This is a genomic window from Candidatus Solincola tengchongensis, assembly GCF_015711935.1.
Taxonomy (GTDB): domain Bacteria; phylum Actinomycetota; class Geothermincolia; order Geothermincolales; family RBG-13-55-18; genus Solincola_A; species Solincola_A tengchongensis.
The window spans coordinates 1-57671 of record NZ_JACVJJ010000048.1 but is presented as its reverse complement, the minus strand read 5'-3'; the positions used below and the strand labels follow the sequence as shown (position 1 = coordinate 57671).

Sequence of the window (57671 nt, the reverse complement as noted above, 5' to 3'; positions counted from 1 at the left end):
CCAGCTCCATCCCCACCAGGCGGGCCACGGCGCGGTACATGGGGTAGGTGGCCACGGCGGCCGCCCGTATGCCGTAGAGCTCGGTCATGGGAGGTATGTCGGGCTTCCGGGCGAAGCCCCGGGTGAGCAGCATGTTGGCCGGATGTTCGTTGGCGAGCAACCTGGCAGCTTTTTCCAGGTATTCGTTGACCAGTGCAGCAGTCCTTCGCGCCGCCTCGTCCTCCTCCGCGAGCGGACGGCAGGGCAGGGGAGGTAGGCCCGTCTTCTGGGGATCGGTGTCCGTGACGCGCTCAGAGAGGCCCTCGCCTCGCAGCACCAGCGCCGCGCGGTGCTCCTTCTCCGGGCGGATGATCGCCTCCGCGCCTTCCAGCTCTATGGCCGCGAGCTTCTCGCACAGCCGCGCGTTCTCCTCGGTGGAGATGCGGCCGGCGCGCCGGTCGGTTATCACCCCGTCCTCCACGGTACAGAAATTCACCCGAGCCGCAAGGTCGTGCGGGCCGAGGTCCATGCCCACTCCGAGAGCGGAGAGCACTCCCCTACCCACCTCATAGCGCAACGGGTCGTACCCGAAGAGGGCCATGTGGGCGGGGCCGCTTCCCGGGGTGATGCCCGGGCCCACGGCGTGGATCATCCCGCAGGCGGAATCCCTGGCCAAGGCGTCCAGGTGGGGAGTACGCGCGGTCTCCAGCTCGGTGAGGCCGGTCTCCGGATGGGGGAGTCCCCCCAGGCCGTCCAGCACCAAAAGCACCATCTTGGACGCCGACGTCGTTCGCAGGCTGGATATGAATTCCATGCGGTTCACTTCTATGACCTCCTCTATCTCGCCAACATTATATACGGGGAGGCGGTCGGCAGGATAACGCGCGGTCGGACGGGCGAGGGCGGTGATCGGCATAGTGCGGAAGGGTGCCGGGAAGCGCCTCGCCCGGCTTGACCTCCTCCACTCCGGCACACAAGCACATAAGAGGTCTGTGACGCAGCGCGGGTGGCCGGGGATTCGCGGAGGTGCCTCGTGCCGCAAAAGGGCGGCGGAGACGGCCTTTCCGCGGAGCGGCGTATCATGTCGCGGCGGGGGGCCCGGAGGCTGCCCCTCCGGGGAAGGGGTGAGCGGAAAGGCCGGAAGACGTTTTCATGCCGCCTGCCCGCGTGGTGGTTCCATGGGGCCGAGGCCTTATTATTAAAGAGTGGGCCCGTAACTGCCCGATTCGTGAAGATGGAAGCGGGTTGATTCCGGCCGTTGGCGGGGAGGGCTCCTTGAGCGGGATGGGCGGTTGACGAAAATAAAGGTGAGGGTACGTGGCCTTGAGTTCGAGCTGCTGAGGGGAGCACGGGCCTTGTGATGAGAGGGTTCAGGGTATTCTGGAACCGTTGGTGGGTGGTGGTGGTCGTAGTGTCCGCCCTCGCCGTTTCCGTGCCCGTCCAGTACCTGGTCCGCCGGGAGGTGGTGGTGGGGATAGCCTCTGAACACACGCATTCCCACGCGCACGGTCCCGAGGAGGGCCATGCACACGTAGAGGGCGAGGGCCACGCGGGAGAGGAAGAGCATGGGGAAGAAGGGCATCCGGCCTCGGAGATTCCCCTGCACACCAACCTGATAAGCAACTACAGCTTCGAGGTGGGGACACGGGAGACCATCTGGGGATGGGCCAAGAAGGGCGAGGAAAGGGGCGCGCTGGCCTTCAGGGACCGGGAACGTTCCTTCAGGGGCTTCGCCAGCGCCGCGGTCAGCTCGCAGGAGAGCGATTTCGTGGATGCCGGATGGTACATGCCCCTGGGGATGACGCCCGTGGGCCACGACGTGGTCTTCCGGGGCCAGGTTAGCACGGAGGGCCTGGAAGGGCAGGCTTACCTGGGGATCATCATCCGGGGAGCGGGCGAGGAGGAGGCCGAACCGCGCACCCTGGTGGTCGCTTACTCCGACCGGGGTGAGGGGACCATGGGATGGACGCCCCTGGAGCTGCGCGTTTACGTGCCCCTGCAGGCTCGCGAGGTATGGCTGGAATGCGGGATGTACGGAAAAGGGAAGGCTTGGTTCGACGAGGTATCCCTGGAAGTGGAGGAGAGGGAGGCCTATCCCCCGGAGGGAGTCAATCTCCTCGACAACCCCTCTTTCGAGGCGGGAGCCACTGGGTGGCACATCTTCTTCTCCGGCACGGACACGCCCCCGGCGTACGGCCCGGAGGCCGGGTGGTCGGGGGAAGGGCTCTCGCTGCGGGTGGATAACGGGCCGGGTCTCGGACCATCGGCTCATACCGGATTTTTCCAGACCATCACCGGGCTCTCGGGGCATAAGGGAGCCCTGTTCCTGCGTGGCAGGATAGGCTCCAGGAGCATGTCCGGCAGGGCATGGGTGGATGCAGTGGCCTTCGGGGTCTCCGGCTCCACGGGGTTCATGGTCTCACGGGAATTGAGGGGGAGCTCGGTATGGGAGGGATTCGAAGGCTGGATCCCACTGGAAGGGGAGACGGACAGCCTCATGGTCCGGCTGAACGTGGAGGGGAGCGGGGCCCTCCTGGCCGACGACCTGGAGGCCGTGTTCTTCCCCGCAGGGGAATAGGTCGCGGCGCGCCGCTGGCTGGGCCCCATATCCTTGTCCGGTCTCGTGCCTCTTGGGAAGGAAGAGGCGAGGTCGCCGTCTCGAGGCAGCGCGGATGATCAGCGCCGCGAGGCGCTCATGTTCTCCAGGTTGGAGAGGTCGCGGGGCGTCCCCAGGGCGATGAGCAGGTCGCCGGCGTCCAGGCGGGTGTCCTTGTCCGGCCGGGTATCGAACCTCCCATCGGCAGCCTTGCGCACGGCCACGACGAGGGCCCCGGTCCGGACCCGGATGTCCATCTCCCCGATGGTCCTGCCCGCCAGCTCGGATCCCTCCTCCACCTCCAGCTCCTCCAGCCGGTAGTCCAGGGAGATGCCGTGGGCCACCAAGTCGAGGTAATCGAAGACGCTCGGCTTGAGGAGGAAGGTGGCCATGCGTTTTCCGCTCAATGTATAGGGTGATATGACCCGGTCGGCGCCGGCGTAGAGGAGCTTGTCCACCGAATCCCGGCTCACGCAGCGCGTAACTATGATCACCTCCTGGTTGAGGCTCCTCGCCGAGAGGGTGGTGAAGAGGTTGTCGGCGTCGTTCTCCAGGGCGCATACCACCCCGCGGGCTCTCCCGACCCCGGCGTTTACCAGGGTCTCCGTGGAGGTGGCGTCACCCTCCAGGCAAAGGTAACCCTTCTCCTGGGCCAGCACCAACCGCGCCGGGTCCCTCTCGATGACCACGAAATCTGCTCCCGCTTCCGCCAGGGTGTCGCAGACCACCTCCCCCACGCGGCCGAACCCGCAGACCACGTGGTGATCGCGCAGCTTTCTTATCCTCAGGTCCATCCTTCTCCTCCCGAAAATCTCCCGCAGGGCCTCGCCGAAGGTGTAGCTTATCAGGCCGGATATTATGAAGAAGAGGTTGAACACCCCGGTTAATATCACCAGGATGGTGAAGTACATTCCAGCCGTGGAGAGAGGGCGTACCTCGCGGAAGCCCACCGTGGTGATGGTGATCACCGTCATGTAGAGCGCCTCCGTGTAGCTCATGTGCTCTATGGTCATGTAGCCAACGGGGGCAAGAGCGAGGAGCAGGACCAGGAGGGTCACGGAGATCACTATCCTGCGGTGCAATTCGTCCTCCCGCGAAATCGTCCCCCTATGGGGTTTCCGCCCTCACGCGTCGGTGAGGTGAGGGCCGACGGACTTTCTTTCCGCATAATTCATTAAACGGCGCCCCCCTGCTGTCCTTCCGGCACCGGGGCCTCGCCCTGCGAAACTTCTCCTGGTATGCCGTGAAAACCCGACCGGGGGACCTAACCCCGGTCGTGTCCACGCGGGCACCAATGTACAATCGCTTCTTTGGTCTCATCTGCCGTGCCTTCCCGTGCCCCCGGAGAATGAAGACGGAGCAGTGGGAACGAAACGCCGTCGGGGCTTTTGGTGCGCATCAAGGACATCATTTCCGAAACGGAGAATGAAGGCGGGGCTTGAATCATGGAATGCCGCGGCGCGTGCCATTTGGGCGCGAGGCGGCTGAGAGGTTACCGGAGACGGAGAGGATCTCGGGACTCGGGTCGGCGGCCTCAGATCCCGATGAGAAAGGGGTTGGTGCGCTTCTCCCAACCCACCACCGTGGAATCCAGGTGGCCCGGATATATCCGGGTCTCGCTGGGCAGGGTGAAGATCTTCTCCTTGACCGAGCGCAGCAGGGTCTGCATGGAGCCGCCGGGAAAGTCGGTGCGGCCTATGGAGCCCCGGAAGACCAGGTCGCCGTCGAATAGGACGCCGTCGGTGAGGAAACAGACGCTGCCCTCGGAATGCCCCGGGGTGTGCAGGACCTTGAACTTCATCCCGCCCAGCTCCAGCTCCTGGCCGTCCTCGAGGGGCAGGAACTCCTCCGGCAGCTCCAGGTCGTCCAGCCCCAGCATCCTCAAGAAAAGGGGAGAAATGGACTTCACCATCTCCGCGTCGGCGGGGTGCATGTAAGCCGGTGCCCCGGTGGCATCCACGATCTCCTTGAGGCCCATGAGGTGATCGGGATGCCCGTGGGTGAGCAGCACGGCCTCCAGCTGCAGGCCGTGGTCCTCGAGGTACTTCAATACCTGGGAGGGGGAGACGCCGGCGTCGATGAGCACCGCCTTTCCCTCCTCCTCGTTGACAGCCAGGTAGGTGTTGCTGCCGAAAGAGTAATCGGTGAAGGTTATTATCTCCACGGGAATCCTCCTCTTTTCATCCCGCTCCCGCCGGTCCTCCGGGGTTCCTAGCCGGGCTTTGGGGTCCTCCCCGGCGGGACGGTTGCCGTTTTCGCTCGCTGGTCGTCGCTCCTCGCAAGGTGTGGCACTTCCCGTGCCCTCAAGACCTTATGGAATTATAAAACACCTCCCACTGGCGGGAAATGACCGGGTTTCTCCCCTAGAGGATGTGGATCGGACGAAGAACCGGATTATCCCTCGCGCCATCCTGGCCTCTTCCGATCGGGGGTGGTGTAGTGGCCTCCAGGCCGAGTCCCCGGAGCCGGAAGCCTCCACGGGGACCATGCCGCGCCCCGAACCGGGAGCCTCGGCCCTCCACCCTCGCCCGCCGCTGAAGGGGAGGGGGGCAGGCGTCCTCGGCATAGCAAAGGCGGAAAGGAGGGAAGAGATTGAGCCGGCGTTCGAGATGTCCGTGAACCTTCCCGAGGGGCGAGATGCGCCGGGCGGAGCTGGAGGACAGGCCGCCCCCCTCTCTGTTTTGAAAGATGAATGTTTGAGTGTCGAAAAGAGGGGGACATTGCCCCTTACCTTTTCACGGTGGGTTACCGAAACATAATTACTGGAGAAGGAGGTGCCGGCCTCATGCCAGTGGTTCTGTACATAGACGACAGCGCCGTGGAGCGCAGCATAGTGAGGCGGCTGCTCGAAGGCGGCGGCTTCCAGGTCTTTACCGCCGAGAAACCGGAAGAGGGGCTGGAGATAGCGGAGAAAGTGCGGCCCGACGTCATCCTCCTGGACCTCCACCTTGAGGGGGCGAGGGGCTGTGACCTGGCGGAGCACTTGCGGAAGATGCCGGGGCTGGAAGATGTCCCCATAGTGGCCATAAGCGCCTCCCTGAGGGAGGAGGAGAGGCCGGGGGTGTTGGAGAATTTCGACGGTTACATCCAGAAACCGGTGGATGTGGACCTCTTGCCCCGCATGGTGCGGGAGTTCATGGTGCGGGGCGCGGCGGAGGTCCGCGAGGAGGAGAAAAGCCCCCGATCGGATGAAGGGGAGGCCACCGAGGAGTCTAGCGGCGACGTCCGGGAGGTACTGGAGACCCTGGAGAAGGTGCGCTCGGTGATGTCCCACGACCTGAGGACCCCTCTCACGGTGATGATCTCCTACGCCAGCACGGTAAGCCGGGAGAAGGTGGGAGAGCTCAACGAACGCCAGAAGGAGATGCTGGATCTGGTGGTCCAGCACGGTTTCCAGATGGACGCCCAGATAACCGAGCTGGTAAAAATAGCCAGGGAGACCTTGGACCGCTTCGGGTATCCGCGCCGGAAGCACTGAGGCCCACGGGGGCGACCTCTCGCCGCCGGACCACCGTCACCACGCGACAAAGGACGGCTTATCCCTGGACGAGGAGCGCATGCCCCCTTTTTCTCCGCAGGGGAGAGGCGCGCACCCGCCGGCGATGGCCGGCCACGCGGAGAGCGAGCTTTACCGGGCGTTTCCGCTGCCGGACACGAGTGACGTTCCTGTGTGCCGCGTTCCTGATGCCGGGATGAGCCCACACACCCGGGCAGATTCCCCCCGCCGCTCGGCCGCCTCCAAGGGAGCGTGATCGGTAGGCGGCCGTTCCCCGCCGGATCAGACCTTCAACCCGGCTTCGTAACCCTCCTGGATGGCCTCAATGGCTTTGCGCGCCTCCCTGGCGTCTCCGACGAGGTGGACCTCCAGCCCCAAATCCTTGAGTTCCTCGTAGAGGCGGTTGTCCGGGCAGCTTCCCACGGCGATGATCACCGTGTCCGCGGGTATGGACTCCTCCTTCCCCTCCACCTCCACCACAACGCGGCCCGGCTCGATGCGCTTGGCGGAGGCGTTGCTCCTCACCTCGATGCCCAGGTTGCGCATGTCCTGGAGGATGGTCCAGCGGGTGGAGATGCCCACGTCCCGGCATACCTTGTCCAGCATCTCCACCACGGTGACCCGCTTGATGCCCCGACTGCACAGCTCGCGAAGGGTATCCACGTCCTCACCGTCGTTCATGAAGAGGAAGAAGAGGGTGTCCGGGGATATGGTGCCTATGCTGGCCACGTACATGGCCGTCTCCGACCCCACGGCCCCCCCGCCGATGATCACCACGTCCCGGCCCTCGGGGTCCCTCTTTCCTTCCAGGATATCCCAGGCCATGGCCACATGGGGCAGGTCGATGCCCGGGATGTTGGGCACCGCCTGGCGGGCTCCCGTGGCCACCACCACGGCCTCGAAGCCCTCCTCGCGTAGGAGGTCGGCGGTGACCTCCGTTTCCAGGCGCAGCTCCACGCCGGCGTTGTCCAGCTGGTTCTCCAGGTCCTCGATGGCCGTCCAGAACTCCTCCCTTCCCGGGGGCACGGCGGCCAGGTTTAGCTGTCCTCCCAGGTAGTCCTTCCTCTCGAAGAGGGTGACTTGGTGGCCCCGTTCCGCGGCGGTGAGAGCGGCCTTCAATCCCGCCGGCCCTCCGCCCACCACGGCCACCTTGCGGGGCCGGGACGCTGGCTCCACCTTGTATTCCAGCTCCCGGCCGGCGCGGGGATTGAGCATGCAGGTCACCGGCTGGAGGTAGAAGACATGGTCAAAACACCCCTGGTTGCAGGCTATGCAGTGCGTTATCTCCTCGTACCTCCCCTCGGCGGCCTTCCGCGCCAGGTAGGGGTCGGCGATGAGGGCGCGGGCCATGGCCGTGAGGTCGGCCATGCCCATGCGCAGGATCTCGTCGGCCACGAAGACGTCGTTGATGCGGTTGGAGGCGATGACCGGCACGCTGACCTTCTCCTTGACGTGGGCCGCCAGGTAGGCCAACCCGGCGCGGGGGACGGACATGGGGAGTTGTGGCACCCGGGTCTCGTGCCATCCCCCGGTGACGTTTATTATGTCCACTCCGTGCTTCTCCAGCTCGGCGGCGAAGAGGGCCCACTCGCGGTTGGTGTTCCCCCCTTCCATGTAATCATGGCCGGCGATGCGGAAGCCGACGACGAAATCGGGTCCCACCGCCTCGCGCACGGCGTCGGCCACCTCCAGACCGAAGCGCATGCGGTTCTCCCAGGAGCCGCCGTACTCGTCGCCGCGGAGGTTGGTCACCGGGGAGAGGAACTGGCAGATGAGGTAGCCGGTGCAGGCCAGCACCTCCACCATGTCGTAACCCGCTTCTTTGACCCGGCGCGCGGCGTCGGCATAGGCCTGGATGGTCCTCTTGATGTCCTCCCGGGTCATCTCCCTGGGCTCCTCGCGGGTGAAACGGGAGGCCACCGGGCTGGGGGCCAGGGCCTGCTTTCCCTCCATGGATATAGAATGGGAATAACGGCCGGCGTGGTAAAGCTGGCAGGCGGCGGCGGCGCCGTGTTTCTTTATGGCCTGGGCGAGGATACGGTGTCCCTCCACGCAGGAATCGTCCCGCATGTCCAGCATCCAGTAAGCGCCTGCGTAGTCGTCGATGATGGCTCCTCCCACGATGATCAGCCCCGTGCCGCCGCGAGCCCTCTCCTCGTAGAAGGCCACTATGCGGTCGTTGACCCGCCCATCGGGGGTGAAGTTGAGGTGCATGGCGGTCATCACTATGCGGTTCCTGATCTCCAGGTCCTTGACGCGAAGAGGGGTCAAGAGCTTCTTCAACATCTCCTTCACTCCTTCGATTTCTCGTTCACCGCTACAGAGCGGGCTACGCAATGACGCCACACGTCTGTCCGAACGGTCACGCGCGGTCCTCGTGCTTCTAACGGTCGCCCGGTCGCGCGGCGGTGCCGCTTTCGGTCCCCTCGCTGTGGCAACCGCTATCCTATTTTACGCCGGCGTAGGAGGAAAACGGCGATCCACCATGAGCAATGGCGTTTGAGACTCGGGCTCTTCACGCGTCCTTACCTCGGCCGGTTGGGGAGGTTTGAGGCTACGGCGATCTGATTTGACCCGCATGCGCCCGCGACCGAAGGGCGACACATGCGCCGCCTTGGCCGCAGAGGGACGTCTCACCTCTCCCTCCCCGCAAGCGGTTTTTTACCGCCTGGTACGTATTTCCCGCCGGATGGGTTGTGTTATAGTATACCAGACTTGGCGGAAAAGGCAGGTATCAAGGGGAAAATGCGGTTCGAGGACTTGTTCGGGGCCTTCTCGGAAAGGGTGGCGGAGGCCCTTGCCATAGCCGAGAGGGAGACCTCGGAGGACAAGGTGAAGGACCTCCGCCGGGCTGTGGAGGAGCTGGTCAGGCCGGGGATGCACCTTCACCTGGGCCACGCCTACATGCGCCCCAACGCCGCCCTCTACGAGATATGCCGCCGTTTCTGGGGAAAGGATCCCGGTTTCACCGTCTCCTCCCTGGGCTTCATCGCCAACATGGTCCTCCTGGTGTACGGGGGTCTGGCCTGCAGGCTGATAACCACCTTCTGCGGCGATTCCTACCCCTTCCCGGGACCCAACCGGGTGTACCAGGAGGCCTACCGGGAGGGGCGCCTGGAGATCGAGAACTGGACGGTCCTCACCCTCCCGCAGCGCTTGATGGCCGGCGCCATGGGTGTGGAATGGATGCCCACCCATTCCCTCCTGGGGAGCTCCATGGAGGAGGAGAACGCGGGGGACTTCCGGGTGGTGGAGTTGCCCGACGGGAGCCGGGTGGGCATGGTGCGGGCCCTGCGTCCCGACCTCACCCTCATCCACGCCTGGGCGGCCGACCGGGCGGGGAACGTCCTGCTTACGCCGCCCTATGCGGAGAACGTCTTCGCCGCCTTCGCCGCCAGGGAAGGGGTCCTGGTGACCGTGGAACAGGTGGTCCCCACCTCCTTCCTGCGCCGCTACTCCCATTTCGTCAGGATTCCCGGATACCTGGTGCGCGCGGTTTGCCCGGCGCCCATGGGGGTGCATCCCTCGGGGGCCTCCAACCAGGGGATAAAGGAGTTCGAGCCCTACGCCGAGGACGAGGAGTTCATGCTCGAGCTGCGGGAGGCCTGCCGCAGCGAGGAATCCCTTCGGAACTGGGTTCGGGAGTGGCTTTTGGAAGTGGATTCCCACGAACGCTATCTGGCCAAGCTGGGGCACGAACGGATATGGTACCTGAAGGGCCGGGCGGCCGGGGACTCCTGGGTCTCCGAGCTGGCCGACCGCATCCCCTCCATCCCCGCGACGGAGGAATACACTCCCGTGGAGATGATGGTGGTGGAGGCGGCGCGGATGATCCGCAGGCGCGTGCGCGAGGCCGGTTACCGCACCATCCTGGCGGGCATAGGCGCCTCCAACCTGGCCGCCTGGAAGGCCTGGTACGACCTTCGCAGAGAGGACGTTCCGGTGGAACTCATGGCCGAGGTCGGCTTCTACGGGTACACGCCGCGCCCCGCCGATCCTTTCATCTTCAATTTCCGGAACATCCCCACCTGCACCATGCTCACCGACATCACCACCGTCCTAGGTTCCATGGTGGGGGCGGCAAGCGGCCGGGCCATAGGCGCTCTGGGAGCCGGCCAGGTGGACCGCTTCGGGAACATCAACTCCACCAAGATCCCGGAACTGGGGCTTTTCCTGGTGGGATCTGGAGGGGCCTGCGACGTGGCGCTGGGAGCCGGCGAGGTCCTGGTGACCGTGGCCATGGACAAGATGCGCACCCCGGAAAGGGTCTCCTACATCACCGCTCCGGGCGAGAGGGTCAGGACCGTGGTGACCACGGAGGGTGTCCTGGAGAAGCCGCCAGGAGAGGAGGAACTGGTGCTCACCGCCTTCTTCCCCCATGTGGCTGCGGACGGGAGAGAGGCCCTCCAGGCCATCGCTTCCCGCTGCGGCTGGGACCTCAGGGCCGCGCCTTCCCTGCGGCGCGCCCAACCGCCCTCCCGCGAGGAGCTCTACGACGTGCGCATCTTCGACCCGCGCCGCTACTTCCTGGGAGAACCCCCTGCGTGATCTCGGGGGACGGTACGAGAATGGCCTTTTCCGTCGGAGAGGCGGATCGACCCATTTCCCTTCGGCTCTCCCACGCGCCGCGGAAAATCGCTCATGGAGGAAGCGGGAAGGCCGTCGTCTTGGAGTTTCAGAGCCTCTTCCGGTTCAGGAGGCTGGCGGCGGCATTCTCTCGGGCGTGGCCCCCGCGATTATATGGTAGATATTACCATATGACGCAGTAAAAAATTCTCTCGCTTCATCATTTGCTGAGCCGTTGCCGGCCAGGAATTTCCCCTTTTCCTCGCGTCGACACAGCCGTGAGGCGGGTATCAGCCTCCTCCGATGGGGGTGAGGTTGACGTTGATGTTCTCCATGAGCTCGGCCACGCTCACTTTGGTGGGATCGATGTTGTTGTTGCGGATGTAGCGGGTTAGCAGGTAGAGCAAGAATTCGACCTCCGGAGTTTCCATCCTCGCTTCCTCCTTTCATGCAGACCCCGGTACCCGGCCTATCCCATCATATTTCCCCCGTTGGAATACCGCGAATACCGATCGTCCTGCCTACATCCCCGAGTTCTCCGTTCAATAATAATTATTCCCCTTCCGGAGGCACACAAACTCGGACCCTTCCCGTCCGCTCCCATCCATGGAACGGCAGGCCCCTGTAAACAAACGTCGTCGGTATGCCCCCGAGATCAGCCCTCCCCGTGCTCCTGTGTCCTCCCCGTATTCTTGTGGCGCACCTAGCAAGGTATTGGGAATAGTGAAAGAATCTGCGGTCATGCTCCTGGATCCTCCCCTTATTCTTGTGGCCCACCTCCGCCGCTGAAAGCGCGGCCCTCGCGGTAGGCCCTCGGCGGGCCCGTGCGGCTCCGTCCTTTATACTTCCGAGCCGCGGCGGCCGAGGTTCAAGGCGTGCCCTTGAGGTGCAGGTCCCGGGGGGAATCGGCGGAACAGGAGAGAGCATCGCGTTTTGCCTAGGTAGGGGATTGGGGTTCGATGGGGTCCCGTGACCGTGAATTAGGCCGCCACCTTCAGTTCCTCGAAACCAGTCCGTATATCCCCTCGGCCAGTTCGATTATCTCCCGGGCGGCCTCCACGCCTTGCCTCCACCTCTCGGGAATCCCCTCCAGTCCGTTGAAGGCGCCGCTGATGGCCCCGGCCACCGCGCCCGTGGTATCGGCGTCCAGGCCGCCCTCCACGGCTCGGGACACCGTCTCCTCGAAGTCTCCCGGGGTGCGCAGGAAGCAGAAGAAGGCGCTGGCCACCGTCTCCACGACGTAACCGCTGGTTCCCAGCCGGGCCAGCGCCTCCTCCGGTTCCATGCCTTCGGCGAGGAACCTCTCCGCCAGAAGGAGGCGCTCGGAAACCGCGCAGGGCCCTATGAAGCGCACCGTTTCCGCTATCAGTGAAGGGGGGTCCAGGTCTCCCCGCGCCGCCAGGGCCACGGCGAAGGCCACGGCCTGGGCCCCGGCCACCGCCTCCGGGTTGGCATGGGTGATCACGGAGACCTCGCGTACCTCTCTGTGTAGCCTCTCCAGGTCGAGGCAGTCCACGAGGCCCACGGGGGCGATGCGCATGGCCGCCCCGTTTCCCGCCGCCATCTCCCCCCGAGCCCCGCTCTCCCCGGGTCGGACTCCGGCACGCAGCCTCTGGATGGATTGGTAGGTTGAATTACCTATTCCCCGCCAGTCTCCTGATTCGAACCACTCCACGAACTTGTGGGCCGTGTCCTCGACGTCCACCCCTTTTCGTTCCAGGATGCTCCGCGCGTGACAGAGCATCATCTTCGTGTCGTCCGTCCACTGGCCGGCCTTGAGCATCCTCCAGGGGGCGTCCATGAACTCTCGGACGCGGCCCAGGCGCCTCCTGATAGTCGAAGCCCTCATGCCCTCCAGGGGCATGCCCAGAGCATCCCCGATGGCCAGGCCAAGAAGGCATCCGGAGAAACGGGATGGGTTAAGCTCGGTCATGACCGGCACTCCGTTGCGCTCGCCTGATGACGATCCCGATACGGGAATAGGATAGCAGAAGAGATGGATTGGACCCAGGCGCCTGAGGAAGAGATTAGGGCGGTGAGGCGAGGGGACGGTGATCGGAGGAGGCGGCATCTTAAAACGCCGAAGGAGAAGCGTCTGGCCTGGGGGTACTTGAAGCTTAGGTTGTAAGCGAGGGGGCGGTGATCCGCGGGGACGGCGTCCTCCGGGTGGCCTGTGGGGGTCGTGAGGGAAGCCGGCTCATGCCCCGCTACCGGCGTGGGCTTCCCGTCAAGCCCGGAGATTTGCGGTTCTCGCACCGTGACCCGCCCTTTCTTTCGAAGGTCCTCCTTCCGGGGAATAACCCGGGAGGTGTTCCCGGAAGCAAGGATTGTGCGGGTTGTGCGGGGAATAACGGTGTGAGAACGGGCGGAAGCGGTCTGTCCTGCACGACGGCATGTCCGTGGCCGGCGCTTCAGGGATACCGAATGGGATTAGTGAAAGCGACATAAATGTTTTACTATTTCATAAGCCGGATAGAGAGAGGAGACCAGGGGTAAAGACGGTGGAAGCGTTGGACCTGGGGACCACCTTGGGCGGGGGAGACACGCCCGGCCGCAGGCAGGTGCGCCTCTTCGACCTGCAGGGCAACCATTATGAGATGGGTTATCAGCAGGGCCTCCAGATGAGGGAGATAATCCGCCATTTTTTCTCCCATCTTCGGCATTGCGAGAGCCTGCGCAGGAAGAAGCCCTTCCTGCTTCCCTTCAGGACTTACGAGGCCCTGGCCTCCCGGAGGGCCTTCCGTGAGACGGCGCAGGAGCTCTCCGAGTATTATCCGCACCAGAAAGCACGAATGGAGGGCATCGCCAAGGGAGCGGGGATCGGTGAGCCGCTCCTTTTCCTGGCCCTGGCGATGGAGACCTTCGTGGCCGAGGCCGATTACCGCCTTGGTGCCTGTACCGCTGTGGGGATCACCTCGGAAAGGAGCGCCATCGGGGAGCCGGTGGTGATCAAGAACCTGGACCGTCCGGCGTTTTTCCGACCCTATTACGTGACCCGCCTTAACCGCTCCACCGAGACAGCCTCCACACTGGACGTCACCATTGCTCCCCTGGCGGGATGCCACGACGGCCTAAACGAGCACGGCCTGTGCATCACCAGCAATTACGGGCATGGAACGGATCTCCCGACCTGCAGCATACCGGTCAGTGTGCTGGTTCAGGAGGCACTGGAGAACTGCGCCACCACGCAGGAAGCGGTGTCCTTCCTGTGTGCGGGCAAGCGGTCCACGGGGGCCATACTCCTGGTGGCGGACGCGGGAGGGGAGCTGGCGACGGTGGAGCTCTCCCCTAACTTCAGCGGGGTGCGTCAACCCGAGGAGGGCATCCTGATCAACGCCAACCACTACCGTTGCCGGGAGATGATCTCTTACGACGTTCCGCATAACGCCTTTTACACCAGCCGGAACATCCAGGCCTTCCGGGGGGTGCGTGTACGCGAGTCCAGTGAGTTGCGTTATACCCGTGTGGAGCAGCTTCTCTCCGAGAGGGAAGCATTCTCTCTCGGGGATCTTCTGCGGGTCTTCTCCGATCACGGGGAGAGCGGACGCGGCGACGACAACACCGTCTGCCGGCACGGCCCCTACCTGACCACCAGCTGTTCCCTGATCATGCTGCCCCGGAGCCGTAGGATGCTGGTGGCCTACGGCCACCCCTGCGATTCGGTTTTCACCGATTTCCTGAACCCCTTCGTGGCCGAGGAGAGCGGCGGCGAAGGCGGGGCGGCGGGGTGAAGAGGAAGCGAAGGGGGAAGAATATGAAGCATCCAGGAGAGGGCGGGGATAGCGTTGCCGGTTTTACGCGCAACGTATTCGTCCTTGGCTTGGTGAGCTTTTTCAACGACCTCTCCAGCGAGATGGTCTATCCCCTCTTTCCCACCTTCCTCACCGAATTCCTGGGGGCCGGGGCATGGTTCCTGGGTCTGGTGGAGGGCCTGGCCGATTCCGTTGCCAGCCTTTTGAACCTCGTCTCCGGGTGGGTCTCCGACCGCCTGGGACACAGAAAAGGGCTGGTCGCCGGCGGTTACTCCCTTTCCGCGCTCTCGCGCGGCTCCCTGGCCCTGGTCGTGGCGCCCTGGCAGGCCCTTGTGGGGTGGTTCTTCAACCGGGTGGGAAAAGGAGTGCGCACGGCTCCCCGCGATGCCCTGATCGCCGATTCCTGCCACCCCCGGGAAAGGGGCCGCGCTTTCGGATATCAACGTTCCATGGACCATAGTGGGGCGCTGATGGGGGCGGCGGCCTCCTCCTTCCTCTTAGCAACTTTTTCCATGGGCTATCGCACCATCTTCGCCCTGGCCCTCATCCCCATAGCCTTGGGTATCTTTCTGCTCCTGTTGCAGGTAAGAGAGGGGGAGGCCGCCTGCCCTCTGGAGGAGGGCACCGGGTTTCCGCGCCTGGACCTCCGCCCCTTCGGCCGCCGCTTCAAATGGCTTCTGGCGGCGGTATTCGTCTTCACCCTCGGAAATTCGAGCGACGCGTTCCTCCTCCTGCGGGCCCGTCAGGCGGGCGGTTTCTCCCTTGCCCTGCTCCCCGGCCTGTGGGGCGTATTGCACGTGGTCAAGGCGGGTGTTTCCATCCCCGGCGGCAGCCTCTCCGACCGCTTCGGCCGCCGTAGGGTGGTCTTCCTCGGGTGGGGAATATATTGCCTCGCCTACACCGGTTTCGCTTTTCTGAGCGGGGCCGCCTGGACCTGGCTGCTCTTCGCCTTCTACGGCCTCTACTATCTCACTGAAGGAGTGCTCAAGGCCTTTGTGGCCGACATGGTGCCGCCGGAGCTCAGGGGGAGCGCCTACGGCATCTACAATTTCACCGTGAGCATCACCGTCCTCCCCGCCTCCCTGATGATGGGGCTTCTGTGGAGCACTGTGGGGCCCAGGGTCGCTTTCCTCGCCGGCGCGGGCCTGGCCCTGGCGGCGTCCCTCATCCTTGCCGCCGTGCCGCGGCAGGGCTAGAGATGCCGGCGAGCGCCGAAGCGGGGGTCCTGGAAGAGGATGTCGTGGGCCGTGCACGTCCCTTCCGGACCGAGAGATGGCGGGAAAGGGCGGTGGGCGGGGAGGGCGCCGGGCATCACCTTCCACCCCCGAGGTGCGTGGAGGCCGTGAATCTCCTTTCCTGACATATGGGAAGCGCTGTGTGTCTTCTCTTTCCCCCGCTTGCTTCCTTTCATCCTGAAGGCTCGTGCATCCCTTCCGGGGGTAAGGTCGTCGATTCACGGATGAGACGTGCAGCCGGAGTTTAACCCGCAAGTACATACATCCCTTACGCTGCGGAATGGACCGAACAGGCCCTCGTTGTGCGGCCAGCGGACCGGAAAAGAGGTCCGTCCTTGTCATCCGAGGCGGGACGGTTACCTCCATGGAATCGGGATGCACGCTCGCCTTCGCCATCGAATGCCAGGCGCGAGGCTGGATAGTATGGTTTCATCCACTGCGGGTGGAAGCGGGGATTAAAAGGATGAAAAGGGATACCGATAAGGACCATAGAAATCAGGATTGGGTTCCTGGAACGGCAGGCACGCCCTCAAGCGCCAGGAAGGCGGGGTTCCTGGGACCCCGCTATGCACTCGATTGACGGAGCGGCACATGGAAGGCTCGAGACAATCAGACCTGGCCGAGCGGTCATTGAACATCCTGAGCTCCCTGCACGCGGCGATGGTCAATTACCATCTTTATCCGGAGACCTCGGAGATCGTCAGGGAATCGGTGCAGCGGGCCAAGCAGGACCTGGACCAGGCCCTGAGCCAGTGGGAGAGCATAACCTTCTGCGAGCTGGAGGGAAAGCTCCTGATAAACGATTATTGCCTGGACGAGAGGGACCAGGCACGCCCCAACACGGTCTCCTTCCTCCGCGAGCTGGCCCGGTGGGAAGTCAGGAGCATCACCTTCGAGCGGGGCCTGAGCGACGAGGACCTGCGCGGCTTTCTGGAGGTCTTCAGTCGCAAGCGTGAAGCGGGCGTCGAGGGGGGCCTTTCCTCTCTCCTTTCCCGGGAGGGGGTAGGGCATGTGAGGGTGGACGAGAAGATCTACGTGTCCATGAGCAAGGACCAGGACCTGTCTTCGCTGGGGAGTGGGAGCGCAGGTGAGGCCATGGACATGCTCCGGGACGAGGTCTTCGTGCGCTTCCTGGTGGGCAATCTGCCCGCACTTGATGCCCCGCCCGGGGAGGTGGCCGAGCTCCTGTCCGACCCCCAGAGGGTGAAGGCCGCCTTCCAGGCCGTGATGCTCGGTTTCGAGAGTTCGGGAGGCGGCGTGGGGACGGAGAAAGCCCGCCTGATAAGGGACACCGTGGACCGCATTTTCGGCCTGGTGGACTCGCTTGCCGACGAGGGCCTCCGGGAGACGTTGAGCGAGGAGATGGTGAACATCCTGGCCGCCCTGGAGCCGGAGACGCTGGTGGAGGTGCTCTCCGAGGAGACCCCACGGGCTCTGGACGATGCGGAGACCCGCAGGGAGATAATCTCCTCCGTGGAGGGAGAGAACGTCCTTCTCCTCGCCGAGCAGGTGGTGGAGAAGTATCATCGCCTGCTGGACGAGAAGGAGCACATGGACCCCGGGGATTTCGAGGATATCTCCGCCGTCCTCAACGAGATCCTGGCCGACCTGTACGCGGAATCCGATCCCCAGTACCACCCGCGCATCACCGAGCTTCTCCACAGTTCCGGGCTGCTGGCCAGGCTGGCCGAGGTCCATCCTCAGGCCGGAAGAGACGTGAAAACTTACTCCGTCATCGCCCGCATCCGGGACAGCGGGTCCCTGCGGCCCCTGGAGGGACTGGGCGACGAAGAGGTCATCGAGGTGGCGGCGAAGCTCCTCGAGATGGGGGAGAGGGAGTGGGTGGACAGGATAACCGCGGTCACGGCCCGCAACCTGGAGAGCGAGCGGGCTGACTTCAGGCTGCGCGCCGCTCGTTTCCTGGACCGCATGTATCTCCGCTTCCGCCGCCTGGGCTTCAACCCGGTGATGGTCTCCGATATGGATTGGTTGCTTGGTTTGCTGGACAGGGAGAGCGATGCGGAGGCCAAGAGGGGCATGCTCCGCCTCCTGGGAGACCTCGCAGCCGCCTCTTTCGCCGAGGGCCGGAGTGAGGATTTCGCGCGCGCCTGCGGCGTACTGCTGCGCTACGCGGGGGAGGGCGGCGCACACCGGGAAGCAGCGGAGGAGGCCCTCCGCTCCCTGGACTTCCGCGAGGTGGGGGTACCCCTGCTGGAGAGCCTTGTCCGGGACGAGGAGCCCATGGCTTCCCTGGCAGCGGAACTGCTTTCCCGCATGGAGAGCGGCTTCGTAGTGGATTATCTGGTGGAACGCCTGAAGGGAGAGGAGGGTATGGAGGTGACGCCCGGACTGGCGGTTCTCTGCCGCTCCCTCGGCGAGCCGCTGCTCTCCGCCCTCTCCGAGGTGATGGAGTCCAACGCCCGGGAGGAAGTCTATATCCGGGCCGTCAAGCTGCTGGAAGGCATAGGAGGTAATGCCGCCGTGGCCATGTTGAGGCCGTCGGCCAGGAATCCCATCCCCGAGGTGCGGAAGCAGGCCCTGCGTTCCCTGGCCAGGATGTCTCCCGGAGACCCCGCCCTGCTTCCCCTTTTCCTCCAGGCGCTGCGAGACGAGGCACCCGAGGTCCGCCGGGAGGCGGTGCGTGGGCTGGGCACCATCGACGATGCGGAATCTGTGGAGGCCCTCCTGGGCATACTGCAGGGCAGGTCGCCGGCGGGAGAGGAACACCCTGGGGTGGAGGAAGCCGCCTGCCTGGCCCTGGCCAGGTTGGACCCGGAAAAGGCCCTCGGGCCCTTGCAGGACCTCCTGCGCCGGAAAGCCTTCACCATCCGGCGAAGGTCGGTGCATCCGCGGGTGAAGGCGGCGGCCTGTTACGCGCTGGGCCAGATAGGGGGGCCGGAGGTGGTGGGCCTTATAAGGCAGTACCTGGACGACCCCGATCCCATCCTGCGCAACGAGGCCCGCAAGGCCCTGGCCTCCTGCCGCCGCAGAGGGCTTACGGATTGAGTATCCACAACCCTTTCTCTACCATGCTGACCAGCCGCCGTCCACGCAGAGCACGGCTCCGGTCACATAGGAGGCCTCGTCGGAGGCCAGGAAGACGGCCGCCGGAGCGATCTCCTCGGGGTCGCCGGTCCTGCCCATGGGAATGAGGGAGAGGACCCTTTCCCGGCCTCTCTCCGATGAGAGGAGGCCGTCGGTCAGCTCGGTGCGGACGAAACCGGGACAGAGGGCGTTTACCCGGATGTTGAACGGCGCCAGCTCCAGGGCCATTGTGCGCGTCAACTGCACCAGGGCGCCCTTGCTGGCGGTGTATGCGCTGCACTTGTAGAGGCCCTTGAGGCCGGCCACCGAGGCGACGTTGATGATGCAGCCCCCGCCCTGCTCCTTCATGACCGTGATGGTCCGCTGGGAGCAGAGGAAGGCCCCCTTGACGTTCACGGACATGATGAGGTCGTAGTCCTCCTCGCGGACCCTTTCCATCCGGGTATAGCTTGGGTTGAGGCCCGCGTTGTTGACCAGGATGTCCAGGCGCCCGAAGGTCTCCAGGGTGGACCGGACCATGGAATCCACGTCCTCGCGCCGGCTGACGTCCACGCGGAGGCCCAGGGCCCGCCTCCCCAGCGTCCGGATCTCCTCCGCCGTGCGCTCGAACTGTTCCTCCGTGCGGCTGAAGACCACCAGGTCCGCTCCCGCCCGGGCCAGGGCCAGGGCGATGGCCTTGCCTATCCCCCGCCCGGCGCCGCTCACCGCCGCCACCTTGCCGTGCAGATCGAACATCTTACCTCCATCTGATCCCCTCGGAAACCCTTACCCTCGCATGGCCGCCCGGGAAAGGCGGATCGCAGGGCTGCCGCGGTTTTCTTCCCGGATGCCGATAACAGTATATAGAAACTCGCCTGGTGGGACCTCGCCGGCCTTGCCGAGAGGCGCTTTTGACCGGGGGCCGGAACCCGTGAATCGATTCGCGGAAGCGAGGAAGGAAAAGGCGTCCCGCATCCCGACCCGCAAGGAACCGGCCACCAAAGTTAACGGGCAGGACAGAAAATCGAGCTTTTATGAATCTTACTTTTTTCTTAATATTAATAAATCTACTTTAGCTTTTAAGATAAAAGAAATATATTTAAATAGGCCTAACGAAAATATGTTAATCAAACAAACAATGTGGACGGCGGCGGGGACGACACGGGAGCAATAGGCGGCGGACGTTGGTATAGGCTAAACATGGAGCCGGAAAGAGAGGTGTATGCAGTGGATGCAAGGGGCGCCGAGATGCTTACCGAGAAGATGGAGGAATACCTGGAAGCCCTTTTCAAGCTGAGCGCGGAGGACTGCGCCCTCACGCCCACCCGCTTGGCAGAGTATATGAAGGTCACCCCGCCGACGGCCCTGGACATGCTGCGCAGGCTGGAGAAGGAAGGCTATGTACGCTATGTGGGGCCGTGCGCCGGAAAGGGAAGAGGGGCGGGTTCCGGGAAGGCCAGGCGGAGCATCGTCCTCACTCCCAAGGGGGAGAGGGCCGCCCGAACCCTCATCCGGAGGCACCGCCTGTCGGAGAGGTTCCTCACCGATATGCTGGGATTGGATTGGGAATCGGCACACCGGGAGGCCTGCCGCCTGGAGCACGTCATCTCCCCCGAGGTGGAGGAGAAGCTCTCCGAGATGCTGGGCAATCCCGAGACCTGCCCCCACGGTTATCCCATCCCGGACGAGAACGGGCATATGGCGGAGGAGGAGGAGATAAAGCCCCTGTGCGACTTCTGCCCCGCCGAGAGGGGATGCATCGCCAGGGTGGAGGAGGACGAACCGGAATTGCTGCAGTACCTGGCCTCGCTGGGGGTGATGCCCGACGTGGACATCGAGGTCAAGGAGGTGGCCCCCTTCGGCGGTCCTCTGTTGGTCAGGATAGGCGACTCGCAGTATGCCCTGGGCAGGGAGGTGGCCTCCAAGATCTGGACCCGCAAGGGCCCGCCGCCGAGGAGGGGGAGGGGTAGAGGTCCCGGATCCCGCAGAGGCTACGGCGGACGGTAGGCATGCATCCCCTGGAGGAACTGGAGAGACTGCGCTCCCGCGCGGAGTTCATCTTCGCTCTGGCCGGAAATCCCAACGTGGGAAAATCCACCATCTTCGGCCGCATCACCGGCATGGGGGTGATGACCGCCAACTACCCCGGGATGACCGTGGAACTCAACCTGGCCCTGACCGAGTTCGAAGGACGCCGCCTGGGAATCGTGGACCTCCCGGGAACCTATGCCCTGGGGGCGGTCTCCGAGGACCAGCTGGTGGCCAGGCGAGGGGTGCTGCAGGGAAGGCCGGACGTGGTCATCGTCATCCTGGACGCCAACAACCTGGCCCGCAACCTCTACCTCTTGCTGCAGTTCCTGGACCTGGGGTGCCCCATCGTGGCCGCCCTCAACCTGGTGGACCAGGCGGAGAAGTCGGGAATACGCACCGACGTCCAGCTTCTCTCCGAATACCTGGGCGTGCCGGTGGTGCCAACGGTGGGAGTGCGCGGAGACGGCCTCAACAAGCTCATAGCCCAGGCGGTGGAGGTCGCGGAGCGCCGTGAGGAATATCCGGTGATCCCCTTTTCCTACGCCATGGACATCGAGAGTCGCCTGCGCCGTCTGGCGCGCCGCATCCAGAGGGAGGTCGAGGAGACTCCTTACGGCATATCCCCGCGCGCCCTGGCCATACTCCTGCTCGAGGAGGACCGGGAGTTCGTGGAGTGGATGGAGGAGAGGGAGGAGGGGCGGGGAATCCTGGAGTTCGCACGCCGCCTGGCCGCGGAGATCGAGAGGGAACACGGCGAGAGCGCTCCCGTGATACTGGCCCGTGAACGCCACGGGATAGCGGGGAGCATCGCCGAGGGAGTCCAGGCGCGCAGCGAATACCGGAAGCCCCTGTGGGGGGAGAGGCTCTGGGAGTACACCACCTCCTTCAAGACGGGACTGCCCATCATGATCCTGGTCATGGGGGCTGTGTTCACCGTGCTCTTCTGGGGAGGAGGTCAATTGGCCTCGCTGTTCGCCCGCTTCTGGGAGAACCTGGTAAGCGGCCCCCTGGGTCGGGCTCTAGAATCCGCGCTGGGCGCCAACCTCCTCTCCAGGACCATAATTTGGGGGGTGGACGGGCTGGGAGCCATCCTGGAGATCGCCCTCCCCTACCTCCTGGTCTTCTACGTCATCCTGGCGGCGATGGAGGACAGCGGCTACCTCAACGCAGTGGCCTTCCTCACCGACCGCCTCATGCACCGGCTGGGCCTGCACGGCCGCGCGGTGATCCCCCTGATCTCCGCGGTGGGTTGCAACGTGCCCGCGGTGATGGGCACCCGTGTGCTCTCCACCCGCCGGGAGAGGATCATCGCCTGCGCCCTCATCGTCCTGGTGCCCTGCAGCGCCAGGGTGGCGGTGATCATGGGCGGGGTGGCCCGCTTCCTTGGCTGGCCGTACGCCATGCTTCTCTTCGCCATAATCATCATCCTCGTCCTCGGGGCGGGGCTCCTTTTAAACCGCCTCCTTCCCGGAGAGTCCACCGGCCTGGTCATGGAGATGTTCCCTTTCCGGGTCCCTTCCCCGGCCACCATGGCCAAGAAGACCTGGCTGCGCATCAAGGACTTTCTCTACATCGCCGCCCCCCTCATCGTGGCCGGCAGCGTGCTCCTGGGCATCCTCTACGAGAGCGGGTGGATCGAGCATCTCCTCGGCCCACTGCGCCCGCTGACGGAGTGGTGGTTGGGGATACCGGCGGTGGCCGGCCTGGCCCTCATCCTCGGTTTCCTGCGCAAGGAGCTGGCCCTGGCCCTCCTGGTGGTTCTGGCCGCCAGGGTCATCCCCGGGGTGACGGAGAGCTCCACACTTCTGGATTTCATGACCCGGGGGCAGGTCTTCACCTTCGTCCTGGTGTGCGCCGTGTACATACCCTGCGTGGCCACTCTGGCCGTCCTGTGGAGGGAGCTGGGGGCCAGGGATTCTCTCCTGGTGGCCGCCTCCACCGTTCTTTTGGCCCTACTGCTTGGCGGCCTCTCCCACCTGGTGATTGCCATTCTCTGAATCTTGCCCTGGAGTGGAGGCGTCCAAAGCCGCACGTCACTGCCGGATGACGGTCGGTGCCGCGAGGAGGGACGCGTTCATCCGGGCTTAACCCATCGGCGCGAGGGGTAAAATATCTCTTGTCCGGAAGGGGTGGAAGATGAAAGAGGCCCTTTTTTACGAGAAGCGCGACGAGGGGAAGGTGCACTGCCTTCTCTGTCCCCAGGACTGCGTGATCGCCCCGGGCAAGAGGGGTTTCTGCCGCGTGCGGGTCAACGTGGACGGCGTCCTCTACACGGAGAACTACAACCGGGTGATGGCCCGCTCCATGGACCCGATGGAGAAGAAGCCCCTTTACCATTTTCATCCAGGGTCGCCCATCTATTCCCTGGGCACCCGGGGTTGCAACCAGCACTGCGACTTCTGCCAGAACTGGCACATGCTCCAGGACGACGCCCCCACTGCCGCCTTCGACGCCCGCAGGGCGGTGGAGGAGGCCCTCGCCAACCGCTCGGTGGGCATCGCCTACACCTACAACGAGCCCACCATCTGGTACGAGTTCGTACTCGAATGCGCCCAGTTGGCCAGGGAGAGGGGGATGGTCAACGTGCTGGTGACCAACGGCTCCATCAACCCGGAACCCTTCTCCCGACTGGCGCCCTACGTGGACGCCATGAACATAGACGTGAAGTCCATGGACCCCGATTTCTACCGCCGTATATGCAAGTCCAAGCTGGAGCCCGTGTTGGCCACGTGCCGCGCCGCCCGGGAGGCGGGCATCCACGTGGAGATAACCAACCTGGTCATCCCCACCCTGAACGACACTGACGAGCTCTTCACCCGCCTTGTGGATTTCGTGTGCTCCCTGGGCCCGGAGGTGCCCCTGCACTTCTCCGCCTATTTCCCCAGTTACAAGATGACCATCGAACCCACGCCCCTGTCCGCCCTCCTGAGGGCCAGGGAGATCGCTAGCGAAAAACTCTACTACGTGTACCTGGGTAACGTGGCCGTCAGCGACGGCTCACATACCTATTGCCCACAGTGCGGGAACCTGCTCATCTCCCGCCGGGGTTACCTGGTCTCGGTGGCCGGCATCAGGGACAGAGCCTGCTCCCGGTGCGGACGCCCGGCAGACGTGGTCATGTGAGATGGCGGGGGAGAGCGGTTCCTTGAGAAAGTGGGGTGGCGGGAGGGGTTTTCCTCACCGCCCATCCGCGCCCGGAGGCAGGCGACCCGTGCCGAAGGGCGGGGAGGATGGGCTTCTGCGCCGCGCCGTGGAACTGGCGGTCTCTTTTCTTCTCCCCGTCATCTTCCTCCTCATCTCCGTGCCCACAGGCTTCGTCCTCGAGAGCCCGGGGCCCTCCTTCGACCTCCAGGCGGAGATCAAGGTGGAGGGGGCGGAAATCCACCCTTCCCGTGGAGAGTTCCTCCTCACCTCGGTGAGCCTGCGGGAATCCAATCTCGTATATCACCTGCTGTCAGTGGTCAAGGACGATCACCGCCTCCTGCAGGCGCGGCGCTTCCTGGGCGAGGATCTGGACGTGAAAGCCCAGGACCGCCTGGACGGGATGCTCACCCTCCTCAGCCAGGAGGCCGCCAGCGTGGTGGCCCTGCGCGCCGCCACCGCGGAGGTGGAGCTGCACGAACTCGGAGCCTTGGTCCTGGGCGTGGTGGAGGGCTCGCCCGCTCATGGGAAGCTTGATCCCGGGCAGGTCATCGTCTCCGTGGAGGGGATTCCCGTGAGGGGCTCGGAAGACCTCGGAGAGCGCATCGCGGCGGCGGCCGAGGGGGAGGAGGTCAGCCTGGGGGTCAGGGAGGTGGACTGGGAGGCCCTGGAATCCGGCCTGGAGAGGGAGGGGGATCTCGACCCCGAGGAATTGCTGACCGGGGAGGTCCGGGAGGTTTCACTGCTTCCCGTCTGGGAGGAAGGGCTGGGAAGGAGGGTGGTGGGGGTCTACACGCGGGATTATTTCACCCACCGTTCTCCGGTGCGCGTAACCTGGGAGATGGAAGCGGTGAGGGGCCCTTCGGCCGGCCTCATGATGGCCCTCTCCCTCCTCAACCTGCTGCTACCGGAGGACCTCACCCGTGGGTTGAAAGTGGCAGGAACTGGCGAGATCTTCCCCGACGGCAGGGTAGGGCCCATCGGTGGCCTGCCCATGAAGGTCAGGGCCGCCGAGGCCCGGGGAGCGGAGGTCTTTCTCTACCCGCGAGAGAACCAGGAGGACCTGGCGGGTGTGGTGACGGGCATGCGGCTGGTCCCGGTGGATTCCCTGCAGGAGGCCCTGGACGCCCTCTCGGCGGGGGCGGAGTGAGGGCATGGGCCACAAAGCTTTTGATGCACAGCGTTCCCGTTGTTCGAGCTTTCACCTCGCGTTGTCAAGCCGAGTCCTCCACGGCAAGGCGTAAGACCACCATGCCTTTAGTGCTTGGAGGTTCTTGTCTGCTCGCGATCTTGCCCGGGGTATGACCTGTCCAGGAGAAACAATCGGCCGAGGACGAGTAACCATAAACTTAACAAGTTGTTTTTATATTTGCGACTAAACCGCATGGGTGTGAAAAACCCGGATGCCCGAGTAACGGAGGACGGAGCTTTCTTGGCACCTCTCTTCCTCGATTTAGGAGCAGCTGGCCGGTTAACCGGATTTCGGGAGGAGAGCTGCTGGGGTATCGAGGTGGCAGGCGGAGCAAGAACATGACTTTGAAGGAGGAAAGGTTTGGTATTGCCGCTTGTGCATGCTCCACTCATGTTGATGGAGGGCCTTGCCGGGTGCCCGGTGGTATGAGTGCCCGCGGTTGCACCAGAGGGGCCGGTTGGGGTAATCCGTCCACTGGAGTTGAACAAGCAGAAAAGGGCGGAGATCGTTGCCTTGGGGGCGGCGAAAGGCGCGGGAGTCGTATCCCGTAGGGCGAAAAAGGTCGCGAACGCGGTTTCCCCGGATGAGCATGGGAGATGGGGGAAGGATTAACTCGAGACGCGGCGAAGTCTCTCTTAGAGATGAGGGCATAATTGGCGGAACAATTTCGCCAAATCTTCCGTCAGTTATGTTAGAATGACTTTGGAGACAAGTGAAAAGTCTGATATAATATTTTTTCAATTTACGAGGCTCGAGAGGTGGTAGAATGAAGCCGACGGGAATCGAGAACCAGAACCTTTCGGACATCATGGAGAACATGCGCAAACTGGTGGGAAAGGTGGTGCGCATCTCCGTAAAGGAATCCAAGCCCAAAACCCATTGGGAGGAGAGGGTAGGCGTCATCGAGGGCGTTTATCCCACGGTGTTCCTCTTCCGCTTCAAGAACCGCCGCAACGTGGATGAGCGGGTGGCCTATAGCTACGTGGACGTGGCCATCGACGACGTGAAGATATTGAACTGAGATTCCTGGAACTGAACATCGGCTGCTTAGCCTGCTCCAAGAACTGCCCGCCGGGTCCCCGGCGGGTTTTAAATCCGTTGCCGGGATTGTCGTTCTCGACGGGGATGCGGCGGTTCAGGGACCCCCGGCTCCGTAGCGGAAAGCTGATCATCACGGCTTTTCCCGGTCGTTGGCCTCTCCTGTGCCTCACGGTGTGGAGGCGGAGGGGGAACGCACGAGGGAATGGTCGTCCCAAGAGTGGCATTCGACTTCGCGTGGATATGCGGTCGCGCGAAAACGCGGGTGGATGGACCTTCTTTATCCTGCAAGGGAACCCGTGGGTTGGCGGAAGGGGGGCGGTGATGGTTCCATAAAGGTGTAGGCGGACAAGGGGCCCAATCCGGGCGGCGGGGATATCGGGTGTGTCCTGTTCGGGCAGGCAACCGGTGGGCGCGGCGGCCACAGGCAGAGGAAGACCATCGGGCGTGGGAGGGGACTCATATGATCTATATAGGCACGGCGGGTTTCAGTTACCAGGACTGGAAGGGCCATTTCTACCCCCAGGAATTCGACAAGCGCTATATGCTGGAGTACTATTCCTCCAGCTTCCCGGTGGTGGAGGTGAACAGCACCTGGCACGCTCTCCCCTCTCCCCGCACCATCCACTCCATGGCGCGAAGGACTCCCAGGGACTTCCAGTTCATAGTCAAGGCCTACCAGGGGCTCACGCATAACTACCGGGACAACGAGGAGGACTTCCGTCGCCTCCTGGAGGTCATCCGCCCCCTGGAGGACTACGGCAAGCTGGCCTGTGTCCTCGCCCAGTTCCCCTGGGGCTTCAAGAACACCCCCGAGAATCGCGATTATCTGCGCCGTTTCCGGGAGCTGATACCGGAGCGCGACCTGGTGGTGGAGTTCCGGAACGAGGGCTGGATAACCGACGAGACCCTGGATCTTCTGCGCGAGCTGGGCATGGGTTTCTGCTGCGTGGACGAGCCCCGCCTGAAGGGGCTGGTTAAACCCCACGTCATCCTCACCTCCCATATAGGCTACGTGCGGTTCCACGGGCGCAATTACGAGGCCTGGTGGGACCGCAACCGGGAGTCATGGGAGCGGTACGACTATCTGTACGCCGAGGACGAGTTGCGGGAATGGGTTCCGGGGATCCTGGAGCTGGATCGGGGAGCGGAGCGGACCTACGCAATATTCAACAACCACTACCGGGGAAAAGCCCCACGCAACGCCGTCATGCTGGCCTCCCTCCTTCCCGCGGAGAGGGTGGTGCCCCTGGGAACGGGAGGGGAGCATCCCAGGCTCTGGGAGGATTAATCCCTCCGCAAAGCCGGTCGCTATAACGCCTGTGTGGGCTGAGGGTCAGGTCTCCTTCTCCGCGCTCAGGTCGCCGCGGAGCTTGTCCAGTATCTTGCGCAGCAGGCGTGAGACGTGCATCTGGGAGATGTTCAGCTCCCGGGCGATCTCCATCTGGGTCATGCCCCGGAAGAAACGCATGTAGATGACCTTCTGCTCACGGTCGGATAACCTGGAGATGAGCTTGGCCAGGGTGTCCCGGTCCTCGGCGAGCGAGAAATCGTCGTCCTCGCCGCCCAGGTAGTCCAGAAGGCTGAAGCCGCGGTCCTCGCCTTCGTTGCTGTAGATGTTGTCCAGGCTCAGGTAGTTGGCGGCGTAGGAACTCTCCATGATCTCCACCACCTCCTCCAGGCTTATCTCCAGGTGTTCGGCCACCTCCTGGAGGGTGGGGGCGCGGTGCAGCTCCTGGGTCAGGTGATCTACGGCCTGGTTGAGCTCCAGGTCGCGCATCTGCAGGCGCCGGGGGATGCGGATGGCCCAGCCCTTGTCCCGGAAGTAACGTTTTAGCTCCCCCACGATGGTGGGGGTGGCGTAAGTGCTGAACTCCACGCCGCGGTCCAGGTCGTAGCGGTCGATGGCCTTTATCAGGCCGATGTATCCCACCTGCAGCAAGTCCTCGAGGGGCTCACCCCGGTTAGCGAATTTCCGGGCCAGGTACTCCACAAGATGGATGTTATGGGCGATGAGCTGATCGCGTATCCGCGGGTTGCCGGTCCGGCGCAGCTCCTCGAACAGCTCCCGGATCCTCTCCCGCCTCTCCCGCCGCCTCTCTTCGTCTTCGCGCACGGACATCTCCTCGTCAGGCTCTGCATCCCGGCGCTCGTCATCTAGCTGGCACATCTCTTTCGCAAGAGGATACGGCAGGAATCCTCCTCCCTTTGAAGATCCAGATGGTCCACCACGGATTCAATAATCATGCGACTGAAGGATTCGGGTATCGCGGTGCGTTTGTTCCCATCCTCGGCGAACCTGGACCTGAACTCGACCTCAAGGTACTCCTTTCCGGGTTCTATTTCAACTTCCAAGGAGGACTCGGGCGGGGAATGGGATATGGCGTAGCTGCTGGCCTCGTCCACGGCGAGGCGGAGGTCCTCAAGGGTGGAGAGGTCGAAGTTCATCCGGCTGGCCACGAGGAATACGGCCAGTCGGATGAGCTGCCGGGAGAAGGGTTCGGCGGGAAGGCGCATCCTTACTGTATCTCCGCTGTCCCTCACCGGTCGAACCTCCTTTTTCTTCTCGGAATCCTTGCCCCCTGCTCTTATCAAGCCTGGCGCAACTGGGGAAGCTGGCCCGTTTTCTTATATTTTCCCCAATCCGCCGGGCTCAAACTCCGTACGGACGTCACATACCGTACGGACGTCACATATTATCTGCGAGGTCCCGGAGGACCGTTTTAAGGGCCGCCCTCCTTGTTGACGGATGAGTGGGTACCTCACAGTGAGTGCGTTTTTTCGCGACTCGGCGAGCCACGCTGAAGCCGTTCGGCCTGGCCGCGATCCTGTTACTGCCGGCGGAGGCGCGCATACGCGACGTCCTCCGCACGAGGAAGCGGCGACGTGATTGACTGGGATGGACAACGACCGCCGGCTGTTTCCTTCTTTTCCCCGGGGTCGGGTTGATAAGCCGCGAGGCTTTCATGTTAAATGGGAAGTGAAGCCGAGGAGTGCGGGACGGTCCGGGAAGGAGGTAGAGTGGAGGAAAAGGGGACTGTCTTTTTCCAGACCCGGGTGAAGGAAGAGCGGGGAATACCGGTGGTGGAGCTGGAGGGCGAGGTGGACCTCTCCACCTCCCCGCAGTTTAAGGAAACTGTCTACCGTTTGATAGACTCCGGCAAGCGGGACATCATCCTGGACCTAGACGGCCTGGACTTCATGGACTCCACCGGACTGGGCGTTCTGGTGGCGGTCCTCAAGAGGACCAGCATGGAGGGCGGGCGCATCCGCTTGGTATGCAGCAAGCGGAGCATCATGAAGGTCTTTTCCATAACCGGTCTGGACAAAGTGTTCCCGATTTACGATAATCTGCAGCGGTGTATGGACGATCGGGCCTGCGGGCCGCAGGGATGAGGCCATGAGTTTGCGGAGCGGAGGATAAGTATGCAGACCCTGCGGCAGGGAGCGAAGGCGGAGCAAGTGAAGCCGATTGGCTTTAAAGGTTAACGGTTTGACACGGGGGAGTACCCGAGTGGCCAAAGGGGACGGACTGTAAATCCGTTGGCGCAGCCTTCGGTGGTTCGAATCCACCCTCCCCCACCAAAGCAAAAGACCAGGTCAGAGGCCATATAGCCCGGCCTGGTCTTCCTTAACGGCGGTAAGGGGCCTTTCTCGCGCCGGAAATACGCCGGAAACTCCAGCCGCGAAACGCGTTTCCGCAGGTCAGCGAGGTGCATCCTTCCTGTCCTTTCTCGCAAGCCGGATGACCTTGAGGCCGCCCTGGAGGGCGAGCTCCACGCCCTTCCCCACCCGCTCCAGGTGGGTGTCGTAGACGTGGCCGTAGACGTGGGCGGTGGTGGTGATGTTGGCGTGGCCCATGACCGCCTGCAGGGATTTCAGGTCCACCCCTCCCTCGATGGCCAGGGAAGCGAAGGTGTGGCGGAGGTCGTGGAACCTGATTCTGGGAAGACCCGCCCTCTCCAGGGCGGGCTCGAACTCCCGGGCGATGAGGTTCCTCCGGTCCTTGGACTTCCCCTCCTCCGGGAAGACCGGGGAGGAGGGCGGGGGAAAGCCCATGCGCCTATGCCTGGCCTCGAGGATCGGGAGGAGGCCCTGAGGGATGGGGACCGTGCGCCGGGAGGAGGCGGTCTTGAGGTCGGTGTGGCCGGAGACCGCGTGCCAAGAGCGGACCACGTTTATCCTCCTTCCCGGAAGGTCCACGTCCCGCCACCGGAGGCCCAGGAGCTCCCCCTGGCGCAGGCCGGTCATGACCGCCACGGCTATCAAGTCCCCTATGTCCGTCCCCTCCGTGGCCTCGAGGAGGCGATTGACCTCCTCGGGAGTGAGGAAGCGCATCTCCTTCCGCTCCACCCGCGGCGGGCTTATTCCCACCGTGGGGTCCCGGTCCAGGAGCTCCAGGGCGACGGCCCGGCGCAGAATGACCTTGAGGACGCGGTAGACCTTGCCCGTGGTGGCCGAAGAGACCCCCTTCTCCTGCAGGCGGAGGAGGAACTCTTGCACCTCCAAGGGGGTTATCTCCTTTAGGCGCAGCCTGCCCAGGATGGGGAGGATGTGGTTGTGGACTACCTCGGAGTAGTCCTTGAGGGTGGAGGGCTTGAGCTCATCTTTCTTGGCCTCCAGGAAGGAGCGGGAGAACTCGGAAAGGGTGGGGTTTTCCTCTTTCCTCCCCCAGGTGCCGGCGGCCACCTCCTGGGAGATGCGGCGGAGGAGGACCTCGGCATCCTTCCGCCTAGACCCGGCCACCACCTCCCGCCAACGGCCATGCTGGTCCTTGAAGGCCACGGCGTAGGAGACTTTACCTGACGGATATTCGCGCCTGCGGATGTAGCTCATGGGCTCCTCCTTTCGCCCTGCTCATTATAAGCCCGAGGCGTGACACCTCGGCGTGCTATGCTATTTCCGAGGCCTCCGGCCTCCCCCCGCCTTTCCCGGGCTCCTCCTTTGGCGGGGGTTTCTTCTTCTGCTTTCCGCCTGGTAGTAAGCATCTGCGCACCGCTTTGAACAGAAAGAGCCGGGCTTGCCGCTTTTGAGGAAGGGGTTTCCGCACTTCCTGCAGCGATAGATGTTCGCGCCCCCTACGAGCTTGTAATAGAGCGCGTATTGGATCGCGTCGTACAGCGTATGGGCGGTGAAGTATGGGCGAAAGCCCCCCTCCTTGAACTCCACCCCGAGGTCGACAAACCGCAATTCCTTGGCAAGATCGGGAATGAGGCGCGCGTCTTCGGTCCCCTCCTGGATTCCTCGCATATGGTTCAGCTTTATGAGGAGGTTGTATGCCGTGGTCACCCAGTCCGAGAGCGGCTCACTATAGGTCGAGAAAATCCCGTGGGGGTAAGGGACCTCTGGGTAACGAAAAGTTAACGTGGGGTAATAGCCTTGAAAGTACTCCTCAGCGGGGACATGAGGGCCCTTTCGGGTGTCGTAGAGAATGACCTCCCTTAACCTCAAGGGGAGTAGGGGGAGGTGGTAAGTGAATCCTTCATCCGCGCGCACCGGCCGCGATTTTAGCCTGTAGCCCACTACGGGACGAAAGGGTATCCCCAGGAGGCCGTAATCCCTGGCGAAGGAGAGCAGCCGCTCGGCGATGCGCGCCTGCCACGGCCTCCGGGGGTCGAGGGGCACCTCCAGGGTAAAACCGTGCCTGGGGGTCACGAAGATTCCCAGCACCCTCTCAAGCAGCTCGTCCAGGTCTATCCCGTTCAGGGAATAAGCGGTTATCCTCGCCCCCTTCACCGGCTGGATGCGCTGCGCCTTCACGTCTAACTCGTACCCCTCGGCCCTGTACCACACGCCTTCGGGGTTCAGGAAGAGCTTCTCCCCCGTCTTCCTCTCCGCCCTCTCAAGCGCCGGGAAGCTGAGCAGGTATATCCCCAACGCTTTATCCGCGAGCTCGTCATCCCACTTCGCCTTGCGCCGGTAGAGGAGTCGAAAGTCCTCGTCCCTGAGGGCGATCTCCAAGGCCTCGTCCGAGGAGAAGAAGTTGGGTAGATGTTCCTTGAGCTCGCGGCGCACCTCTTCTTCCTTCATGGGCTCCTCCAGAAGTCAGTTCGAAAGTCAGGTTATTATACTGAGTATAGAAGTGTAAGAGTGTATTTGCAAGTGTTTGGAGGTGAACAAATGGAGAAAGCATACAGGGAGGACGGCCTGCTCCTAACGGTATCTGAGGCCGCGAGGCTGCTTAACGTGAAAACTTCAATGGTTTATCGCATGGCAAAGCGCGGCGAGCTTCCACACGTACGGCTCGGGCGTTACTTGCGCTTCCCGCCCGACATATCCGAGAGGATGATCCAAGGCGGCCCGAACCCGGGAGGCGGCGGTGAGTGAGAGCAAGCGGCCGATTCGAGATTTCATACCCGTCCCCCGCTGGCTGTGGGAGGAGCTCTCGACGACCGATCCTTTAACGCCTAAAGAGGCCCTCGTCGATCTCATAAGGGGCGCAAACTATATGCGTTCCATACATGGGGCCATCGAGCTACGACGCTGGGAGAGGTGGGTGTCCCTACGCCGCTTGGCCGAACGCTGGCATTGGTCGAAGGACCGGGTGGCCCGCTTCCTGGAATACCTCGAGACTTGTGGTGCAATGGTGAGATCAACCCCCCACGGGACCATCATAGACCTCTGGTTGCTTTTTGAGACACCTGATGCGACACCTCCGCAAGATGATTTACCTGCAGATTTGGCTTCTGAACTTTCAGGTGATGAGACAGTAAACGAGACACGCACCCTTGATTTTGAGACACCCTGTCGCGGCCATTTACCTGCGGAAATACGTGAAATGGAAGGCAGTTCTGCGACATATTTTAAAAATATAAATAACCTTATATCCATAAATAGCAGCAGCCTAAATAACCTTACATCCGTAAATAACCTTACATCCGTAAATAACCTTACATCCGTAAATAGCAGCGGCAGCCAAAAACCGGAAAACACAGAAATAGCCCGATCCAAAATAACCCAGAGTGCCCCTAAGGTGAACTGGGCCCCTGGTGGTAAATGTGACCAGGAGCTCCGTCATGAGATGTGGGCCCGCCGCGGCCAGGTATGGGCGGCCCTCACAAAGAAGCGGAGGGATGAGCTCATCTCGCTGGCCACCGCGGGCTTGGAGGAGTCCTCGGCAAACGTGGAGGTGGCGGCGAGCCGACTGATGGAGCTCCTGGAAAAGTAGGCGGTGCCGGAATGATGAGCCCGAAGATCACCCTTCTCTTGGACGGCGACCGTGTGAGCCACGAACTGCTCTCCCTCCTTCGGGGGATTCTCACTCCGCCTTTGCGGGCGTGGCTGGAAGGAAACCCCACCCACCACCTGCGCGAGGATGTTGAAGACTTCATGGGCCAAATGCTTTACGAGGAGGACGAGAGAGCTTGCGAGGTCCGATGGCTCACGGATGGCCATCCGGAGCTTTTAAGAAACGGAAGAAAGGCAGGACATGGTGGAAGGTGCACCTATTCGGTTTGAGGGCGGATATTACGTCATCCCCATAACCAAGAGCCTTCTGTGCCTCACTCCCAGCGAGTATGAGCGGGCCCTTAAGCGCGGGAAGCATTACCGGAGGGCCCAGGCTGCGGAGATGCGCCGCAAGAAGACCCAGGTCGGAGGCGCATACAAAACCCCTTGGGAAGATGCTTCGGGGCTTCCTGGGGCCTCCTGTGAAGCCGTAGGCGATTGAGGAGGAGCGATGCCCTTCAAGGACCCGGTCAGGAGGCGGCAGTATCACCGCGAGTATTACCAGGCCCGGCGGGCTCGGGCGGGTTTGAAGGGTTTGAAAGTCGAGGGCGGCCTCCGGCTGGAGACCTGCGCGGACATCCTGGGCCTCCTCTCCGAGCAGGTGGCCCTGGTGCGCTCCGATCCGGAGGTCAGGAGCACGGAGCGTGCGCGGTGCATCGCCTACCTCTGCACCGTGGCCCTCCGCGCCCTGGAGGCCGGGGAGCTCGAGGAGCGCGTCTCCGCGCTTGAGGAGGCCTACCTTGGAGGAGGGAGAGATGAACGGCTTGAGGAAGCGCATTGAGCGGCTGGAGGCTCCCCTTTCCGGGGGTAGAATCCCGGACCTGGTCATAAGTGAATATGGCACGGGGGAGGAGGACCTGGTGGAGGTCCAATGCAAGGCCGGGACGTGTTATCGGGGCCTAAAAGAGGGCTTCGACCCCGGTAGTTGCTGCCTCCTCACCTCCCCCCGGGTGAGGGTCTGCCTAATCTTTAGGGTGGCCGGAAAAAGATAGGCCCCGGCCCGAAGACCGGGGCCCTTCGTTTGGGAACTAAGCCGGGAGCTCCAGGGCGGCCAGGCGATCCAGTAAGGTGGGATCGCTTAGAACTCGGCAGGCCACCGACGCGATGAGGACCTGGCAGGCGATGAGATCATCCTCCGTCAGGGAGCTCTCCTCGAGCAGGCGGAAGGCGGGGAGGGAGGCGACCTCCTCTTGCGCCCGGGCCAGGAGCTCACGGCCCTTCTCTCCCCAGGCGGCCACCAGGATTGCATTGCGGAGCTCTGCGAGCTCGCCATCGCTCAACTTGCCGCCTCTTATGAGATGCATTCTTCCCCCCTTTCGCCTAAAGGCCAAGGTCATAGGCCATGCCCGGATTCCAAATGGAATCCAAATGGTTTCCGAATGGAATCCGAATGGAATCCAAGACCCCGTTCTTTCTCCGGGACAGGGCTTCCTGCTCCGGGTACACGGACTAATAGTCCGCGGGTCATGCATTGACTATATGAGCGTTTTCCCTGGTAATTAGGCCTGTTTTTCCTCCAGCTCATCCAAACCCCGAATTTTTGCTACAAATACGCTACATGTTTGGGACGCGGCATTTTCGTCCTTTTCCCGGACTGGGTGCATCACTCAGCCCCCGGCTTCAATTTGAGGCAGCTCCAGGCCTCGCGGAGCAGCCTCTCACCCGCCCTGCGGGAGAGGTCCTTTATCCGGGCCACCTCCTCCCGGCTGAAGCCCAGGCGCTCCCCGATCTCATCGATGGAGGGCTCCCGGCCCAGCTCGGAGCGGAGCTCCTCCTCCGCCTGCACCACCCGCTCCAGATTCCCCATGAACTGCCAGCGGTCCATCATGTTTTCCCTCCTCTCGGATTTTGCCCCTCAGGCTTTCCAGAATGCCCCAGGAGGGCCGATCTCTCCCGGGTAGGGGTTTTGTACGCACCCGGCGGAGGTCGAGGCTTATAAGTGCCGTCTAAGCGCTTATCAAAGAGAGGCCAAAAAATAAAAACAAGTCCCGCCTTCAGACGCGCCAGAAATACGCCAGAAGTTTGGGACGCACCAGAGCAAACGAGAGTGAACGAGTAAAGAAAAGGAGAGATGGCATAAATCCGCATGGTTAAGCGGAAATAAGGCCCATCATAGACCCTTATCTGGGAAGATGGGAAAATATGCAAAACCCCAGGATGACGGACTGTAAATCCGTTGGCGCAGCCTTCGGTGGTTCGAATCCACCCTCCCCCACCAGGATAAAAGGGCAGGCCGGGGGCTGCGGCCGAAGGCCTGCTCGATGTTTTGTGTATCACAATGGCTTCATGCGTAAAAGCACAAGGGCCGGTTTGAGAGAAACATGCGGATTTCCGCGCTTTGATGGCATCATACCGAGTTTACGAGCCGAGATTTTTCCGCCCGAGCATACAGGCGTTATTATTTCCCGGTCGGCCTCAGGCCGTTCATCAGGAGGTCCACGATGAAGGCGACCGCCTTCCCCGAGTCGTAGCGGTCGTCGAAACTCAGAAAGATGGCCGTGAACTCCACTATTCCCATGACCGCGCGGGCCAGGAGCTCCGGATCCAGGTCCCTTATGATCCCCCGTCTGGCGGCGTTGCGCAGCTCGCGGACGATGGGTTCGGCGATGCGTTTATGTAGGGCGATGTACTTGTGGCGGGCGTCGGGATTTTCGGTCACCATCATGCCCCGCAGCTGGTTGATGATCACCGAGAAAGTGGAATAATTGTCCAAATAAAAACGCGCCGTACGGATGGCTTTACGAAGGGGATCGCTGTCCTGCGAGGCCGTTTCCTCTACAGCCTCGACGACGTTTTGTATCAGCGCATCGACGGCATCCATGAACAGTTCCTTCTTGTCCCTGTAGTAGAGGTAAAAAGTCCCCACCGAAATACCGGCGCGGGAGGTGATGTCCTGGATCTTGGTCCCCCCGTAGCCCTTCCGGACGAAGAGCTCCAGGGCGGCCTCCCTGATCTCTCGCCGCCTCCTTTCTCGCGCCTCTAACCCTGAGTCTTCTTCCTTCTTCCCCGCTTTTGCCTCCTCCCTCTCCTCGCTCGCTGCATCGCGCTGCTCCAGCAGGCGCTTTAGGTATGAGTGGGGCAGGCGCAGCCCTCCCTTGATCTCCTGGATGGTTCTCAGGCCTTCAAGGTGAGCCTCGTCGTAATATGCGGACGTCTTTCCCGTCTTTACCGGAGGCGGGAGAAGACCGTGCCTTATGTACTGGTGGATGGTATGTCGAGGTACGCTGGAAAGCCTTTCCAGGTCGCTCATCCTCAGGACCTTGGCATCCGTTTTCATAAGTGCCACCTCGCTCGTCTTGACGGATATGAATTATGGTAAAAAATCAACAATATTAATAGTGACAGAGCAATAACAACATATGAAGTCGCGGAAGCGCAAGAACGGAGGAGATTAATCGCAGATCCCATGAATAATATTCACTGAATCGTTTTCGGTTTTCCTTACTCGTTCCTTGACATAATCCGCCCGTTGTTCTTATATGTTTTCGTTTGATAAATGAATGATACTTCACTCAATTAAATATGGGTACCCGTTTTCTTCCCGGCCCGGGGTCGAGGTGGGATCGACGCGAGTGGGGCGGAAGCGGAAGAGCCGGGGATTTCGGTTATCGGGAGCCAGGTCACGCGGGCAACGGTGCGCGGTTTATCCCGGCGATCATAGGGGCAGGCACTCACGGGCGGGCGATGCCTCAATCAATAGAAAGGCCGCGCGAGGACATGAGAGTCAAAGGGGGGCCTACGGTTGGTGCTGCTTATGGCATGTCCCCCAATCGAGAAGGCGGGGGAGTGGAACAAGAAGGCGGAGGCGGGGAACCCGGTCTTGAGTCTCTCGGTTGAGGGATGTGGCTGGATCCAGGTCGTTTTCCGGAGGGAAAGGAGGTCGTGATTGAAATCCAGGACACTTGCGGCGACGGGAACGGTGTTGGGGATCGGTGCCTGGGCGGCTTACAGCTACCGGATGATGAATAAGCCGGTTCCCACGGAGGACGAGGCCAGGGCCTACGCCCGTTCCCTCATGGAAAGGGTGGGGCTGGGGGAACTCTACGGGACGTGGGAGGAGGAATGGCTTGAACTGGGTGATCGGAGGTTGGCCCTCTATCACTTCAAGAGTGATCCCGGCGACCCCGTCATGGTCTTCGTGCCCGGGACCAGCGTCTATGCACTTCTTTACATAGAGTACATGTACAAGTTGAGCCGTAGAGGTTTCAATGTGGTGGGGTTCGACCCCCGCGGCCACGGCATGAGCAGCGGCAAACGGGGTGTGTACACCCTGGGGCAACTGGTGGAGGACGCCCGGGCGGTCATCTCCCATGCCGCAACCCGTTATAATCCCAAGGTTGCCGTCTCCGGTTCCAGCCAGGGAGGCATGGTCGCCTTTTACTGCGCGGCGGCCGAGCCCCGCCTGAAGGCCGCCGTGTGCCACAACGTCATCGCTCCCGACGAGCCGGACAACGAGCGCATGACCCGGTGGCCCGCCTTCTACCGCCCCCTTTTGGCCTTCTCCCGGACGTCCCTGGCCCAGGCGGCTCTGCGCACGCCGCTGGGCAACCTGATGACCCCGGTGAGGGCCTATCTGAACCTCAAGGAGGAACCCTGCCGGCTCTTTCCGGACGTCATGAGGTTCCTCAAGGAGGACCCCCTGGTGGTGAACTCCGTGAGCCTCTCCGCCCTGGCATCGCTGGGGACCACGCCGCTGGCGGTGAGGGTGGAGGACATCAAGACTCCGGTCATGATCGTCCATTCCGGGAAGGACAACATCTTCCCCGAGGATTATGTGCGCCGCATATACGAGCGCCTCACCTGCCGTAAGGAATTCCTCTTCCTGCCGGACAGGCCTCACCTGGTGATGATCGATTACGTGGACGAGATCGTGCCGCCCATCGCGGAGTGGTTAAAGGGTGTCATGGGTTGAGAGGCCATGGGCGAAAGGCGCCGGGGCAGTTGTCCGTCCCGGCAAGGGAGGGCGGATGATTCAAGATGCGGCAACAAGGCACAAGCCCTCCCGTATAGGTGCCATGTTCTGGAGAAGGAGGCGAGCATGATCTTGAAGGACCTCTTCACCACCCTATGCCTGGTCTCCGGGCAGACGGAGAGAGCGGCCAACCGCCTGGGGGTGCACCCCTTCCTGCCCCAGCTCTTCCGGCTGCGCTACGCCAACATGGGGGCCTCGACCCCGATGTCTTCGCCGCCCAGCTGGAGGGCCTGAGGTCCTTCCGCGAACAGGCGTGGTGCGCTTACTGGAACGACATCGCCGCCGGGTACGAGGAGGAGGCCGAGGGACTTCTCGGCAAGGACGAGGCGGCGGAGCGGGAGCGGGGAAAGGATGCCCTTATCAAGGCGGTCACCTACTACACGGTGAGCGCCTTTCCGGGCACCACCCCCTTGAGGATGGAGGCCTACCGGAAGGCGCGCGAGCTCTCCGAGCGGCTGGCCGCGCTCCTCGACGACCGCCTGGAGAAGGTGACCCTGGAGGTGGGAGGGGAGGAGGTCACCGGGTACCAGCGCTTCCCGGAGGGCGAGGACCGCGTCCCCATGGTCATCGTCACCAACGGCCTGGAGGGGACGGTCCAGGAGCTGGCCCTCCCCCTACTCAGGTACCGGGAAGCCCGCATGGGGGTGTTCCTCATGGAGATGCCCGGCACCTATTCCTACCGGAACCCCATGTCCCCGGGGTCCGAGGCCGTCTATCACGGGGTGATAGAGCACTTCGCTTCCCATCCCCGCGTGGACGCCGGGCGCATGGCCATGGTGGGGACCAGCTTCGGCGGATACTGGGCGGCCAGGATGGCGGCGAGGAGCCCGCGCCTGAGCTGCGCGGTGGCCTGCGGGGCGCCCGTGCATCACGCCTTCGGCCCCGGCAATGCCCTGGGGACCCCGGAGATAATCGTCTCCGTGCTCCTCAAGGTCACCGGGGCGCGGAACATGTCCGAGATGGCCTCCCGCCTGCGGGAGCTTTCCCTGGTGAAGGAGGACCTCTGCCGCAAGATCGAGATACCCCTTCTGGTCATCAACGGGGAGAAGGACACCCTTCTGGGGACCAGGGACTCCGTGCTACTGTCCATGAGGGCCAGGAGGGGCTTCCTGAAGCTCTACGAGGGTGACGACCACTGCGCCATGGGCCATTACCGGGAATGGCTGGACCTGACATTCGAGTGGCTGCAGGAACGGCTTGCGGCGGCGGGAACGCCGGCTTGAGAAGGGGTGGTGGTAATGAAGGTCCGCTTTCTCAACTGCGGCCTCATGCATCCCCGCCTGGCCCCGCTCTTCGTCCCCCATCTGGACAGGGTCCCTTGCCTCTGCCTTCTCCTGGAGGAAGAGGACCGTCTGGTGCTGGTGGACACCGGTTTTGGGACCCGGGACGTGAGTGACCCGACCCGCTTGGGCAGGTTCGGGGCCTGGCTTCTTAACCCGCGTATGGATGTCCGCCTTACGGCCAGGGAACAGGTGAAGCGGCTCGGCTACGATCCGGATCGGGTGTGCGATATCGTCTGCACCCACCTGGACCGCGACCACGCGGGTGGGCTTCCGGATTTTCCCAGCGCCAGCGTTCACGTGTTGCGGGATGAGATGGAGGCGGCCCTCTCCCCGCGCAGCGCGCGGGAAAGGGAGAGATACCGCCCCTGTCACTTCGCCCACGGCCCGCATTGGGTGGCCTACGACGAGAGGGAGGGAGAGGAGTGGCGCGGGCTGATGCGCATCCCCCTGCGCGGCCTACCGGAAAGCCTCTTCCTGGTCCCCCTGCAGGGCCATACCCGCGGGCATTGCGGCGTTCTTGTGGAAACCGGAGAGGGATGGCTTCTGCACTGCGGGGACGCCTATTACGTGATGGAAGAACTGAGGGAAAAAGGAAAGGCCCCCGTAGGGGTCGCGGGTTTCCGCGCCGTGGCCCATATGAGCCTTCCCCGGGCCCTGTCCCGCCTCGAGAGGCTCAGGGACTTGGTGGGCGACGTGACGCTGGTGGCCTCTCACGACCAGTTCGAGTACCGCAGCCGGTTCGGCCGCCCCCTAGATTAGGATGAGGCGGTGATCGCTATGGGCGAAAGCCCCGTTCCCGAGGCGATTTCCGGATGAGGTGGAGGTATGCGGATGCCGGAAAAGGAAATGGTCACCAGCGTGGTCATCAAGGCCTCTCCGCGCCGGGTCTGGGAGGTGCTCACGGACCTTTCCTCCTACTCGGAATGGAACCCCATGATAAGGCGGGCGGAGGGCGAGATCAGGAAGGGGGCCAGGTTGAAGGTCCACTTTAGACCCGAGGGGAGGAGAAAAGGAAGAATATTCCATCCGTTGCTGCGGGTCGTGGATGCGGAGAGAGAGCTGCGGTGGGGAGGCCGGTCCCTGTTTCCCTGGGTTTTCGACTTCGAACATTACTGGGTGTTGGAGCCCCGGTCGGAAGGGGCCACTCTGCTGAGGCACGGCGCGGTGGTCAGGGGCCTGCTCGCTCCACTGGTCATGCCGGTGATGGAGAGGATGTCCCGCAGGCCTTTCCAAGCCATGAACCGCGCCCACAAGGAGCGCGCGGAGTCCGTATAAAGGAGGCGACAAGCCGGTTCCCTCTCCCACCGGTCACCGGGGATCCGGAAGTGACGACGTTTCGCAGGCGTTCCTCCTCGCTATCCCGGAGGCTCTTTTCCACGGGCCTGAGGGGCTCGTCCACCCTCCCGGTTTTTTCTTCCGTTCGCCGTCGTCCGAGGCCTGCCGGTAGGTGGGCATACCGGGCCATGGTCAGATCTGTTCCTCGGCTTTCCTCTTTCTCGCCTCCTCCTCGCGGAGTATCTTGCGCAGGACCTTACCCACCACCGATTTAGGGAGCTCGGAGCGGAATTCCACGCTCCGGGGCACCTTGTAAGCCGCCAGCTTCTCCCGGCAGAAGGAGATGATCTCCTCGGCGGTGGCCTCCTCCCCCGGCTTGAGGACCACGAAGGCCTTGATGGTCTCGCCCCGGTACTCGTCGGGGATGCCCACGGCCACGGCCTCCGCCACCTTGGGGTGCTGGAAGAGGACTTCGTCGATCTCCCGCGGGTAGACGTTGTACCCGCCGGAGATGATCATGTCCTTCTTGCGGTCCACGATGAAGAAGTAATCGTCCTCGTCGCGGATGGCTATGTCCCCGGTGTGAAGCCACCCCTCCCTGAGCTGCGCGGCGGTCTCCTCCGGATTGTCCCAGTAACCCTGCATGATGAGGGGGCCCCGCATCACTATCTCCCCGGGCTCTCCCCGCGGGACCTCCTCTACGCCCTCCTCCACGTCCACCAGACGCACGTCGTTGTCGGGGAAAGGAATGCCGATGCTCCCAGCCTTCTTCAGGCCCAGGATGGGGTTGGCGATGCCCAGGGCAGTCGACTCGGAGAGCCCGTATCCCTCGCTGAAGTAGATGCCCATGTCCTTGACCTTCTCGATGAGCTCAACGGGCATGGGCGCCGCCCCGGAGTTCAACAGTCCCAGCTTGCGGTCCAGCCTCAGCTCCTCGGCGCGGGGGTGGTTGATGACCGCGTTGATCATGGTGGGCACGGCGGGAAAAAAGGTTATCTCCTCGAACCCGGAGAGGATGTTCATGACCTCCTCGATGTCGAAGCGGGGGATGAGAATCATTGTCGCGCAGCAGAAGGTGGCCCAGTTGAGGACGACGATGTTTCCGTAGACGTGGAAGAACGGGAGCACGGCCACCACGTTGCGCCTCTCCGGGGGAATGAGGGAGATGGTGGGGTTGCCCCACATGGAGCACTGCAGGGTACCGGCCACCAGATTGGCGTGGGTGAGCACGGCTCCCTTGGGCACGCCGGTGGTCCCGCCGGTGAACTGGATGAGGGCGGGGTCTTCCGGGTTTACTTGCACACGGCTCCGTTTCGGGCTGGCCACGCCCTCGATGAGGGTGGAGAAATGATGCCATTTCTCCTCAAGTTCCAGGCTCTCTGCCGTGCTCACCTCCATGCCCTTTATAAAATCGGTGACCTTGGTCACGATGACCACGGGGATGTCTACCTCCGACACGAGGGCGCGGACGACGGGCAGCACCATGTCGAAGGTTATCAGCGCGGACAGGCCGGTGGTGCCCGCTATGTGCTTCAGCTCGTCCGGCGTGTAGAGGGGGTTGAGATTCACCACGACGGCGCCTATGGAGAGGGCCGCGAAGTAGGAGATGACGTACTGGGGACAGTTGGGAAGGTGCAGGCCGACGCGGTCTCCCTTATGCACCCCCAGGGCCTCCAGGGCGTTGGCGAAACGCATCGCCCGGTCACGGAGCTCCCAGAAGGTCATCTCGCTCCCGTAGAAATTGAGGGCAGCCTTGTCCGGGTATGCCTTGCAAGGGATTCCCAGGATCTCGTGGGCGCCGAGGCGCGGGTAACGGAGCGTGGTGGGGACGTTGTAATCGTAGTGGCGGTGCCAGGGCTTTTCGGACATAAGGCCATCACCTCCATGATGTCTGAGAGAAGGGAAACCCGACTCCGACAATTGTTCTGCACCGCGAATCGTATGCAGCCGACCTGGTTTGACGCGGTGGAGCCAATGTTCAGGCTAATTATAATCGTCTCTCGCCCGGGGATCAATAACCTGCCGTGACGTATTTCCCGAGGTCAGGATTCATTTATAATATTTTGATATAAAAACTTTATATATAAAATATTTGTATGCATGGCATCGGATCAAGGTCATGGCGGACAGAGCGGAAGTAATGAAGGAAGGGTTTGAGAGGGTACTCGAAGCGGTCACGGGTATAGCGGAGGCTTGGAACGAGAGGGCGGCCGGATGGCTGCGCGAGAACCAGGTGACCTTCGTCCAGTTCCGGGCCATCCTCCTCCTGAGCAGGTCAGGTTCGCAGACTCTGAGCCAGTTGAGCGAGGGGCTTTCCCGCGCCCGCTGCTCGGTTACCGGATTGGTGGACAGGCTGGAGGCCAAGGGCCTGGTGAGGAGGAGGCGCAGCCGCGGCGACAGACGGGTGGTGTATGTCTCTCTGACCGAGAAAGGGAGGAAGCTCGCGGAGAACCTGAAGGAGAAGGTGGTTCCGGAGATAGACCGGCTGGGGGAAAAGATCATGGGCAGGCTCACGGATGCGGAAGCCGCCGCCCTGTCCTCGGCCCTCAGGAAGCTGAAGGAGGGGATCGGTGAGATCGGTGGATAGCCGTGCGGGGCACGGAGTGAGCGCTGTCCTCTGGGGGAGCGTAAAGACCTTAAGGCCCGGGACTTGCGAATACCTGTACGTGGGCCATTCCGGGACGGGCAAGAGCTGGAAGGCCTGGTGTCAAAAGGACTTCGGAAGGTCGTCGAGGTAAGGGATGAGCGGGAGGAGCATGAGGGAGATAGGCGAGAGGCTGCGCGAGATCCCGTTCTCGCCGCGCAAGCCTCGCTTCCTAGCGCTCGCGAACGCCTACGCACCGGATTTTTCCAGGATAAGCACGGACATCCTGGGCTCCAGGCCGGAGGGGCCCCATCCCTACCCGGACACCTTCGAGAAAGTGGTCTTTCCCAGCCTGGACGACACACCTCTGGTGGGGGTGCTGGGGCTGCACCGCGACGGCAGGAAACGCCCCGGGGTGGTCTTCTGTCACGGCTTCCACGGCTCCAAGAACAAGAACTACATCATGGAGGCGGCCCTCAAGGCCTTCTCGGAATGGGACTACAACGTCCTGGCCCTGGACCTGCGCGACTTCGGCGAGAGCCGGGACCTCTCCCACGCCCCCTCCACGGGGGGTTGGAAGGAGGGACAGGACATCCTTGGGGCTTGCCGTTTCCTGGGCCGTATGGAAGAAGTTACCACCGTAGGGGCTGTGGGTTACAGCCTGGGGGCGAGCGCGGTGCTGAACGCCGCCCATCAGAACGACCTCTATCCCTATATCACAGGAGGGGTCATGGCCTGGAGCGGTTTCGCCTCCTTGGAGAGGATCGTATCCCGTTTCAGCCGGCGCCCTCCGGTGGGCGATCCCTTCTTCCCCTATTACGCGGTCTTCGTCCTCCTGACGGAGATGAGGCGCCTGGAGATGCTGCGCAGGGGCGACGACGAGGCGGTCGCCACCCTGGGCGACAGGCCCTTTTCCCCCGACTTCAGGCGCTACGTGCGGGAGGTGGTGGCTCCCCATTACGGGAAGAGCGAGGAGGCCATCTACGCCTTGTGCAGCCCCAGGAACTTCGTGGACGGTTTGGAGTACCCCGTCCTCCTGGTGCATGCCGAGGACGACCCCGTCTGTCCGGTCGAGGAGATGGAGGAGTTGCGCCTGGCCGCCCGCGGCAACCCCAACCTGGACATCTGGGTGCTCCCCACAGGTTCGCACTGCGCCTTCATGGGCTTCGACGAGGAGTGGTACTGGGCGGTGATGCGCGGCTTCCTCGATTATTGGGCCGAGCGCCCCTGAGACGGTGCCTTTCCTTGAGGGGCATGAGCGGCCGGACTTCCGAGAAACTACCGGGAAGGCAGTGGAATTACCGAACGCCGTCGGCAGGGGACCGCGGCGCTTAAAGCTTGGGTTTTCCTGGGAACTGGGGCCCCGTTAGACGTGTGCCGGACGACATACCTCGAGGATCTTCCGCGCCGCGAGGTGCGTACAGGGCCGGGAACCCTGGAAGTCGAGAGAACGGATAGCCGAAGGGGCCTCCGGTGCCCACCGCCCGCAAGGCCCGGCGCCAAGCGAGACCTTGGTCCTCCTCGACCGCAACTCTCGAGCCCTCCGTGTAAACCCTCCCTTGCGAAGAGACGATCGTCGACAGAGACCCGGAGCCTGCATTCCGGGAAAACCGGGGGAATCGGGTTCTCCGCTGCGGCCCTTTCGAGTTGTGGGATAATGTTGGAAACGGCGGAGTAGGTCGGCGGAGGCTCCTGGAAGATTATGGAGGTGGCCCCATGCCCAGTCTTCAGTTCCGGCTCGCGAAAGCCCTTGTGCGCCTGGACACCCTGCTCACCCTTTACGGTTACGCGCCCCTCAGGTACCGGCGTTTCCTGTTCGACAAGGTGGCTCCGCGCCTGGCGCGTAAGGTGCCCGGGGTGAGGAGCGAACCCGCCGATCTCCCCGGCATCCCCGCGGAATGGCTCATCCCCGAGGGCTGCGAGGCGGGGAAGGCGATCCTTTACCTCCACGGCGGAGGGTACGCCATAGGCTGCATCGACAGCCACCGTTCGCTGGCCTCCCAGATCGCCTCCGCGGCGGGTTGCCGGGCATTGATCGTCGGCTACCGCCTGGCGCCAGAGGATCCGTTCCCGGCCGCCGTGGAGGACGCGGCCGCGGCTTTCCGTTGGCTGCTTTCCAGGGGATACGCGCCGCATAGGGTGGCCGTCGCCGGCGATTCGGCGGGGGGTGGCCTGGCGGTGGCGCTCATGGTCTACCTGCGGGAGGCCGGCGACCCCCTTCCCGCAGCGGCGCTGCTCCTCTCCCCGTGGACCGACCTGGAGGTCACGGGGGGGACCTGCGGGACGGTGGGCCGAAAGGATCCCATGCTCACCCCGAAGATACTGCGGGATTACGCCCGCCTGTACCTGGGGAGTAGGGACCCGCGGGACCCTCTTGCCTCCCCCCTTTACGCCGACCTCAGGGGGCTCCCCCCAATGCTCATCCAGGTGGGAACGGAGGAGATATTGCTCGACGACGCCCGGCGCCTGGCCCGAAGAGCGGAGGAGGCCGGGGTGGAGGTTCGCCTTGAGGTGGAAGAGGGGATGTTCCACGTCTGGCAGTTCTTCTCCCCCACGGTACCGGAGAGCAAGGAGGCCGTGGAGAGGCTGGGTGGGTTCGCACGCGACCGCCTGGCCTCCTGAGCGCCCCTGACCGCGCCGGGAGTACGCGAGACCTCGACCGCCGGCGATCTTGAGGGGCTTGCGGATCGCCGGGCCATGAGCCACCGGAGGGTGGAATGCGGTGACGTCGGAAGCAGTGCGGCAACGTGTTGGTTATCGCGGGATTTCGGAGGGGAGGACAGGATTATGGGCGTGCATGAATTCGACCTCCGCGTGAGGTTGGAGGAAGTGGCCGCGCGTTGGAGCCAGCTCACTCCGTTGATGGTCCAGATGGGCATCATCGAGGACCTCCTTGACCGCAAGTTGGTTTTAATGGTGCGTGAGGGCGAATCCTTCACCCTCCACATCTCCGGCGAGGGCATGCACCTGGAGGAGGGGAAGGACCCCTGGGCCCATGCCTTCATGTGCACCACACTGGAGCAGTGGCGGCGCATCCTGAACGGCGAGAAGCCCTTCTGTGCCATATTCCGCATGGACCCGGAACCCCGGAGGGACACGGTAAGGCTAGACCAATTGGCACTTGTGGAAAGGTTTTCCACGGTGCTGCAGGCCATGGTAAACCTTTCGCGGGCGGAGGCCGGAGCGGAGGGAGGAGGGGAGCGGTCATGAAAATCCCGGTGACGGAGATACTCTGCGAGTGGGCCTGTCGCACCACCTTCGAGGATATCCCTCCCCGCACCGTACGTTGCGCCAAGGAACAGGTATTGAGTATCGTCGCCGCCATGCTGGCCGGGAGCCGCGCCGACTTCCTCCAGCCCCTCTACCGGGCAGCGAGGTCCTGGGGAGACCGGGAAGAGGCCACCGTGGTGGGAGGAGGTTTCCGGTCCAGCATGCGTACCGCGGGGATGGTGAACGCGGTGGCCGCTCAGGCGCTGGAGTGGGAGGACTACCTCAAGTCCCAGCATTCGGGCGCCTCCACCGTCCCCGCGGCGCTGGCGGTGGCGGAGGGAGTGGGGGCCTCGGGAAGGGATTTCCTCACCGCTCTGGTCATCGGCAACGAGATAAGCGGGCGCACCGGGCAGGCCTACATCCGCAGCCGCCTGTTCACCAACTCCTGCCCCAACCACCAGATAGACGCGGCCGTCGTGGCCGGCAAGCTCATGGGTCTGGACAGGGAGGCTATGATGGATGCCGTGGGCATAGCCTGCTTCCCGCCCTTTACCCAGTGCTTCGCGGGCTGGATGTCCGGCACCAAGGGGATGATAACCGGGGCCCCGGTGCTGGCGGGTATAACCGCCGCCTCTCTGGCCGCCCACGGCATGCACGGATTCCGGGGAATCATCGAACATCCCGACGGTTTCTCCAACGCCCTCTTCGAGAGGTACGACCTGGAGGAGATGGTGAGAGGCCTGGGAGAGGAGTGGCGTACGGACACCCACTCCCCCAAGCTCTATCCCTGCTGCGGCTGGCTGGACGCGCTGGTGGATTCGGCGCTGGACCTGCTGGAGGAGCACTCCCTCACCTGGAGGGATATCCGGAAGGTGGAGGTGAGGTGCCCCACGGTGACCCTCCTCCTGCGCCGGCCCGTTGAGGAGCTCCTGGAGCTCATGGACCGGATAGCGGCAGAGGAATGGCTGACCCCCATGCCCCTCTTCTTCGATGCCACCTATCCCTTGGCGGTGGCCATCATGGACCGGGAACTCACCGCGGCGCAGTTCGAAAGAGGGCGCATGAAAGACCCCGAGCTGCGGAGGTTCCTGGGCCGTTTCTCCTACACAGCGGACCCACTGCTCGACTGGAAGGAGATGGAAGAAGGGGTCAACGCCGGGGAGGTGACCTTCCTGCTCCGCGACGGGAGGAGGGTCTCCAGGTTCACGGAGGCCATGAAAGGGTCCTACCTCAACCCCCTGGACGTCAGGGAGAAGCTGGCCGTGTGCACCCGGGGTATCCTGGACGAGGCGCGCCGCGAGGAGATAGCGGGAGCGGTGGATAGGCTGGAGGAATTCGACGACCTGCGCGATTTCGCCCGCCTGCTCTGAAGAAACCACCGGAGCATCGATGAGGAAGAATAGGAGGACGCGCGCGTCGAGCGGGGATTGATGTTTCTCCGGGAGCGGTTAGAGGCGGGCGCTCGCTCCCGAGAACCCAGGCGGATCTGGGAAGGCAAGCGGTATGGCATAATGTTCTCGAGCGGCGGGGAGGAGGATGTAGGAGCGCCTGGGTTGTTTCGCGCCAGTGAAGGGGAGAGGGATATGGAACGGGACCGGCGTGAGGAACTGGCGGAACGGCTGGCGGAGAGCATGGCCGTGATCATGCGCTCGCGCGGTAACGCTCTCCGCAGGGTGGCCGGACGATACGGCATAACCCCTCCCCAGTTCTTCCTTCTGAAGATGCTCAACGCCCACGGCGAGATGACCGTCACCGGCATCTCGGAGGTCATGATGGTGGCGGCCCCCACTGCGAGCCGCATGATAGCCAACCTCTGCGAGAAAGGCTGGCTGGAACGGCGCAAGGACCCCGCCAACCGTCGCGTCACCCTGGTGCGGCTCACCCGCAAGGGGAAGGGGTTGCTGCACAGGGTGGGGGAGATGCAGAAGGAGCAGTTCCTGGAACTCATCGAGCAGGAGGATTTCCGGGAGATCGAGGCCTTCATCGACTGGCTGGAGAAGTTCACCTCCAGACTCTCCAACGCGAGGGTGCCGGAGGTGGGGCACGCGGAGGAGACGACCGGCGACCCGGCGAGGTGACGAGCCGGGAGGTGGCGGAGCCTTCGCTCGCCGTCGGTGTCCAGGACGCGGGGCGAAAAGACGCACGGCCTCCATCCGCCGGCGGTAAGGACCTCATCCCGGCCATTGACAGGGAGGGGCGGAGAACGTAATTTATTTATATTTAGCAATGCTAAATTATTTATGTGCGGAAGGACCGCGAGGCCCGGGAGTGAGGAAGGGGTCCTTGCCGCAGGGCACCTCGGATGTCGGAGGGGCGGAGGAGAGGAGCCGGAAGAGAGGCCGAGTATGGTTTCGGCGTCATGGTGCGACCCGGATGCCGGTGAGGCCGGAGGGCGATAACGGAAGCGCGGAAACGTATGACGGGAGAACCGATGGGAGAACATGCGGTTGAAGTAGAGGGCTTGGTGAGGAAATTCGGGGACCTCACGGCGGTGGACGGTATCTCCTTCACCGTGGAGCGGGGAGAGGTCTTCGGGTTCTTGGGGCCCAACGGGGCGGGTAAGACCACCACCATCAACATGCTCTGCACCTTGCTCTCTCCGACCGCGGGCAAGGCCATGGTGGACGGGTTCGACGTGGTGAAGAACAAGAGGGAGGTACGCCAGCGCATCGGGCTGGTCTTCCAGGACCCCAGCCTGGACGATCGCCTCACGGCCAACGAGAACCTGGATTTCCACGCCGTGGTCTACGCCGTCCCCCACGCGGTGAGGGAGAAGCGCAAGCGCGAGCTCCTGGAGATGGTGGACCTGCTGGACCGCGCCGACGACCTGGTGATCACCTTCTCCGGGGGCATGAAGAGGAGGCTGGAGATAGCCCGCGGGCTCCTCCACCATCCCCGGGTGCTTTTCCTGGACGAGCCGACCATAGGCCTGGACCCCCAGACCCGTAAGTACATCTGGGATTACATAGGGGACTTGAAGAGGAGGGAGGACATCACCATCTTCCTCACCACCCACTACATGGAGGAGGCGGAGCACTGCGACCGTATCGCCATCATCGACCACGGGAAGATAATCGCCCTGGACACTTCCGAGAACCTAAAGAACATGGTGGGCGGGGACATCATCCGCATCAAGACCGACGACGACGCACGGGCCGAGGAGCTCCTCAAGGAGAGGTTCGGGGTGAACATCCTGGAGGACCGGGACTGCCTGTGCTTCGAGGTGGAGCGCGGCGAGGAGTTCATCCCGCGCCTCTTTCATGACTTCGACGTGAGCATCCAGTCCATAAGCCTGCACCGTCCCACCCTCGACGACGTCTTTCTCAAGCTGACCGGCAGGGAGATACGGGACGAGGAGGCAGACGGGCTCATGGAGATGAGGCGCATGGTCACCCGGGTCAGGCCGCCGTTCGCGCGTTGACGTCCGGGGCCGGCGTCGTGGCCGGGCCGTGAGCGATAGGGAGACAAGCCGTTTGGAGGAAAGATAGATGGGAGCGCTGGAGGAAAAGGCGGTTGAGTTGAAGGGCGAGGCGGCTGCCTTGCCCGCCGGGAGGAAGTCGTCGGGCATGCGCTGGGCCATGCGCGGCATATACATCATCTGGGTGCGGGAGTTCAAGCGCTTCTGGCGGGACAGGGCGCGCCGCATCGGGGGCTTCGCCCAGCCCATCATGTACCTGGCCCTCCTGGGGGTGGGCATGCAGAGCGCCTTCAAGGTTTTCGGGGGAGGGGATGTCCCCTATATAAAGTTCATGTTCCCCGGCATCCTTGGCCTCACCGTCCTCTTCACCTCGGTCTTCTCGGCAATTTCCATAATCTGGGATCGGGAATTCGGTTTCCTCAAGGAGGTGCTGGTGTCACCAGTGCCCCGTTCCAGCGTGGCCCTGGGCAAGATCATCGGAGGCTCCACGACGGCTCTCATCCAGGGGGCCATCTTCCTCATCCTGGCCTTCACCCCGTGGGTGTACGGTTTCAGTCTGGACACCCTGTGGAAGGTCCTGGCGGTCATACCGCTGATCGTGCTCATGTCCTTGAGCCTCACCTCCCTGGGGGTGGCCGTGGCCGCGCGCATGACCTCCATGGAGGGTTTTCCTATAATCATGAACTTCCTGCTCATGCCCATGTTCTTCCTCTCCGGGGCCTTTTTCCCCCTGCAGGGTCTCCCCCGCTGGATGGACGTCCTTACCAAGATCGACCCTCTTACCTACGGGGTGGACGCCCTGCGGGGGATAATGCTCAAGGGGCTTAACCTGGCGGCGGGCGCGCCCGGAAACCTCGCCCAGTTCGCCGCCTGGTTCAAAGACCCGGAGATACTGAGGATCGGTCTGGGGAAGGGTTATCCGGACCCCTCGAGCCTCTCCGCCCTGGCTCGGCAGGCCTCGCTCCCCGTGCAGGCCCACCCGCTGTGGATGGACGTGCTGGTGATGGTCGGGTTCGGCGTTTTCCTCTTCACCCTGGCCCTCTGGCAGTTCAACCGCGCGGAGTGAAGGGAGAGGCCGCGTTTTATATCCCCTTTTTCCGATGCGTCTTCCCGTGGCCGTCACCGCCTGGCCGCGCCCGTGGGTTCAACGCCGGATAAAATCGATTGGCGTCGCGGGGTCAGATCACGGTAGGATCGCTACACTCCCTTTTCTCGCGCCTCGGGCTTCCAGGCTGGGGCGAAAGCATCTCGCATCGCGGTATCACATTCCGGTGTGACCGGCCGACCATTTCCAGACCGTACGCCGGGTTCCCAGGCCGGATGAAAGCGGTTCCTATGCCCGTATGGCGAGTCGCATTCCTGCATCACCTCCCCGTGAGACAGGACAATCCCCTTTGGACGCGTTTCGAGCTTGCACGCCGGGCAATAACCTCTAACATCGGGCTGTCACATCCCGTTATGAATCGCGGATCACGTATTCGAGCTATGCCCCGGGTTCCCAGGCCGGATGAAAGCGGTTCCCATGTCCGTATGCCGATACTCGATCTCCCTTGTCGGGTTGGAATGCTCCAGGGTGCCAGGCCTTGCCTTTGCGAGCGACGACCATTAAGACCCTGGGTGCTCGCAAAAAGGGTCTCGTGCCCCCGGGAAACGCGCGCGAACGACAACCAAGACCCGGGTCCCATGATATGCATCATGTCCTTCTGGGGACTCGCGTTAATCTTCCTTAACCGGGGGCATAATATGAGCATGGCGGCGTGGTGGCCGCCACGGAGGAAAGGCTGCGTCTGGGAAGGCCCGCTGTATTGGCCCATCCGGTAACCGAGCTGGTTGACCTCACGCGCCCCTATAAACCTCACGCGCCCCTATAAGAAGGAGGTAAGGAAAAGGATGAGGATACGCACGAAGAGGGCTGTTTTTTGCGTTTTTCTCGTGGCGGTGCTCCTCGCGGGCATGCTTGCCTCGGGTGGAGGGAGCTCGGCGGTCGCGAGCGTCTTCGGGGGACCGCCGGCGGGCCGTGGGGATGGAGGCGCCGCGGCCGACGCGTACCCGGGGCGGGGAGGACGGGGGCTCTCCTCCAGAGTCGAGTCCACACCTGGGGACGGACGGGTTAGCCCCGAGGAGAGGGAGGCCGCGGCGGAGAGGGCCAAGGCGGCGGGTATGAGGTTGCCCGGCCTCAAGGCGGGCGACTTCGCCGCTGCCCAGATTCCCATGCCCGATCCCACGGCCACGCCCCATTATTTCGGGCCTTACCCCAATTACGCCACCAGCCCCCTCCCGGTGATCGACAATTCACTTCCCAGCCCGGCTTTCTACTTCGCCGAGGGCACCACCCGCCCGGGCTTCGACACCTACCTATGCCTACAGAACCCCGGGGGCCTCACGGCGACGGTGAGGATCACCTACATGAGGGGGGACGCCACGACCGCGGAGCAGATACTCACCCTGGATCCCCACTCCCGCCTCACGGTGAGCGCCGCCGACGTCCTGGGCGTTGGCGACGACACGGCTCACGACTTCTCGGCCAAGGTGGAGTGCACCAACGGCCAGCAGATCGTGGCCGAGCGGCCCATGTACTTCAACTACCTCGGGAAGTGGACGGGCGGACACGTCTCCGTGGGGGCCACCACCCCCGCCTCCACCATCTACTTCGCCGAGGGCACCACCCGCCCGGGCTTCGATCCCTACATATGCATCCAGAACCCCGGTGACCTGGACGCGGACGTCACGGTGACCTACATGGAGGGCGACGGGAGCCTGGCCAACAACGTGCTCACCGTTCCCGCCCACTCGCGGGCCACCGTCAACCCCCGCAACAAGCTGGGCACCGCCGACGACCCGGCCCACGACTTCTCGGCCCGGGTGGAGTGCACAAACGGACAGAAGCTGGTCGCCGAACGGGCCATGTACTTCAACTATCTGGGAAAATGGAACGGGGGCCACGTGGTGATGGGTGCCTCGGCCATCACCGGGACCTATTACCTCGCCGAGGGCACCACCCGCCCCGATTTCGATCCCTACCTCAGCATCCAGAACCCGGGCCTCAACGCTGCGGAGGTCACAGTGACCTATTTCCGGGGGGACGGGACCGTGGACACGGAGATGGTCACCGTGCCCAAGAATTCCAGGGCCACCCTCAACCCCCGCAACAAGCTGGGCACCGCCGACGACTCGGCCCACGACTTCTCGGCCAAGGTGGAGTGCACCAACGGGCAGCAGATCCTGGTTGAGCGGCCCATGTATTTCAACTACCGGGGCTCGTGGACCGGCGGGCACGACGTCATGGGCTTCGCCTTCACCACTGCGGTGCGGGTTATAGCCGGTACCGGCATGCGCAAGTTCGTGGACTCGCTCCCACTGGTCGGTTCCGCCAATGCCAACAACCTGGGGCAGTACATACCGGTTGCCGTGCCCGACACTGTCACCTATCCCGGCTCCGATTACTACGAGATCGAACTGGGCCAGTACACCCAGCAACTGCACAGCGACCTCCCACCCACCACCCTCCGCGGCTACCGTCAGACGAACACCACGGACCCCACGGTGAGCGTCTTCACCTACACCGGGCCCATGATCGTGGCCCAGAGGGACCGCCCCGTGAGGGTGAAGTTCACCAACAAACTGCCCACGGGGGAGGGAGGCAATCTCTTCCTTCCCGTGGACACCACGGTGATGGGGGCGGGGATGGGCCCGGACGGCATGAACATGTACACCCAGAACCGGGCCACCATCCACCTGCACGGCGGGTTCACCCCCTGGATAAGCGACGGGACCCCCCATCAGTGGATAACCCCCGCCGGCGAGAACACACCTTATCCCAAGGGGGTCAGCGTGAGTTACGTACCGGACATGTGGTTCGACGCCGCGGGGAACCCCGTGCCGGAGGGAACGCCGGGGGCTTCCAACGATCCCGGCGACGGCTCCATGACCTTCTACTACACCAACCAGCAGAGCGCGAGGCTCATGTTCTACCACGACCACTCCTACGGGATCACCCGTTTGAACGTCTATGCGGGTGAGGCTTCCCCGTATCTCCTTGAAGACCCCGTGGAGCAGGACCTCGTGGCCAGGGGGGTCATCCCGGCCGAACAGATACCCCTGATCATCCAGGACAAGACCTTCGTCCCCGACGACGAGCAGCTGGCCTGGCAGGACCCCACCTGGGACAAGGTGAAGTGGGGAGGGAAGGGGAATCTCTGGATGCCCCACGTGTACATGCCCAACCAGAACCCGGCCGACCCGGGCGGGCTGAACGCCTTCGGCCGCTGGTCCTACGGGCCCTGGTTCTGGCCTCCCACCAAGGATCTGGTCCACGGGCCGGTCCCCAACCCCTATTACGATCCGGTGAACGCTCCCTGGGAGCCGCCGGAGATACCCGGCACGCCCACCCCGAGCATGGCCATGGAGGCCTTCATGGACACTCCGGTGGTCAACGGCACCGCCTCTCCCTACCTGGAGCTGGAGCCCAAGGCCTATCGGTTCCGCGTCCTCAATGCGGCCAACGACCGCTTCTTCAACCTTCAGCTCTATCTTGCGGACCCGGACACATTGACCCCCGACGGGCGGACCCTCACGGAGGTCAAGATGGTCCCCGCCGTGCCCAACCCGGCTTATCCGTCGGGTTGGCCCACCGACGGTCGTGAGGGAGGGGTGCCCGACCCGGCCACCGCCGGACCGTCATGGATACAGATCGGGAACGAGGGCGGTTTCCTCCCTTACCCGGTGGTCCTGCCCAACCTCCCCATCGATTGGAATACCGACCCCACCACCTTCAACGCCGGGAACGTCTCCCAGGGGACGGTCATCCTGGGCCCGGCGGAGCGCGCCGACGTGATAGTGGACTTCTCCGCCTTCGCCGGGAAGACCCTCATCCTCTACAACGACGCGCCGGCGGCCTACCCGGCCCGCGACCCGCGCTACGACTACTACACCGGTGCTCCGGACCTCACGGACACCGGGGGCGCCCCCACGCCGCTTCCGGGTTTCGGCCCCAACATCCGCACCGTGATGCAGATAAGGGTGAAGGCCACCAACCCGGCAGCCCCCTTCGACCTGCAGAGGCTGCAGGCGGAGTTCGAGACCACCCCCGGGCACACCGGCGTGTTCGCCGCCACGCAGGATCCCATCATCGTCCCCAACGCGGCTTACAACAAGGCCTACGGCGGCGACTTCCCTGCGGATACCTACGCCCGCATCTACGACACGTCGCTGACCTTCCGCACTCTTTCCGGGAACATGGTTACCATTCCCTTCCAGTCCAAGGCCATCCAGGACGAGATGGGGGAGGCCTACGACAAGGAGTACGGTAGGATGAGCGGTTTCCTGGGCCTGGAGCTCGGCAACATAAGCCCGGTGAACAAGGGCTTCGTCCTCTACCCCTTCGCCTCCCCGCCGGTGGACATCACCGTGGACAACGTCACGCCTTCCGAGCCCCTGGCAGGAGACGGCACGCAGATATGGAAGATAACCCACAACGGGGTGGACACCCACACCATACACTGGCACCTCTTCAACGTGCAGGTCATCAACCGTGTGGCCTGGGACAACATCATCCTTCCCCCCGACCCCAACGAGCTGGGATGGAAGGAGACGGTGCGGGTCAACCCCCTGGAGGACATCATCGTGGCCATGCGCCCGGTGGCTCCCGATCTCCCCTTCGAGCTGCCCAACAGCGTGCGGCCCATCGACCCCACCATGCCCCTGGGCGCGGTCCTCAGCGGAGGCCCGGGTGGGTACTTCGACCCGCAGGGCAATCCGGTGACGGTCACCAACGAGCTGGTCAACTACGGATGGGAGTACGTCCTGCACTGCCACCTGCTGGGGCATGAGGAGATGGACATGATGCACTCCATGCCCTTCCTTCTGGCACCGCGGCCCCCTTCCGGCCTGCAGGCGGCGGACGGGCCTGGAGGAGTGCTGCTCACCTGGACGGACAACTCGGTGGCGGAGACATCCTACGTAGTGGAATGGGCGGCGGATGCGGGAGGCCCCTGGTCCTTGCTGGCCGAGCTCCCCGCGGGCAGCGTGGCCTACACGGATACCGAGCCGTTCGCCGGGACGAGGTATTACCGCGTCCTGGCAAGGAATAGCGTCGGATATGTCGCGCCCTTCCCGGTCATGACCGCGGACTCCAGTCCCAGCAACGTGGTCAGCGTGACCAGGCCGTGAGATAGGCGAGGCGGCGAAAGCCGAAGCGAGGCGATAGGGAGCGGACGGGGCGCAACGCCCTGACGCGGCGGGACGAGAAGAGAGGCGCCCGGACTCCATCCGGGAGCCTCTCCCATACCGGGCATGGCTCACCCGCTCTCAGCCCGGAGACGGGAGCCGTTCATTGGCGGCGCTGATTCGTTTCGATAGGCGCTTTCGGTTGAAAAAGGACGAGAGACAACCCTCTCGTCCTGACAAGACAAGCAAACCAACGGGGCGTAAGGGGTGATCTCTCTTGCTAAACCCGCCGGTAGTATGAGGGATGCCGTTTGGATATAATTACCTCATCGGCGGTAATGCTCGTTTCTTGCGTTCTGTTCCGCCCTTTTTTGGCTTAAGGGTGCGGGGGAAAGGATTGACGACACCTTTTCCTGCTCCCGCCGCCTGAGGGTCTGCCACCTCCCCGCCGGTGGGTCCGACGGGCGGCGCGAACCATCCCCGTGTGGGGCGCGATAGGGAAGAGTCGGGTGAAAGGAGGGGCTGATGGCATACGGAAACACGGGAAAGATCCTGGTCGTGGACCTGGGCTCCGGAGGGTTTGAGGAAAGGGAGCTGCCCGAGGAGGTGTACCGGGATTATATAGGTGGTGCGGGCCTTGCCGCCAAGCTGCTCTACGACCACGGACACCTGGAGGCGGAGCCCCTGGATCCCGAGAACCCGCTCATCTTCGCCGCCGGCCCTCTGACCGGCGTGGGGCTTGCCGGCTCCAGCCGTTTCTCGGTAGGATCGCGTTCCCCCCTTACCCGCATCTGGGGGCAGTCCTCCTGCGGGGGGAACTTCGGCCCGGAGATGAAGAGGTGCGGCTATGATGCCATATTCTTCCATGGAAAGGCGGGGGAGCCCGTTTACCTGCTCCTGGAGGAGGGTTCGGCGAGACTCATGCCCGCCTCCGACCTCTGGGGCAAGGACACTTACGAGACCACGGACATCCTCAAGAAGAGGCACGGCAAGACCTACAAGGTGCTTGCCGTGGGCCCCGCTTCCGAGAACCTCATCCCCTTCGGGAGCATCGTCAACGATTGCGGGCACGTCTTCGGGCGCACGGGGATGGGCACGGTGATGGCCTCCAAGAACCTCAAGGCCGTGGTGGCCAAGGGGGACATGAGGATGGCCTACAAGGACCCGGAGAAGTTCGAGGAGCTGGCCGGGAAGTACACCGCGCGTGTGGAGCGGAGCGGAATGACCAAGGCCCTGCGCGCCTTCGGGACCCCCAGCAACATGGAATCCAAGATGATCGAGGGGGACGTGCCCACGCGCAACTGGGGGCTGGGGATATGGGAGGAGGGAGGGGAGCGCCTCTCCGGGATCACCCTCACCGAGGAGATCCTGGTGAGGAGGCGCGCCTGCCGTTTCTGTCTTGTACGCTGCAAGCCGGTGGTCCAGGTGGAGGAAGGGCCCTACGCCATGGGCCCGGGCCCGGGCCCGGAGTACGAGACCCTGGGAGC

General features: G+C 63.4%; 46 protein-coding genes and 1 tRNA gene (1 of these 47 running past the window's edge). 32 read left to right on the top strand and 15 right to left on the bottom strand.

The genetic code is table 11. The features are described from left to right. A protein-coding gene (locus tag H7007_RS03890) for a 2,3-bisphosphoglycerate-independent phosphoglycerate mutase (protein ID WP_350340616.1) crosses the window boundary here: on the bottom strand, nucleotides 1-802 show its 5' portion. Its footprint begins 410 nt before the window's first position; 802 of the gene's 1212 nt are visible here — the first part of the coding sequence; it begins with the start codon at nucleotides 800-802; its stop codon lies off the left edge, out of view. A 537-nt stretch (nucleotides 803-1339) separates the two neighbouring features. Between H7007_RS03890 and H7007_RS03885 the strand changes: the two genes are divergently transcribed. Then, nucleotides 1340-2557 carry a hypothetical protein gene (locus tag H7007_RS03885; RefSeq protein ID WP_287153205.1) on the top strand — a complete coding sequence of 406 codons (1218 nt, stop codon included), beginning with the start codon at nucleotides 1340-1342 and terminating at the stop codon, nucleotides 2555-2557. Nucleotides 2558-2655: 98 nt separating this feature from the next. Here the strand turns inward: H7007_RS03885 and H7007_RS03880 are convergent, their stop codons facing one another. Both H7007_RS03880 and H7007_RS03875 read right to left on the bottom strand, forming a co-directional pair. Then, nucleotides 2656-3657, bottom strand: a complete 1002-nt coding sequence (locus tag H7007_RS03880; RefSeq protein WP_287153204.1) for a potassium channel family protein — start codon at nucleotides 3655-3657, stop codon at nucleotides 2656-2658. A 452-nt stretch (nucleotides 3658-4109) separates the two neighbouring features. After that, entirely contained in the window at nucleotides 4110-4739 is a 630-nt protein-coding gene (locus tag H7007_RS03875; protein ID WP_287153202.1) for an MBL fold metallo-hydrolase, read from the bottom strand. A gap of 621 nt (nucleotides 4740-5360) precedes the next feature. Between H7007_RS03875 and H7007_RS03870 the strand changes: the two genes are divergently transcribed. Beyond that, entirely contained in the window at nucleotides 5361-6053 is a 693-nt protein-coding gene (locus H7007_RS03870) for an ATP-binding response regulator (protein ID WP_287153201.1), read from the top strand. Nucleotides 6054-6353: 300 nt separating this feature from the next. Here the strand turns inward: H7007_RS03870 and H7007_RS03865 are convergent, their stop codons facing one another. Further along, nucleotides 6354-8357, bottom strand: coding sequence for an FAD-dependent oxidoreductase (locus H7007_RS03865; protein ID WP_287153199.1), 2004 nt, complete (start codon nucleotides 8355-8357; stop codon nucleotides 6354-6356). Between the two features lie 459 nt (nucleotides 8358-8816). On the opposite strand from H7007_RS03865, the gene H7007_RS03860 reads away from it, so the two are divergent. Beyond that, nucleotides 8817-10619 carry a CoA-transferase gene (locus tag H7007_RS03860; RefSeq protein ID WP_287153197.1) on the top strand — a complete coding sequence of 601 codons (1803 nt, stop codon included), beginning with the start codon at nucleotides 8817-8819 and terminating at the stop codon, nucleotides 10617-10619. Nucleotides 10620-10927: 308 nt separating this feature from the next. Here the strand turns inward: H7007_RS03860 and H7007_RS03855 are convergent, their stop codons facing one another. Both H7007_RS03855 and H7007_RS03850 read right to left on the bottom strand, forming a co-directional pair. Next, entirely contained in the window at nucleotides 10928-11068 is a 141-nt protein-coding gene (locus H7007_RS03855) for a hypothetical protein (RefSeq protein ID WP_287153195.1), read from the bottom strand. A gap of 563 nt (nucleotides 11069-11631) precedes the next feature. Next, complete coding sequence (locus tag H7007_RS03850; RefSeq protein ID WP_287153193.1) at nucleotides 11632-12570, bottom strand: ADP-ribosylglycohydrolase family protein; 939 nt, start codon at nucleotides 12568-12570, stop codon at nucleotides 11632-11634. Between the two features lie 568 nt (nucleotides 12571-13138). On the opposite strand from H7007_RS03850, the gene H7007_RS03845 reads away from it, so the two are divergent. From H7007_RS03845 to H7007_RS03835, 3 genes are all read left to right on the top strand, one after another. Continuing rightward, nucleotides 13139-14368 carry a C45 family autoproteolytic acyltransferase/hydrolase gene (locus H7007_RS03845; protein ID WP_287153191.1) on the top strand — a complete coding sequence of 410 codons (1230 nt, stop codon included), beginning with the start codon at nucleotides 13139-13141 and terminating at the stop codon, nucleotides 14366-14368. A 23-nt stretch (nucleotides 14369-14391) separates the two neighbouring features. Further along, a complete protein-coding gene (locus H7007_RS03840; protein ID WP_287153189.1) occupies nucleotides 14392-15585 on the top strand; it encodes an MFS transporter in 1194 nt (397 codons plus the stop codon). A gap of 630 nt (nucleotides 15586-16215) precedes the next feature. Then, a complete protein-coding gene (locus H7007_RS03835; RefSeq protein ID WP_287153187.1) occupies nucleotides 16216-18630 on the top strand; it encodes a HEAT repeat domain-containing protein in 2415 nt (804 codons plus the stop codon). Between the two features lie 18 nt (nucleotides 18631-18648). On the opposite strand, the gene H7007_RS03830 is transcribed toward H7007_RS03835, so the two are convergent. Next, the gene (locus tag H7007_RS03830; RefSeq protein ID WP_287153185.1) at nucleotides 18649-19404 is read right to left on the bottom strand and encodes an SDR family NAD(P)-dependent oxidoreductase; all 756 of its coding nucleotides are present in this window, start codon (nucleotides 19402-19404) and stop codon (nucleotides 18649-18651) included. A gap of 492 nt (nucleotides 19405-19896) precedes the next feature. Between H7007_RS03830 and H7007_RS03825 the strand changes: the two genes are divergently transcribed. The 6 genes from H7007_RS03825 (at nucleotide 19897) to H7007_RS03800 (ending at nucleotide 27341) form a co-directional block, all read left to right on the top strand. Further along, complete coding sequence (locus H7007_RS03825) at nucleotides 19897-20655, top strand: metal-dependent transcriptional regulator (protein ID WP_287153184.1); 759 nt, start codon at nucleotides 19897-19899, stop codon at nucleotides 20653-20655. Between the two features lie 2 nt (nucleotides 20656-20657). Continuing rightward, nucleotides 20658-22676: a ferrous iron transport protein B gene (gene feoB, locus H7007_RS03820; RefSeq protein ID WP_287153183.1), complete on the top strand. Its 2019-nt coding sequence runs from the start codon at nucleotides 20658-20660 to the stop codon at nucleotides 22674-22676. 139 nt (nucleotides 22677-22815) lie between these two features. After that, the gene (amrS, locus tag H7007_RS03815; RefSeq protein ID WP_287153181.1) at nucleotides 22816-23802 is read left to right on the top strand and encodes an AmmeMemoRadiSam system radical SAM enzyme; all 987 of its coding nucleotides are present in this window, start codon (nucleotides 22816-22818) and stop codon (nucleotides 23800-23802) included. A gap of 22 nt (nucleotides 23803-23824) precedes the next feature. Further along, nucleotides 23825-24970: a S16 family serine protease gene (locus H7007_RS03810; protein ID WP_287153180.1), complete on the top strand. Its 1146-nt coding sequence runs from the start codon at nucleotides 23825-23827 to the stop codon at nucleotides 24968-24970. An 808-nt stretch (nucleotides 24971-25778) separates the two neighbouring features. Then, nucleotides 25779-26033, top strand: a complete 255-nt coding sequence (locus H7007_RS03805) for a Veg family protein (RefSeq protein ID WP_287153179.1) — start codon at nucleotides 25779-25781, stop codon at nucleotides 26031-26033. 480 nt (nucleotides 26034-26513) lie between these two features. Then, nucleotides 26514-27341, top strand: coding sequence for a DUF72 domain-containing protein (locus tag H7007_RS03800; protein ID WP_287153177.1), 828 nt, complete (start codon nucleotides 26514-26516; stop codon nucleotides 27339-27341). A 45-nt stretch (nucleotides 27342-27386) separates the two neighbouring features. Here the strand turns inward: H7007_RS03800 and H7007_RS03795 are convergent, their stop codons facing one another. Continuing rightward, nucleotides 27387-28172, bottom strand: coding sequence for a SigB/SigF/SigG family RNA polymerase sigma factor (locus tag H7007_RS03795; RefSeq protein ID WP_303646069.1), 786 nt, complete (start codon nucleotides 28170-28172; stop codon nucleotides 27387-27389). Between the two features lie 35 nt (nucleotides 28173-28207). After that, a complete protein-coding gene (locus tag H7007_RS03790) occupies nucleotides 28208-28594 on the bottom strand; it encodes an ATP-binding protein (RefSeq protein ID WP_287153174.1) in 387 nt (128 codons plus the stop codon). 429 nt (nucleotides 28595-29023) lie between these two features. Between H7007_RS03790 and H7007_RS03785 the strand changes: the two genes are divergently transcribed. Further along, complete coding sequence (locus H7007_RS03785; RefSeq protein ID WP_287153173.1) at nucleotides 29024-29446, top strand: STAS domain-containing protein; 423 nt, start codon at nucleotides 29024-29026, stop codon at nucleotides 29444-29446. 104 nt (nucleotides 29447-29550) lie between these two features. After that, nucleotides 29551-29635: transfer RNA gene (locus H7007_RS03780), tRNA-Tyr, on the top strand. A gap of 120 nt (nucleotides 29636-29755) precedes the next feature. On the opposite strand, the gene H7007_RS03775 is transcribed toward H7007_RS03780, so the two are convergent. Both H7007_RS03775 and H7007_RS03770 read right to left on the bottom strand, forming a co-directional pair. Further along, entirely contained in the window at nucleotides 29756-30886 is a 1131-nt protein-coding gene (locus H7007_RS03775; protein ID WP_287153172.1) for a tyrosine-type recombinase/integrase, read from the bottom strand. Nucleotides 30887-30946: 60 nt separating this feature from the next. Next, nucleotides 30947-32080, bottom strand: coding sequence for a hypothetical protein (locus H7007_RS03770; protein ID WP_287153170.1), 1134 nt, complete (start codon nucleotides 32078-32080; stop codon nucleotides 30947-30949). On the opposite strand from H7007_RS03770, the gene H7007_RS03765 reads away from it, so the two are divergent. From H7007_RS03765 to H7007_RS03750, 4 genes are all read left to right on the top strand, one after another. Further along, nucleotides 32042-32377, top strand: a complete 336-nt coding sequence (locus H7007_RS03765) for a helix-turn-helix domain-containing protein (protein ID WP_287153169.1) — start codon at nucleotides 32042-32044, stop codon at nucleotides 32375-32377. The two genes, H7007_RS03770 and H7007_RS03765, sit on opposite strands and share 39 nt — an antisense overlap. Further along, on the top strand, nucleotides 32370-33218 hold the full coding sequence (locus H7007_RS03760; RefSeq protein WP_287153168.1) for a hypothetical protein: 849 nt from the start codon (nucleotides 32370-32372) through the stop codon (nucleotides 33216-33218). Before H7007_RS03765 ends, H7007_RS03760 begins: the two co-directional genes overlap by 8 nt. Nucleotides 33219-33728: 510 nt before the next feature. Next, nucleotides 33729-34058, top strand: coding sequence for a hypothetical protein (locus H7007_RS03755; RefSeq protein ID WP_287153167.1), 330 nt, complete (start codon nucleotides 33729-33731; stop codon nucleotides 34056-34058). Beyond that, nucleotides 34033-34269 carry a hypothetical protein gene (locus H7007_RS03750; protein ID WP_287153166.1) on the top strand — a complete coding sequence of 79 codons (237 nt, stop codon included), beginning with the start codon at nucleotides 34033-34035 and terminating at the stop codon, nucleotides 34267-34269. The genes H7007_RS03755 and H7007_RS03750 overlap by 26 nt, the downstream gene beginning before the upstream one ends. Before the next feature lie 36 nt (nucleotides 34270-34305). Here the strand turns inward: H7007_RS03750 and H7007_RS03745 are convergent, their stop codons facing one another. The 3 genes from H7007_RS03745 to H7007_RS03735 form a co-directional block, all read right to left on the bottom strand. Then, nucleotides 34306-34581, bottom strand: coding sequence for a hypothetical protein (locus H7007_RS03745; RefSeq protein WP_287153165.1), 276 nt, complete (start codon nucleotides 34579-34581; stop codon nucleotides 34306-34308). A 299-nt stretch (nucleotides 34582-34880) separates the two neighbouring features. Then, nucleotides 34881-35105 (bottom strand): sigma-70 domain-containing protein, encoded by a 225-nt coding sequence (locus H7007_RS03740; protein WP_287153164.1) that lies wholly within the window; start codon nucleotides 35103-35105, stop codon nucleotides 34881-34883. Nucleotides 35106-35675: 570 nt separating this feature from the next. Further along, nucleotides 35676-36554, bottom strand: a complete 879-nt coding sequence (locus tag H7007_RS03735) for a TetR family transcriptional regulator (RefSeq protein ID WP_287153162.1) — start codon at nucleotides 36552-36554, stop codon at nucleotides 35676-35678. Between the two features lie 609 nt (nucleotides 36555-37163). Between H7007_RS03735 and H7007_RS03730 the strand changes: the two genes are divergently transcribed. The 4 genes from H7007_RS03730 to H7007_RS03715 all read left to right on the top strand — a co-directional run bounded on the left by H7007_RS03730 (nucleotide 37164) and on the right by H7007_RS03715 (nucleotide 40807). Next, the gene (locus H7007_RS03730) at nucleotides 37164-38189 is read left to right on the top strand and encodes an alpha/beta hydrolase (protein ID WP_287153160.1); all 1026 of its coding nucleotides are present in this window, start codon (nucleotides 37164-37166) and stop codon (nucleotides 38187-38189) included. Between the two features lie 155 nt (nucleotides 38190-38344). Next, nucleotides 38345-39472, top strand: a complete 1128-nt coding sequence (locus H7007_RS03725) for an alpha/beta hydrolase (protein ID WP_287153158.1) — start codon at nucleotides 38345-38347, stop codon at nucleotides 39470-39472. Nucleotides 39473-39487: 15 nt separating this feature from the next. Then, nucleotides 39488-40291 carry an MBL fold metallo-hydrolase gene (locus tag H7007_RS03720; RefSeq protein WP_287153156.1) on the top strand — a complete coding sequence of 268 codons (804 nt, stop codon included), beginning with the start codon at nucleotides 39488-39490 and terminating at the stop codon, nucleotides 40289-40291. 72 nt (nucleotides 40292-40363) lie between these two features. Beyond that, nucleotides 40364-40807 (top strand): SRPBCC domain-containing protein, encoded by a 444-nt coding sequence (locus tag H7007_RS03715; RefSeq protein ID WP_287153155.1) that lies wholly within the window; start codon nucleotides 40364-40366, stop codon nucleotides 40805-40807. 192 nt (nucleotides 40808-40999) lie between these two features. On the opposite strand, the gene H7007_RS03710 is transcribed toward H7007_RS03715, so the two are convergent. After that, a complete protein-coding gene (locus H7007_RS03710; protein WP_287153154.1) occupies nucleotides 41000-42676 on the bottom strand; it encodes a long-chain-fatty-acid--CoA ligase in 1677 nt (558 codons plus the stop codon). 271 nt (nucleotides 42677-42947) lie between these two features. Between H7007_RS03710 and H7007_RS03705 the strand changes: the two genes are divergently transcribed. From H7007_RS03705 to H7007_RS03660, 10 genes are all read left to right on the top strand, one after another. Beyond that, complete coding sequence (locus H7007_RS03705) at nucleotides 42948-43394, top strand: MarR family winged helix-turn-helix transcriptional regulator (RefSeq protein WP_287153153.1); 447 nt, start codon at nucleotides 42948-42950, stop codon at nucleotides 43392-43394. Nucleotides 43395-43563: 169 nt separating this feature from the next. Further along, on the top strand, nucleotides 43564-44622 hold the full coding sequence (locus tag H7007_RS03700; protein WP_287153152.1) for an alpha/beta hydrolase: 1059 nt from the start codon (nucleotides 43564-43566) through the stop codon (nucleotides 44620-44622). A 485-nt stretch (nucleotides 44623-45107) separates the two neighbouring features. Further along, the gene (locus H7007_RS03695; protein WP_287153151.1) at nucleotides 45108-46013 is read left to right on the top strand and encodes an alpha/beta hydrolase; all 906 of its coding nucleotides are present in this window, start codon (nucleotides 45108-45110) and stop codon (nucleotides 46011-46013) included. 165 nt (nucleotides 46014-46178) lie between these two features. Beyond that, the gene (locus H7007_RS03690) at nucleotides 46179-46601 is read left to right on the top strand and encodes a hypothetical protein (protein WP_287153150.1); all 423 of its coding nucleotides are present in this window, start codon (nucleotides 46179-46181) and stop codon (nucleotides 46599-46601) included. Next, complete coding sequence (locus tag H7007_RS03685) at nucleotides 46598-47971, top strand: MmgE/PrpD family protein (RefSeq protein ID WP_287153149.1); 1374 nt, start codon at nucleotides 46598-46600, stop codon at nucleotides 47969-47971. The genes H7007_RS03690 and H7007_RS03685 overlap by 4 nt, the downstream gene beginning before the upstream one ends. Before the next feature lie 213 nt (nucleotides 47972-48184). Further along, nucleotides 48185-48679, top strand: a complete 495-nt coding sequence (locus H7007_RS03680; protein WP_287153148.1) for a MarR family winged helix-turn-helix transcriptional regulator — start codon at nucleotides 48185-48187, stop codon at nucleotides 48677-48679. A 353-nt stretch (nucleotides 48680-49032) separates the two neighbouring features. Then, complete coding sequence (locus H7007_RS03675; RefSeq protein WP_287153147.1) at nucleotides 49033-50022, top strand: ATP-binding cassette domain-containing protein; 990 nt, start codon at nucleotides 49033-49035, stop codon at nucleotides 50020-50022. A 67-nt stretch (nucleotides 50023-50089) separates the two neighbouring features. Then, nucleotides 50090-51085 (top strand): ABC transporter permease, encoded by a 996-nt coding sequence (locus H7007_RS03670; RefSeq protein WP_287153146.1) that lies wholly within the window; start codon nucleotides 50090-50092, stop codon nucleotides 51083-51085. Between the two features lie 824 nt (nucleotides 51086-51909). Next, nucleotides 51910-56187, top strand: a complete 4278-nt coding sequence (locus H7007_RS03665; protein ID WP_287153145.1) for a DUF5719 family protein — start codon at nucleotides 51910-51912, stop codon at nucleotides 56185-56187. A gap of 522 nt (nucleotides 56188-56709) precedes the next feature. Beyond that, nucleotides 56710-57671: aldehyde ferredoxin oxidoreductase N-terminal domain-containing protein (locus H7007_RS03660; protein WP_287153144.1), on the top strand; the 962-nt coding region annotated here is incomplete at its 3' end.

Excerpts from the sequence above, each read along its gene's own strand:
- H7007_RS03885 (WP_287153205.1), top strand. The coding sequence starts at position 1,340 with ATGAGAGGGTTCAGGGTATTCTGGAACCGTTGGTGGGTGGTGGTGGTC.
- H7007_RS03870 (WP_287153201.1), top strand. The coding sequence starts at position 5,361 with ATGCCAGTGGTTCTGTACATAGACGACAGCGCCGTGGAGCGCAGCATA.
- H7007_RS03865 (WP_287153199.1), bottom strand. The coding sequence starts at position 8,357 with ATGTTGAAGAAGCTCTTGACCCCTCTTCGCGTCAAGGACCTGGAGATC.
- H7007_RS03860 (WP_287153197.1), top strand. The coding sequence starts at position 8,817 with ATGCGGTTCGAGGACTTGTTCGGGGCCTTCTCGGAAAGGGTGGCGGAG.
- H7007_RS03855 (WP_287153195.1), bottom strand. The coding sequence starts at position 11,068 with ATGGAAACTCCGGAGGTCGAATTCTTGCTCTACCTGCTAACCCGCTAC.
- H7007_RS03850 (WP_287153193.1), bottom strand. The coding sequence starts at position 12,570 with ATGACCGAGCTTAACCCATCCCGTTTCTCCGGATGCCTTCTTGGCCTG.
- H7007_RS03840 (WP_287153189.1), top strand. The coding sequence starts at position 14,392 with ATGAAGCATCCAGGAGAGGGCGGGGATAGCGTTGCCGGTTTTACGCGC.
- H7007_RS03835 (WP_287153187.1), top strand. The coding sequence starts at position 16,216 with ATGGAAGGCTCGAGACAATCAGACCTGGCCGAGCGGTCATTGAACATC.
- H7007_RS03830 (WP_287153185.1), bottom strand. The coding sequence starts at position 19,404 with ATGTTCGATCTGCACGGCAAGGTGGCGGCGGTGAGCGGCGCCGGGCGG.
- H7007_RS03825 (WP_287153184.1), top strand. The coding sequence starts at position 19,897 with ATGCTTACCGAGAAGATGGAGGAATACCTGGAAGCCCTTTTCAAGCTG.
- feoB (WP_287153183.1), top strand. The coding sequence starts at position 20,658 with ATGCATCCCCTGGAGGAACTGGAGAGACTGCGCTCCCGCGCGGAGTTC.
- amrS (WP_287153181.1), top strand. The coding sequence starts at position 22,816 with ATGAAAGAGGCCCTTTTTTACGAGAAGCGCGACGAGGGGAAGGTGCAC.
- H7007_RS03805 (WP_287153179.1), top strand. The coding sequence starts at position 25,779 with ATGAAGCCGACGGGAATCGAGAACCAGAACCTTTCGGACATCATGGAG.
- H7007_RS03800 (WP_287153177.1), top strand. The coding sequence starts at position 26,514 with ATGATCTATATAGGCACGGCGGGTTTCAGTTACCAGGACTGGAAGGGC.
- H7007_RS03795 (WP_303646069.1), bottom strand. The coding sequence starts at position 28,172 with ATGTCCGTGCGCGAAGACGAAGAGAGGCGGCGGGAGAGGCGGGAGAGG.
- H7007_RS03785 (WP_287153173.1), top strand. The coding sequence starts at position 29,024 with ATGGGAAGTGAAGCCGAGGAGTGCGGGACGGTCCGGGAAGGAGGTAGA.
- H7007_RS03775 (WP_287153172.1), bottom strand. The coding sequence starts at position 30,886 with ATGAGCTACATCCGCAGGCGCGAATATCCGTCAGGTAAAGTCTCCTAC.
- H7007_RS03765 (WP_287153169.1), top strand. The coding sequence starts at position 32,042 with ATGTTCCTTGAGCTCGCGGCGCACCTCTTCTTCCTTCATGGGCTCCTC.
- H7007_RS03770 (WP_287153170.1), bottom strand. The coding sequence starts at position 32,080 with ATGAAGGAAGAAGAGGTGCGCCGCGAGCTCAAGGAACATCTACCCAAC.
- H7007_RS03755 (WP_287153167.1), top strand. The coding sequence starts at position 33,729 with ATGCCCTTCAAGGACCCGGTCAGGAGGCGGCAGTATCACCGCGAGTAT.
- H7007_RS03750 (WP_287153166.1), top strand. The coding sequence starts at position 34,033 with ATGAACGGCTTGAGGAAGCGCATTGAGCGGCTGGAGGCTCCCCTTTCC.
- H7007_RS03745 (WP_287153165.1), bottom strand. The coding sequence starts at position 34,581 with ATGCATCTCATAAGAGGCGGCAAGTTGAGCGATGGCGAGCTCGCAGAG.
- H7007_RS03740 (WP_287153164.1), bottom strand. The coding sequence starts at position 35,105 with ATGATGGACCGCTGGCAGTTCATGGGGAATCTGGAGCGGGTGGTGCAG.
- H7007_RS03735 (WP_287153162.1), bottom strand. The coding sequence starts at position 36,554 with ATGAAAACGGATGCCAAGGTCCTGAGGATGAGCGACCTGGAAAGGCTT.
- H7007_RS03725 (WP_287153158.1), top strand. The coding sequence starts at position 38,345 with ATGCCTGGTCTCCGGGCAGACGGAGAGAGCGGCCAACCGCCTGGGGGT.
- H7007_RS03720 (WP_287153156.1), top strand. The coding sequence starts at position 39,488 with ATGAAGGTCCGCTTTCTCAACTGCGGCCTCATGCATCCCCGCCTGGCC.
- H7007_RS03715 (WP_287153155.1), top strand. The coding sequence starts at position 40,364 with ATGCCGGAAAAGGAAATGGTCACCAGCGTGGTCATCAAGGCCTCTCCG.
- H7007_RS03710 (WP_287153154.1), bottom strand. The coding sequence starts at position 42,676 with ATGTCCGAAAAGCCCTGGCACCGCCACTACGATTACAACGTCCCCACC.
- H7007_RS03705 (WP_287153153.1), top strand. The coding sequence starts at position 42,948 with ATGAAGGAAGGGTTTGAGAGGGTACTCGAAGCGGTCACGGGTATAGCG.
- H7007_RS03700 (WP_287153152.1), top strand. The coding sequence starts at position 43,564 with ATGAGGGAGATAGGCGAGAGGCTGCGCGAGATCCCGTTCTCGCCGCGC.
- H7007_RS03695 (WP_287153151.1), top strand. The coding sequence starts at position 45,108 with ATGCCCAGTCTTCAGTTCCGGCTCGCGAAAGCCCTTGTGCGCCTGGAC.
- H7007_RS03690 (WP_287153150.1), top strand. The coding sequence starts at position 46,179 with ATGGGCGTGCATGAATTCGACCTCCGCGTGAGGTTGGAGGAAGTGGCC.
- H7007_RS03685 (WP_287153149.1), top strand. The coding sequence starts at position 46,598 with ATGAAAATCCCGGTGACGGAGATACTCTGCGAGTGGGCCTGTCGCACC.
- H7007_RS03680 (WP_287153148.1), top strand. The coding sequence starts at position 48,185 with ATGGAACGGGACCGGCGTGAGGAACTGGCGGAACGGCTGGCGGAGAGC.
- H7007_RS03675 (WP_287153147.1), top strand. The coding sequence starts at position 49,033 with ATGGGAGAACATGCGGTTGAAGTAGAGGGCTTGGTGAGGAAATTCGGG.
- H7007_RS03670 (WP_287153146.1), top strand. The coding sequence starts at position 50,090 with ATGGGAGCGCTGGAGGAAAAGGCGGTTGAGTTGAAGGGCGAGGCGGCT.
- H7007_RS03665 (WP_287153145.1), top strand. The coding sequence starts at position 51,910 with ATGAGGATACGCACGAAGAGGGCTGTTTTTTGCGTTTTTCTCGTGGCG.